This window comes from Bacillus sp. NPDC094077, assembly GCF_050279465.1.
Lineage (GTDB): Bacteria > Bacillota > Bacilli > Bacillales > Bacillaceae_G > Bacillus_A.
In genome coordinates this window covers 212,884-257,518 of the sequence record NZ_JBNNUF010000006.1, presented here as the reverse complement: position 1 = coordinate 257,518, position 44,635 = coordinate 212,884, and the positions used below count along the sequence as shown (strand labels likewise).

Genomic DNA, 44,635 nt, shown 5'->3' with positions numbered 1-44,635 from the left:
TTTTTCTGTAAATAACTTTTTTGTCATTTTGAATTTTCTCCGATTCTAGTTTTTTTCTTATTATACAAGAAATACCCTATGGAATAGACTTTTTTTAAGTGTCTATTCCATAGGGTACATTTTAAAACCTAGCTTCCTTTTTATTTTGAGAATTATGGGATTAATAAAATCTTCCCAGTGCTTTTTCTGCTTTCTAATAATTCATGAGCACGGGCACCGTCTTGTAAAGAGAACGTAGTAGGACTCGCAATGTTTAGTTTCCCGTTCGTAATCCATTCGAATAATTGAGAGGAACGTTCTTTGCGCTCTTCGTAAGATGTAAGTACATTCCAAAGGTCTCCGCCAGTTAAAGTTTTTGAAGTATCCATAAGCATACGTGGATCTACAGGTGCAGGATTACCACCCGCCATTCCGTAAAATACGACAGTACCACCAGTTTTAGTAGCTTTAAAGCTCTCTTCTAATGTAGAACCTACTGATTCATACACAACATTTACGCCGGCACCATTAGTTACTTCAAGTACATTCGTATGCCATGCCTCTGTATATAAAAATACGTGATCGGCACCAGCTAACGTGGCTATCTTTGCTTTTTCTTTTGATGACGTAAGTCCGATTACTTTTCCGCCCAGTAGTTTAATCAGTTGAACGAGAAGTTGACCAACACCGCCAGCTGCAGCGTGTACTAAAGCTATATCACCTTGTTTTAGTTGATAGCTATCTTTCGTTAAATAATGTGCTGTTAAGCCTTGTAGTAAGACAGAAGCGGCTGTTTCAAAAGAAATAGAATCTGGAAGTGGAATTGCTTTTTCTGAAGGAACGGCAACTAATTCTGCATTTGCAAATGGGACATCAGCAAATGCAATGCGGTCTCCAGGATTGATTGTAGTAACGCCGGCTCCTACTTTTTCAACAATACCAGCTCCTTCATAACCTAATATATAAGGGGGATTACCAGCGAGATGATAATCACCGCGGCGTCTATAAATATCAGCGAAATTTAAACCGATTGCTTTCATGCGGACAAGAATTTCATTTGGATTTATGATTGGATCATGTATTTCTTTATATTGTAGTACATTAGCGTCTCCGAATGTTTCGAAACAAAGTGCTTTCATATGGAATACCTCCATTTATATTGTTTGTATATATTTTTTATCATACAATACAAATACCAATAGACAAAGAGGATTATTTCGATGGAATCAATCGAAAATAGCGATTGAATAGAGGGACGGTAAATGGAGATAAAACAATTAATTACATTTAAAGTAGCAGCAGACACTTTGAACTTTACACAAACTGCGAAGAGATTAAACTTTGCTCAGTCGAGTGTAACAGCCCAAATTAAAACGTTAGAGGCTGAGCTCGGTACGCCGTTATTTGAAAGGTTAGGAAAACGCCTTTTCTTAACTGAAGCTGGGAGGAAGTTTCAACTATATGCCGAAAAGATGATTGTGCTCAGTAACGAAGCGAAAATGGCTGTGAAAGATGATGAGGAACTAGCAGGTACGTTAATAATTGGTGCGCAAGAAAGTCAATGTACATACAGGCTTCCTTCCATATTAAAAAGGTTTAAAGCACAATTTCCCCAAATAAAGCTTATATTTAAACCTGCGCATTCCAATAAAGATGCGAAGGAACAGTTAATGGAAGGGAAAGTAGATCTTGTATTTATTTTGGACGAATGTAAAACAGAAGATGTTTTACATGTGGAGCCACTTATGAAAGAAGAATTAAAAGTAGTAGCTGCTTCGGGGCATCGTTTACTTGAACAACCTTCCGTTTCTACAAAAGATTTAGAGAGTGAAACACTTTTATTAACAGAACTAGGTTGCTCGTATCGAACTTTATTTGAAGATCTATTTCGTGCTGAAGATGTATACCCAGCAAATAAGATTGAGTTTGTTAGTGTCGAGGCAATTAAACAATGTGTCATTGCAGATTTAGGTATAGCCGTTTTACCGGCAATAGTAGTAGAAAAGGATATACGAGAGGGGACGATAAAGGAGTTAGTTTTAAAGGATTCAATCTCTCCGATCTATACACAAATCGCTTGGCATAAAGATAAATGGATGACAGTTCCTTTACAACAATTTATTGATGTAACGAGGGAGTTTTTTACAACGAATTAAGTGGAGAAATATTTGTTTTATATGAAAGAAAAAATGGCACTTTTGTATAGAGAGAACCGATGCTTGAATGAAACAAGTATCGGTTCTTTTATGTTTTAAATAAAGAATGCTATAAAATGTGTATTTCTCAACTTTTTTTCTTACAAGGATAAGTAAAATTTTTCGTATATTCCAATAACCATAAGGGAATTTACAACGTTTATTCGTTTCTGTAAGATGCCTCTAGGAAGAATGAAAGGAGGGCTTACATAGCGGTATAGGTTGTCTTTATGATACGTACTTATTTTGAGGGAGGAAATTTAAAATGTTTAAAAAGCTAATGAAAGTATGCGTGTTAAGTGCAGCGAGTATAGGTGTATTATTTAGTTTCCAAGGAAGTACATTTGCCACTACTGATTTAAGTAGTTATTATGATGGGAAAAATCCAGCTACAACAAAAGTATACGGGGGAAGTACAACTTGCGATGCAGATGGATTTAACGCAAAATCTACAGCGGTATATGAAGGTGGTAAAAAAGTAGGGACCGTTTATTTACGCTACAGTAATACCTGTCATGCAGCATGGTCTAAGCTTGTTTTAGATCAACCAGCACCTTCAGTTTCCGGAGGGATATATGCTTACGCTGTTATTAATAAATATAAAAACGGTGTATTTCAAAAATCAGTAGACTCTAATAGTGGTAATGGAGCAATTAAAACAGGCCAAACAAGCACTTATACAGGAATGGTGTTTGATTTAACTGCCGATTTTGGTTATACGGCTGATGCTGAAGCAGTTACAATTAATAACGGTTATGGCAAAACAGGACGTTATTAATAAAGGGGCGGAATACTATGAAGCTTTTAAAAAAAGCGAGTGCATGTTTTTTGCTATCCTTGTTCGTGTTAACTAGTATGTTTAGTACGACTAATAGTGATAAAGCATATGCAGAAGATCATTCGTATGATGGGAAAAGTCCGTACTATAATAGTTGTGATCAATCCGCTATAACGAAAGAAAAGAAATGGATTGATTCAAATTCTTATGTAGAATTAAAGTTTAGTACATCGTGTAAGACGGCTTGGGCAAAAGTTACTGTAACTCACCCAGCAGTTTATAATATTGAAGCTGATGCGAGAATCGTAAGAAAAACAGATGGAAAGGCATATACTTGTGGGAGTGCCGGAGGAAACGGTGTTGTAAATAAAGGGCAAACATCATGCTATACACCAATGGTATATGACTTAGATCCAAGAAAGGCGCAAGCGCAAGGAAAACACGCAATTCCGAATAGTGATGCTTATAATTATGCTGAGACTATTTGGTATTGATGATGAAATGAAAATTTTAAGAGCATGTTTTGATTAGTTTTCAAAACATGCTCTTTTTGTTCGTTTATCCAGTATTAACGATAGTAAGACTCTAACTTCGAGCCTCGACTGAAGCAAAGCAGGTAGCAGGGAGCCGGACTGTTCATAAAGGCCTAATTGCTTATGGATGTTTCTTTAGGGTGTTGGGATAATTTAACATAAGTGGTTTTCATATTTCAAAATTTATGCTCTAATTAAAACAAAGGAGGCAAGTAGATGAGTAATGATATTAAACGATATTTAATATGTACTTTTATATGTACATGGACACTCTGGGGGCTATTAATTAGCTTGATAAAATTAAACATTACCACATTCGGTACACCGTTAGCGATGATATTATTTGTGTTTGGTGGAATCATGCCAGCAATCATTGAAGTTAGTCTAAAGAAAAAATATGGATCAAAAAAAGAGTTTAGAGTTTTTATTAAAAACATTGTTAATCCTAAACATCATTTTGCATGGTATATTCTGATCATTGTTCTAGCCTTTATTAGCTGTTATCTTCCAACGATATTTGGTGGGGCAACGATGCAAAAAACATTGTACGTCGCATTACTTAATTTTCCAATAATGATCTTTGGTGGAGGACTTGAAGAAATCGGATGGAGAGGATTCTTACAACCTGCCCTTCAGAGAAGGTTTTCAGCATTTTTTAGTACGGTGATTGTTAGCATAATATGGGCTATTTGGCACCTGCCGTTATGGTTCATTCCAGGCACGAACCAATCTCAAAGAGATTTTCTAGCCTTTACAATTACGATAATTGCAGTATCTTTCTTACTAACTACAATTTTTAACGCAACTAAAAGTATTTTTATGTGTCTAATTTTTCATGCGCTTCTTAATTCTTTTTGGAGCGTATACGTACCAAATGATAAGATTTTACCAGCCTTTTCAACTCTTATTTTCGGAATTTTTGTTTTTATTGTGTATAAAGTGGTGATGAAAAGAAAAAGGCTCTTATTAATTAGGTAACTCAAATAATAAAAGGAAACCTATTAATACATTTTTTAAATAGATATTATACTAATCAATAAGAACACGACACAAACATAATTAAATATAATAAAAGCTTTTAAGTTTGTGTCGCAAAATAATTTGTAAAACTATAAACAACATCAAAAGTGATGAAGGGACTTACCGCTCAAATAAACAATGTTAGCGACAGTTATAGTTGGTTGTTTTTTAGAGCAATTTGAATTAATCAAGGTCTGTATTAGGAGGATTGTACCCGAGGTGACGAGCCATAGATACAATTTGTCCTTTATGATGAAATTCATGTGTCTCCGTATGAGTTAAAAGCCATAGCGGAGTTGTGCTCCAAGGTTCTTTTTGCCATTTTACTTCATTTGCTATATTTTCAAGCCACCGGTCATTGTATTCATCTAAAAAGCGTTGGACAACTTCGTCTACTAACTTAAATCTAGCACGAACTTTCGCAATATCTGCATGCTCAATTTCATAATCACTAGCAAATGAAAAATCTGCTCGTTTTTGCTTAAATGCGAATGATCTGAGCCAGTATCGATAGCAATCAGCTACATGAATATGAGTTTTTATAATGCTACCGTTTCCGAAATTCGGAACTGTGCTGTGCAATTTTTCTAATGGGATTTCTTCTAAAAACGTAAATAGAGTTTCTCTTGTAGAACTAATAAGATTATATTGTTGTTTTAAAACATCTAGCATGCAATTACACTCCTCTTTTGTTTACTGAAATGTTTGTACGGTAAGTAATTCTATATTTACGAGGGTTGTACCTTTTTATCGTATTGCCGGAGTGCGCTAAGCATATTAGGTGTATTTCTTAATTGTTTCTGGTAGATTTATAAATAAATTGTATATAAAAAAGGAGAACGATAGAGTGAATAGAATAGTTGGTTTAAAACAATTTGAAATAACTCGCGGGGCATTACTTGAATTTATGGAAAATTTAGATGATAAAACTGCGGATACGCAGCCGGAGGGTTTTAATAATACAATTCGTTGGCATATTGGTCACGTGTTATCTGCAGCAGAGTTGTTTATGTTTGGAAGAGAGTTTAAACATTTGCCAAGTGAATATCCAGGTTTGTTTGGATATGGAACAAGACCATCTAAATGGGAAACAGAAGGCCCTTCATTAGAAGTGTTAAAGTCTCAGCTACAAGAGCAAGCAAAGCGCATTAATGCAATTCCAGCAGAAGCGTTTGAAAATAAACTTCCAGAGCCATTTTTAGGATTGGAAACAGTAGGAGAGCTTTACGGTATGATGCTTTACCATGAAGCGGATCATATTGGTCAAATGAAAGCGATGGAACGAATTATTAAAGCTCTATAGATTTGAAGAAGTTAAAAAAACGAAATCCTAGATGGATTTCGTTTTTTTATTGAGTAAGTAGAGAAGCTTAGAAGTTTCTAATATGTATTTACATTATCCTCTTGATTCCTTCAAATGCTTGAGCTGCGTAACAATCATAATACTAATGACAACGAGTAAAAACCATGAGCTAATTTTACTAAGGTGAACGAGATTCCATGCCTCCCGTTGATTTGGATATTGCCACGCCCCGAAAAATGTTGCGATGTTCTCTGCGATCCAAATAAAGAATCCGATAAGGAAAAAGGAGAGAACGAGTGGCATTTTATATGTAACTCCTTGTAATGAAAATTCTACAAATGTCCGAAAGAAAACAACGAATAAAAGTAAAGTTAATACCCATCTAAAGTCATATAGAAAATGATGTGTAAAAAAATTGAAATAAATCATAGCTCCTAACGGTATTGCAAAAATAGCTTTAGGCCAATGATGCATTTGTAAATGTAATCTTCTCCAGGCTTGGCATATGTAACTCGCGACACTCGCATACATAAAACCACTGTAAAATGGAACTCCAAAAACCTTCGAATACGCCTCTTCGGGATAACTCCATGATCCAAAATGTACTTTATATATTTCTAGTAAAAGTCCAATCAAATGAAAAACAGTAATTACTTTTAGTTCGTCTTTCGTCTCAAGTCCAGTCTTGTACATAATCCACTGCATAAGAAGACATACAATGAGTATGAAATCATAACGATATAATCCTGGGATAGAAATGATTTTTGAAAGGGCTAGTGTTAAAAAAATAACGACTGGGAATAAGCAAGATAATGCTTGCTCGTAAGTGAAATATAGTAGTTGTTTTATATAGAACATTGTGTCACCTTCGGTATATTTATTATAAAACTTGAAATAATGACTAAGTATACTACAATTTTAAAAATAAGCCAGTAGTCTATTTTGCATGCATTTGTAAGTTTTAGAAGATAATTGTAATAGGTATTTTAATAAAGTAAAAAAATAGTTTGCTATTTAAAAAAAGTGGGGATATAATATCTAAATGAAAATGATAATTATTATCAATAATGATTATAAATAAAAAATTATTATAAAAAACAACTCAATATAAAGGATGAAATGAAACATGTTACATAAGTCTACTGTACATGCTGGCAATAATCGCTGGATACATATTAAGTTCGTATGTTTTATGAGCTTAACAATTTTATGTTTAATTGGGTCTATATTTTTAGCTATTGCATTCGGTGCAAAGGATATTCATTTACAAACGGTGTGGGCAGCGGTTTTTGATTACAATCCAAAATTAACGCAGCATCAAATTATTTATGAATTAAGGCTCCCAAGGGTAATTGGTGCGGCAGTTGTAGGAGCTGCTTTTGCAGTTGCTGGAGCTGTTATGCAAGGAGTAACGCGAAACCCTTTAGCTGATGCAGGAGTGCTCGGAATAAATGCTGGTGCGATGTTTGTAGTAGCACTTAGTTTTGCTTTTTTCCCACATATACCGTATTCCTATTTAATGATTGTTTCCTTTATTGGAGCAATTTTAAGTACAGTACTCATTTTTATTATTGGATCAGCAACATCAGGTGGGTTAACACCGATGAGGTTAACGATTGCAGGAGCAGTTATGGCAGCGCTTTTACATTCATTAAGTTCAGGCATTGCGATTTATTATGATTTAAGCCAAGATTTAGCGTTTTGGTATGCTGGTGGTGTTGCGGGGGTTAAGTGGGAACACTTGAAATTTTTAGTACCTATTATTCTTATAACGATTGTTTTTGCGACAGCGTTAGGGCGGTCTATTTCACTTATATCAATGGGGGATGATGTTGCTACGAATTTAGGAGTAAAAACGAACCGAACGAGAATACTTGGGATGATTATAGTAGTCATTCTTGCAGGTGTATCTGTTTCAGCTGTTGGTTCCATTGGGTTTGTAGGACTTGTAATTCCGCACATCGCTAGAAAATTAGTAGGTGTTAATTATCGGCTTATTATTCCTATGTCAGCATTATTAGGTGCTATGTTATTAGTTTTAGCTGATTTAGGGGCAAGAACAGTAAATCCTCCTAAAGAACTTGCGATAGGAATTATGGTAGCTCTTGTTGGGGTTCCGTTCTTCCTCTATATAGCACGTAAAGTTGGGAGGGAGCTATAAGTGAAAGATCTTTTTAACACGGATAAAAAGAGGGCTATTACTGTAACTACAATTTTCGGATGTATAAGTATCGCTGTAATTTTGATTAGCTTAAATACGGGGACGTTGAGTATTGCACCGCTCAAAGTGATTCAAACGCTTTTTGGTTATGGTGATTTTGAGAGTGCAACCGTGCTATACGATTATCGTATGCCAAGAATTATAATCACAATGTTAGCAGGTATCGGCCTTGGAGTTTCCGGTGCGATTTTGCAAGGGTTATCTCGTAATGTACTCGCAGATCCAGGTATTCTCGGACTGCATTCAGGTGCATCTTTCGGGCTTATTGTATTCGTTACTCTCTTTCATTCTATTAATGAGAGCGCATCAATTTTAATACCGTTATTTACATTTGGCGGAGGAGTACTTGCTGTATTTCTTATTATTTTACTTGCGAGTGACCGGTCAAAAGGTTTACTTCCCATTAGACTGATTCTTGTTGGTATTGCAGTTTCAGCTGGCTTTAGTGCGATTTCGTTATTTTTCTCCCTCAAGTTAAATGATGAGACGTATACATTCGCTTCTAGATGGTTAGTTGGTAACGTTTGGGGAAGAGATTGGATTCATGTCCTCGCATTATTGCCGTGGATTTTTATATTAACCCCGTATGCATGGCTAAAATCTAAAACGTTAAATGCACTGTCACTAGGTGATAGTGTAGCAGCAGGACTTGGTGTTTCTGTTCAAAAAGAACGTTTACTACTTTTAGCTACAGCAGTCGGTTTGTCTTGCGCGAGTGTATCGATGGCAGGAGGGATTGGTTTTATCGGCTTAGTTGCTCCGCATATTGCAAGAAAGTTAGTAGGTACTACATATCAACACTTTCTTCCGCTAGCGGGTATTATCGGAATGATTATTTTAGTACTCGCAGATACGATAGGGCGCTCTTTATTTGAGCCAAATTCTATTCCAGCGGGTGTAGTAGTAGCGGCTTTAGGAGCACCGTATTTTCTTTATTTACTTACAAAAACAAAATAAACACTTCAAAGAGGAGAACGTATGAAAAAGAAACTTACTATTTTATTTAGCATTATGTGTATTTTATTATTAGCAGCATGTGGTCAAACGAAACCTAATGAAGAGGCAGCTAAAAAAACGGAAAAAAGTAATGACCCAAAAATTGCTTCAATGTCTATTCATTTAACGAATAATTTACTTGCATTAGGAATTACACCAGTAGGTTCTGTTATTGGTGGAGATCTAAAAGATTTCTTACCGCACGCAAAAGAGCAACTGAAAGATACGAAGAAACTGGGCGTAGTAACAGATCCGAATATGGAAGCGTTACTTCAATTAAAGCCAACTGACATTTATGTTGATGAAAAATATGCTGGAAAAGATTTAGCGAAATACGAAAAAATTGCAAAAACACATGCTTTCAATTTAGATGAAGGTACGTGGAGAGAACATTTAAAAGCAGTAGGTAAACTTGTAAACCGTGAGAAAGAAGCCGATAAATATATTCAAGACTATGAAGAACAATCAAAACGAGTGAAAAGTTTAATAGATAAAGAGCTAGGGAATAACGAAAAAGTAATGGCAATTCGTGTTACTGCAAAAGAATTACGTGTATTTAGTACGAAAAAACCGATGGGACCAATTTTATTCCAAGACTTAGGATTACAACCTGCAAATGGTGTAGAGAAAATTGATGGAAACCGTCCTTTCGAAGTAATTTCACAAGAAGTATTACCTGACTTTGACGCAGATGCGATTTTCGTTGTTGTAAACAGAGATGATAAAGCAAAAGCAGCATTTAAACAACTACAAGAAACTCCAATTTGGAAAGACTTAAAAGCTGTTAAGCGCAAGCACGTATACATTATCAATGACCAACCATGGCTTGACTATTCTGCTTTAGGAAACAAAATGGCGATGGATGAAGCGGAGAAAATGTTTGCGAAATAAAAAGAATTTGCGAAATACCCTCTAATGTTAGAGGGTATTTTTGTAGTTTTTATTGTTAGAATAAGTAAAAAATTATACAATGAAGTTAATTTAGTGTAGAGGAGTTGTGCCAATGTCAGCGCTTATTGTAAGTATCCCGTTCGAACACCAGTTTATGGAACAAGGGGATAAATAGGCTAAAATAGTTATCCCCACTATTTAAATAGGGGGAGTTTGAAATGACAATGAATCTTTTTCAAGATAAAACTATTAAATTATCAGCTATTAGAGAAACAGATGCTAAAGTAATGGCTGTTTGGCAAGAGGATAGTCAATACTTAAGAAATGTAGATACAGATTTAGCATTCCCGCAATCTTTACATGAAATATCAAATGATGAACTATTAAAGGGACGGAGATCACATAGTGTTTCTTTCATGTTAAGAACAGTTCAAGATGATCGCTTAATTGGTTTTGTTGCAATTCATGGCATAGAGTGGAATAACAGAACGGGTTTATTAGCCATTGGAATAGGGGATGCAAACGATAGAGGGAAGGGATATGGAAGAGATGCAATTCATCTTATTTTAAAGTACGCTTTCTATGAAATGAATTTACACCGCGTCGGTCTCGATGTCATTTCTTATAATAAAGCAGCCATTGCACTGTATAAAAAAATGGGATTTCAGATAGAAGGATGTATGAGAGAAGCAGTTCAAAGAGATGGAAAATATTTTGATCGTATGATTATGGGGATATTGCGGGATGAATGGATTGTACTGCAAGATTAGAAAGTACATTCAATATTATATATGTAGTAAGCAGGAGATATAGTGATAATTGGCGAAAATTTACAGTGAACTGATTGAACTTATAAGGAGTTATGTGAGATGAATTTAGAAAAAGCAAAACCAGTAAACGAAGAGGTCGCTGAATTAAAGGAACTAATTAAAGAGTTACACGGAAGTGTACATCAACTGCAAAGTGAAGTGCAGAAACTAAGGCACGAAAGACCGGTTGTTGAAGTGAGAAAAGGTGTTCAATTATCGCCAGCAATTATCGGACAAATTGGTGGTATGATTTTAGGTGGATTAGCAATTATAGGTATATTTTGGTGATGAAAAAAGGTTTGCAGCAAAGTGCTGCAAACCTTTTTTATTTGACGATATAATTTCATGCAATACAACTTTTACATTAAATAACGCAAATATATATAAGCATGTGATAACAAGAGTGCAATAATAGTTAATGGCAAACCAATTTTTAAGAAGTCCATATACGAAAACCCATGTCCTTCACGTTTTGCAATACCAGCAACGACTACGTTTGCTGATGCTCCGATTAACGTTCCGTTTCCTCCTAAGCAAGCGCCAAGTGATAATGCCCACCATAATACTTCGATTTGCGGAGAATCGACAGATAGTCCGAGCCCTGTAGCTAAATCTTGAATAAGCGGTATCATCGTTGCGACAAATGGGATGTTGTCGATTGTCGCAGATGCGATACCGGATACCCATAAGATTAGTATAGATGCGAAACCGATATCACCATTTGTAACGTCGATTACTTCTTTTGCGAGTGAAGAAATAAGTCCGATATCAATTAACCCGCCAACGAGAACGAATAGTCCAGCGAAGAAGAATATTGTTACCCATTCAACGTGGGCAAATACATCTTCAATATCATGTTCTTTCACACCGATTAACATAAGAAGAGTAGCACCTGTCATCGCGATAACAGCAGCGTCTACATGAATAATAGAATGGAGTACAAAGCCTAAAATAGTTAGTCCTAAAATCGTAATCGATTTAAAAAGGAGGCTATGATCCTTAATGTAATCTTTTTCGTTTAATGCCATTAATTTTTTAATTTGCTCAGATGTTGTTTTCAGTTTGTTACGATACATGAAGTAAATAATGCCAAGTGTAACGATAGAAATAATAATTACAATAGGAGCTAAGTTAAGTAAAAAGGCATTAAAGTCTAAATGCTTATTTGCTGATCCAATCATAATATTTGGGGGATCACCAATTAGTGTTGCTGTTCCACCTATATTTGAAAATAGTACTTCTGAAATTAAATAAGGAACAGGATTTACTTTTAAAATACGTGTAATGGATAGTGTAACAGGAACGATTAATAATACGGTTGTTACGTTGTCCAAAAATGCAGAACCGACGGCGGTTAATAGGGATAATAATAATAAAATGCGGATTGGCTTCCCGCCAGCTGCTTTAGCTGCTTTAATAGCTACATATTCAAAGACACCGGATTGACTCGTAATATGTACGAGAATCATCATCCCGATTAAAAGGGTGATCGTTTCCCATTGAATATGTGATGTGAAAGCAGTATGTAAATCTGCAATTCCAAATATAATCATAATAGCAGCACCGAATAGTGCGATTACAGCACGATTCAATTTTTCAGAAATAATAAAACCGTATGTGACTAAAAATACGGCAATTGCAAAATAATATTGCCAATTTGCTACTTCATGTGCTGATTGTTCCAAGTGTGTCACCTTCTTTAAAATATGTATTCAATTGTCGAAGTGTATCCCTCTGCATAAATTATATTGTAGCAAATTCAAAAAAGAAAGAAAACTATTTAACAAAGTGAAGGAAAAAATGTGATTTTTACATATCATATAAAAAATATAAAAAACACAGTGCAAATTATTAGGAAAAGTGAGCGTTGTCCTCTAATATAGAGATAGCAATTTACATTATTTTTGCGTAAAATGGTTTAAAGAGGTGAATTCCGATGGAAATAGTAAAAGATAGTTCTCTTATTCAAAATGAAATTGAACGTTTTGTAAATAAAGATGTATATATTCATTTAGAAACGACGAACGGAGCGTATGCATCACATATAAATGAAAAGATGATGACAGTTGGTGCTTTCATTCGAAATGCAATTATCCGTTTTGAACGCGGGAAAATAACTGGAACAAACCCATACCGAGTTGGTCTGAAAATGGATCATGGTTGGGTATACGCTGAAGGTATAACGCACTGGGAAGTAGATGATAAAGAGCGTTTATTACTAGCTGGACATGATAATTTAGGTCGCCTAGCAGTTGCACTTGAATTAAGCTTAACACCATTTAAGTAAGAAGGAGGGAAACTTATGGAGAGACATGTACTTGTTGTATTTCCGCATCCAGATGATGAAGCATTTGCTGCGGGAGGAACAATTCGCTTATTAACAGATCAAGGAGTACCTGTAACGTATGCGTGCGGAACTTTAGGTCAAATGGGACGTAACATGGGGAAAAACGTATTTGCTAACCGTGAAACGATTCCAAATATCCGAAAGAAAGAATTGAAAGATGCTTGTGAAGCGATGGGCATTAAAGATTTAAGAATGCTTGGTTTCCATGATAAAACGTTAGAGTTTGAAGATGTTGATTTTGTTGCAGACAAAATTGAAGCAATTATTCAAGAAGTAAATCCATCTCGAATTATTACATTTTATCCTGAGCATGGTGTACATCCAGACCATAACGCATTTGGTCGTGCTGTAGTTCGCGCTGTATCACGTATGCAGAAAGAAGAGCGTCCAGTTATTCATGCGGTTGCGATTACGAAAAATCGTGAAGCGATACTAGGTGAACCCGATGTTGTAAATAATATTAGTGAAGTATTTGAACATAAGTTAGCTGCACTAGGTGCGCACCGTTCGCAAACAGAAGCAATGCTTGAAGACACGCATGCAAAAATAAAAAACAAAGATGCAGCAACATTAAAATGGCTACAACTTGAACAATTTTGGACTTATAAATGGGAGTAGGTCTAGAAGGATACCTTCTAGTTGCTCTTACATTGAAAAAGCGCTGTCACTTGTGATGGCGCTTTTTCTTGTTGAAGACTATATATTTCTTAGAGATGTGCTTCAAAATTTTTAAATTAACGTGCAGTATAGCCTCCATCAACAAGAAGTGTTGTACCGTTAACAAAACTAGCATCATCACTTGCTAAAAATAAGACAGCTTTAGCTACTTCTTCTGGTTTTCCAAGTCTGCCTTGTGGATGAAGGGAAGTTAAATATTCTTTCTGTTGAGGATTAACACTACCAAGTAAAGGGGTATCAATATAGCCAGGGCAGACCGCATTAATACGTATTCCATATTTAGCGTAGGCAGTACATAAATTTTGAGTTAATAGTTTTACGCCACCTTTTGCAGAGGAGTATGCTGTTGGGGTAGGTAATGAAACAAAACTATGAATCGAACCAGCGTTAACGATGACACCGCCTGTACCTTGTTTAAGAAATTGTTCAATCGAATATTTATCAGAAAGAAATACCCCAGACAAGTTAATATCAATGGTTCTTTTCCATTTTTCATAGGACAATTCATTTGCCGGTGCATCATCAGCAACGCCGGCATTTGCATACATAATATCTAATTTACCGTATTTACTTACTGTCTCATGGATTAGCTGTTTAATATCTGCCTCTTTTGTTACATCAGTTTTAACAAATAACGTATTATATCCATTTGCATTTAATTCATCAGATAGGTCTTTTCCACGTTCAGAAAAGTCAGCAATAACTACTTTTGCACCTTCTTCAGTAAAAAGACGAACAGTAGATTTGCCAATTCCACTTGCACCGCCAGTTATGATTGCTACTTTGTCTTTTAATTTCATATAAACCTCTCCATTCATCAATGAATTTAAGTCAAATTTATTGATCTGGTTATATCACCATTAACCTTAAATAGTAAGTAGATAGAAGAAAAAGTTAGCGTTTATTTAATTGTGAGAGTGCTAATTTTTCTTTATTGTGCTTTTTTATACAGTGATGGACAAAAATATTAATTTGGTCAATTTTAACATTAGATTGAGTATTTGGTAAAGCGCTCTCAAAAAGAGCGAGTGCTGATGCTGAAAAACTAAAATAAACATTCAGTATTATTTGTGGTATATAGAGCTAAGGGGAGGGGGGCGTAATACAAACTATTACTCTAGTTAAATAGGAAAAAGCCTCGCAGGGGGGCAAGGCTTTAAACGGGGTATTAAGAATTGTCGATTCATTAAGAATAACTTCTTGTGAATAAACTAATTTTAGCATGATAACTCGTATATATGTGTTACGAATTTGTGAACAAAACCTCAACGATAAAAATATGGAGGAAGGTAATAATTTATTTGAAATATGTATTATTACATAAAGTTCGAGTGAAAAATAAAAAAGCAGTAATGAGAAAAATAATTAAGAGACGAATTATATCAAACATAAGTAGCACTCCTAATATTTAATTTGTTTTACCATATAGTTATTTCCAATGATACAGAATGTAAGAAGTGACTTATCAATATTAAAATAAAAAGTTCTCAGAATCTACGGATTAAAAATAAAAGTTTTTTCGAGCCACTGGACACAGGGGAGGATTATATATTAATTGGTTCAGTGGTTGAAAGAGGAATTTTTTATTTGTTTTCTTTTTTCATCTAAACCCTTAGAACTGATATGTAGTAATGGTGTATAAGAAGCGTATATTTTGAATTATTTAATAGAATAATATATATTTATATTGATTTAATGATTTTAGTCTGTTAAAAATGGGGACATCGATATGAAGATTAAATTTGCTGTAGTAAAAGATGAGAACTTTGATTTGAGTTTATTAGAAACAAAATTACTGAAAACCTTTAAAGAAGTGGATTGTGAAGCAGATATTGTAAAGGTTGAGAATGAAATTTTTGAAAACAATAATATTCAAACACATTTAGTGGAAATCACTATTAATGTTACTGGGAAAAATATCGGATATAGGTCCGTTTCAGCTAGTATATTTATTGTTCTAGAAAGTTTATCAATACAGCTATTTCGAATTAATATTAGTATACATTAAGCATTAAACATATATTTATGTGATCTCATTACACTGTTAAAAATAATGCAAGAGCAATGAAACCATATAAAAACAAAGAGATCTTAAGGTGAGTAGTAATGCACGAAAGTTGAACATAGCAGAATAATTGAAAAAGTATATTTAAAAATCAATGTTAATATATACCCTCCTATAAGTATTAACATACGTAATTGAGGTGTTTTCTTTGTTGTTTTATGATCGAATTTCTATAATGGCCCCTCCTGTTCCGTAGCTAAGGAAAGTCTTTTCATTTCCGAGATTTTTAAAGTTATAGGAGGGTATGAAAAATGAAAAAAGTCTCAGTACCATCACTTTTGTTAATGATTATTCTTGTAGCATTTCCGCAAATTAGTGAAACGATTTATACGCCGTCTTTGCCAGACATTTCAAGGGCACTGCATGTAAGTAATAATGAGGTGCAGTTAACGCTTAGTGTTTATTTTGCTGGATTTGCTTTAGGTGTATTTTTTATTGGATGGTTATCAGATATAATTGGTCGTCGCCGAGCGATGTTACTTGGAATTGTCGTATATGGTGTAGGAAGTCTTTTATGTTTTATTGCAAGTTCCATTGAATTTTTATTACTAAGTCGTTTTATTCAAGCGTTTGGAGCGAGTGCAGGATCGGTTGTTACCCAAACGATTCTTCGTGAAAGTGTAGATGGGCAAAAACGCCACGTTATGTTTGCACAAATTTCGGCAGTCATTGCTTTTACACCAGCGGTAGGACCGTTAATTGGTGGCTTTCTTGATCAAATGTTTGGATTTAAAATAGTATTTTTAAGTTTAGTAGTTATGAGTGTCGGAATTTTACTGTATACGTTTGTCTCGCTTCCGGAAACAAAAACAGACTCAGTAACGAATAAAATAAATGTTTTCTTAGTAGCGAAAAGGTTGATTACAAATCCGAAAGTAGTAACATATGGGTTGTTAATTGGAGGAGCAAATGGTGTTTTATTTAGCTATTATGCGGAAGCGCCGTTTATCTTTATTGAATACTTTCAGTTATCGCCTAGTATGTACGGATTTATAGGAATTGTTGCTGCGTCTGCTTCTATTATTGGGGCGAAAGTTTCAAAACGATTACTTGTTACTTATAAACCAGAGAAAATTATATATATCGGTTGTCTTGTAATGATTTGGGGATCTATCCTTTTAGCTGTTATTACGTTTGTTGGATTAAATCCGAACGTAATATATATGATTGTATTTTTAATAGCGATGTTTATATTGCTATTAGGAATTGGGGTAGCGTTACCTAACTGTTTAAGTTTAGCGTTAGTAGATTTTCAAGATGTCATTGGTACAGCTGGATCAGTGTTTAGCTTAGGATACTATGTAATTGTAACGATGACAATTTGGGGAATGAGTCAGCTTCATACGGGTTCATTAATGGTGATGCCGCTTTATTTTCTGGTTATTGTAGTAATAATGACGGTGTTTACCAAGGCGTTTGTTTTTACTAAGCAACTTGAAAAAGTAGTTTAATTATGTAATAGGAAAAGAGTCTCATTGAAAAATGAGGCTCTTTTGTGTTTTTGTATTTACTGATTATTTTTATAATATTAAAATTTAATCAACTCAAATATAGGAGGAGAGTACAATATGAACGGTCTAAATGTAGACTCTGAGAATATTACAGGCGCACCTCGCGTATACGAAGCAGCTGGAATGGAAGTACAAAGTAAATTTGTTCGCTTTGATAAGGAAGTCCGTGCGAAGAATGTATATGGTATGTAATTTTACTAATATATTATATTCTTGGTTGAGATATTAATAGAGCGTTTAGCAAATGTGAAAATAAAATTTAAAAATGATAGTAGGAATGGAAATAAAATTCATTTAAATGATGGACAATGACGTTATGAACTATAAATATTGAAGTACATACGGTATGAAACCGAGGAAGATATGCTCTCCTCGGTTATTTATATTGTAATAATATTTATACTAGAATCAAATTGAATAGCTGTATTTTATTTCTAATTCAGTTAAAAATTAAACATACTCATGCATAATAATTTATTGAAAAAATAATTGAATTTTTCAGATAAATAAATTAATATAAAATAAGTAATTTTAAAATTTATAGAATATTGGAAGATGAGAGGTTTTGGGAATTTTATAAGAGGCAAAAAACGATTTTAGGATAGCTTTAAAGCTAGTGTAAAATGACGTTTGCTTCATCATTTTCAAGCCAAAAGAAATTGGGGTAAAGCATCTTGTTTTAAAATGCGGCTATGAATCATCTAAGAGGGGGAAGTGAAGTGGCAAACAAAGAATTGAAAAGGGGCTTAGAAGCACGTCATATTCAAATGATAGCTTTAGGTGGAACAATTGGTGTTGGTTTGTTTATGGGGTCAGCCAGTACAATTAAATGGACAGGTCCATCGGTAATGCTTGCCTATGCGATTGCAGGTATTTTTATCTTCTTCATTATGCGTGCTATGGGAGAAATGTTGTACATGGAGCCAAGTACAGGTTCATTTGCGACATTCGGTCATAAGTATATTCATCCGCTAGCTGGTTATATGACAGCGTGGAGTAACTGGTTCCAATGGGTTATCGTTGGGATGTCAGAGATTATCGCAGTTGGGGCGTACATGCAATATTGGTTCCCGGATCTACCAGCTTGGATACCAGGTGTGATTGCAATGGTTATTCTTGGCGTTGCTAACTTAATTTCAGTTAAGTCATTTGGTGAATTTGAATTTTGGTTTGCGATGATTAAAATCGTTACGATTCTATTAATGATTATTGCAGGATTTGGTCTTATTTTCTTCGGAATTGGTAACGGTGGAGAAGCGATTGGCATATCTAATCTTTGGTCAAATGGCGGTTTCTTTACAGGTGGTTTTTCAGGATTCTTCTTTGCATTATCACTTGTAGTTGGAGCGTATCAAGGTGTGGAATTAATCGGGATTACTGCTGGTGAAGCGAAAGACCCGAAGAAGACACTTACAAGAGCAATTCAAAGTACAATTTGGCGTATTTTAATATTCTATATTGGTGCTATTTTCGTTATTGTAACTGTTTATCCTTGGGATCAATTAAGTTCAATTGGTAGTCCGTTCGTAGCGACTTTTGCGAAGGTTGGCATTACGGCAGCTGCTGGATTAATTAACTTCGTCGTGATTACAGCGGCAATGTCTGGTTGTAATAGTGGTATTTATAGTGCTGGGCGTATGCTGTATACGTTAGGTGTAAATGGACAAGCGCCGAAATACTTTACGAAGATTTCTAGTAACGGTGTTCCATTATTCGGTACAGTTGGTGTAATAATTGGTTTAGCGGTTGGTGTTGTGTTAAGTTATATTGCACCGAAAAACTTATTCGTATATGTATATAGTGCGAGTGTACTTCCTGGTATGGTGCCATGGTTCGTTATATTAATTAGTCAAATTCGTTTTAGAAAAGAAAAGGGAGTAGAGATGAAAGATCATCCGTTCAAAATGCCATTTGCTCCTGTTACAAACTATTTAACGATTGCCTTTTTAATTATGGTATTAATCGGAATGTGGTTTAACGATGATACGCGCATTTCACTAGTTGTAGGTATTATTTTCTTAGCTATCGTTACAATTAGTTTCTATGCTTTTGGAATAGGGAAGCGAGTTCCGTTAGATGTTCAAAAAAATCAAGAGATTTCAAGTAAATAAAGGTAGTGAAAAGTCCGATTTCTAAATAAGAAATCGGACTTTTTTATTAAAATTTCTCTAATACGATTTTTCCAATGGTACGTCCGCTTTCAAGCATTGCATGTGCTTTCTTTAAGTTTTCAGCGTTAATTGGTGTTAAAGTTTCATTTAAAGTAGTCTTTAAAATGCCTTCATCTAATAGTTCGCTCACTTTATTTAATAGTTCGTGCTGCGTAATCATATCGCCAGTTTCATACATCGCTTTTGTGAACATAAACTCCCAAACGAATGTAGCACTTTTACTTTTTAAAATACCCATCTCAAGAGGGTGCTCGTTTTCTACGATAGAGCAAATTTTCCCTTGAGGTTTAATGATGTCACCCATCGCGTGCCAATGTTGATCTGTATTGTTTAAGCAGAAAATATAATCTACATCATTGAATCCAAGGTTTAGTAATTGCTCTTTTAAAGATTTATGGTGGTTAATTGTATGGTCAGCGCCAAACTTTTTCGCCCATTCTATCGTTTCACCGCGTGAAGCAGTTGCGATTACATGTAGCCCAGCCCATTTCGCAAGCTGAATTGCGATTGAACCGACACCACCAGCTCCGCCAATAATTAAAATGTTTTTAAATGTATTTTCGCTTTTCTTAGCGTATTCAAACCCTAAACGTTCGAATAAACCTTCCCACGCTGTGATCGCTGTTAAAGGAATTGCTGCAGATTCAGCATCACTTAACGTTTTTGGTTTTTTACCAACGATTCTTTCATCAACTAAATGGTATTCACTATATGTACCTTGTCTCGTAATACTTCCAGCGTAAAACACTTCATCGCCTTCTTTAAATAACGTACAACCTTCGCCGGTTTGTACGACAACGCCACTAGCATCCCAGCCAAGTATTTTCGCTACATCTTCTTTTTTATCTTTCGGAGAGCGAACTTTTGTATCAACTGGGTTAACGGAAATCGCGTTAATTTTAACAAGTATATCTCTTCCTGTGGCAACAGGTCTTTCAACTTCCACATCAATTAAACTATTTTCTTCTTCAATAGGTAAGTATTCATGTAAACCAATTGCTTTCATTTGTATTCCCTCCATCAAAGTAAGAGTCTGTTCTTTTTATTATAATAGGTAAAGTGTCATTATGTAAAAAAGTGGACTCCTTTCTGTTTTGTAAAGGTTTGATTAAGCCTCATGTAGAATTCTGTAATTGGAAAAGAAGAGGCATCGTTTTGATTGTATAAGCGTCGTATCATTAATTTTAAGATATACTTATTTTTCCAGTGTACCTTGCAATGAATAATACTAAGTGGTATATTATACTTGCAAGTTACTTATTATAAAACGGTACTGAATAATAAACAGTAGTAAATGTCAATTAGAATAGGGTGAATGAACATTGAATGTACAATTTAAAAAAGGAGTTTTAGAACTTTGTGTGCTTGTCTTACTCGACAAGCAAGACCGTTATGGATATGAATTAGTTCGAAATATTTCCAATCAAATTGAAATATCAGAAGGATCTGTTTATCCTCTTCTTCGTAGATTAACCAAGGAAGAATATTTTACAACGTATTTACAGGAGTCTTCAGAAGGGCCTTCAAGGAAGTATTACAAACTGACAAATAAAGGTAGAACGTATTTGCGCCAACTTTTGGATGAATGGAATGAGTTCTCACAGGGTGTCAATCAATTAATTAAAGAAGGTGTACGTAATGACGAAGGATAAATTTTTACAACAATTAAATGCATCTCTAAAAAGATTATCTGAAAAAGAGCGTGCAGATATTTTAAAAGATTATGAAGAACATTTTACTTTCGGATTAGAGGAAGGGAAAAGCGAAGAAGAAATTACAGCTTCATTAGGTTCTCCAGCGCAAATCGCCAAAGAGTTATTAGCAGATTATCATCTTGAAAAAGTAACAGCAAGTGCAACAACAGGAAATGTTTTTCGGGCAATTTGGGCAGTAATTGGATTAGGTTTTTTCAATTTAGTAATAGTGCTTGGACCTGCAATTACATTAGCCGCATTGATTTTTTCGGGATGGGTTCTAGGAATCTCATTTTTAGGTTCACCATTGCTTGTTATTGTTGATACTATTGTGCATCCAAATACATTCTTGTTTTTTAACCTTTTCGCTTCTTTAGCATTTTGTGGACTTGGATATTTCATTGTAATCGCTATGCTATCTTTAACGAAGCTAGCAAAGAATGGATTTGTTCGTTATTTAAAGTTTAATATAGCACTAGTAAAAGGTGGTTTTAAGCATGATAAATAAAAAGAATTTTTCCATCATTGCAGGTATTATTTTTATTATTGGGATTATAGGAAGTCTACTCACTTATCGTTCAATTGCTGCAGTACCAATTTCAGAAGAAAAGGTCATTAACAATAATAATGTGTCAAGCGTCATTATCGATACGAATAACGTTCGTGTTAACACCTATCCTACAACAGATAGTAACATTAAAGTAACATTAGATGGGGAAGTTAATCCTAACATAAAACGAACGTTAGCTACGGATGATAAAAATTCAACGCTTCTCATTTCTTACAAAGAAAAACAACAGAGCTGGTTCAACTTCAACATTTCCGAAGTATTGGCCCCATTAACATTAAATGTTTATCTGCCTGAAAAACAATATGATTCATTAAAAGTTTCTAATAGTAATGGTTACGTTTCTGCAAAAAAACTAAACACAGACCACTTGAATATCAATACAAACAATGGGCGTGTTGAATTAAGAGAGATCAATTCGCAAAAAATTATTGCGGAAGCAAACAATGGAATTATGGAATTTAAAGATATAAAAGCACAAAATATTCATGTGAAATCGAATAATGGAAGAATTATGCTAGAGCATGTTGAAGGTGAAATAGAGGGGCAATCTAAGAATGGAAGTCTTACTCTTAAAACAAATGAACTTGATCGAAATCTCAATTTTACGACTCACAATGGAAAAATCAATATTGAAACCGAAAAAGAACCAACTAATGTTCAATTTAATGTCTCTGTCGACAATGGCAGAGCGAATATCCTGGATAAATATAACGGGAATACGGTTATTGGAAAGGGAGAAAATCTAATTAAATTAAACACACATAACGGAAATATTACAGTGAAAAAACATGAAATCTAAAATAGCATATTACCTTTTATAATCTTCGCTCGCCACACATAAAGAGCCTGTAAATGAATAATAAATAAGTAAAATAGCCGACTCCTTTTCTCAATATGTAGGTAGTCGGTTATTTTATATCTAAAATTCGTTTAAGTGTGTATTCTTTCCAGCCTTAAACTAGTGTTTGTTTCTGTATTGCTTAAAGCACTTTCTTATTTAACTACAAAATAAGAAAATCCTATAACCCATCAGATTTTTTTATAAATTATCGAACTTTATTTCAAAATACAAACAGTTGTTTTAGTACTCTCAACTGCTAGGAGAGTAAAGAATAGTAATTGACAATGTAATGAAAAGTTGTGAACAACTCAAAAATAATAGTTGAAATAATGAAAGATGAGAAGGATTTTATTTCTAATGGGAGGAATTTTTTACTGTGTACTTTATCCAAAATTAAATGTAAAGGTGGATACATAATGACAGTAAAGAAGCTTTATTTCGTCCCAGCAGGTCGTTGTATGTTGGATCATTCGTCTGTTAATAGTACACTAACACCGGGAAAACTATTAAACTTACCGGTCTGGTGTTATCTTTTGGAGACAGAGGAAGGACCTATTTTAGTAGATACAGGTATGCCAGAAAGTGCAGTTAATAATGAAGATCTTTTTAACGGTACATTTGTTGAAGGACAGATTTTACCGAAAATGACTGAAGAAGATAGAATCGTGAATATTTTAAAACGCGTTGGATATGAGCCGGAAGACCTTCTTTATATTATTAGCTCTCACTTGCATTTTGATCATGCAGGAGGAAATGGCGCTTTTATAAATACACCAATCATTGTACAGCGTGCTGAATATGAGGCGGCGCAGCATAGAGAAGAATATTTGAAAGAATGTATACTGCCGAATTTAAACTACAAAATCATAGAAGGAGATTATGAAGTCGTACCAGGTGTTCAATTATTGTATACACCAGGACATTCGCCAGGGCATCAGTCACTATTCATTGAAACAGAAAACTCCGGTTCTGTGTTGTTAACGATTGATGCGTCCTATACGAAGGAAAACTTTGAAGATGAAGTACCGTTCGCTGGATTTGATTCGGAATTAGCTTTATCTTCAATTAATCGATTAAAAGAAGTTGTGAGGACAGAGAAGCCAATTGTTTTCTTTGGACATGATATAGAGCAGGAGAAGAGCTGTAAAGTGTTCCCTGAATATATATAAAAGAGAAAGTCATGAGCTAATGTGCCCATGACTTTCTCTTTTATATAATCTTTTTAAATAAGTTATATACTTTTTTCGAATTGCCTTCATTTAATTGATAATAAGTAAGATCTAAGTCATCAGGAGTGTTTTGATGGGCAATCATAACTTCACTACTGTTGTTATCTACTATCCAGATTAAATATTGTTTATAAGTCCCATCTTGGAAAGTAATCCACATGTTACAATCTACTAAATCAGAACCTTCTTCATCTAGCGTTAAATCGCCTTTTTTTGCTGTGTCCATACTTTTAATGAATGTTTTCAACTCATCTGTTTTTGTAAGAAAGATAGATTTTTTTGTTTTAATTGACTCTACATGTATATCTTTTATTTCCTGTTTTCCTAAAAAAACAGGGGGCTCATTAGGGTCTCTTTGAGTTGAAATAATAGTAGCTTTCTTCTTTGGTTTACTTGCTGTATAGAAATCTTGAATAGATTTTCCAGAGTTGAAGAACCATACGATACCAAAAATAATCAATGCGCTACCTAGCAGTAACATGATTTTCTTAATAGGATATTCTCCTTTCTATTACTTCGTGTGAAGAACTTTTCTATTAATATATGATAGGTAAGCGTAAAGTATTATAGTTGAACGTGGTTATGTTTCACAGTTTTTATAGGGCGATCAACGAGTAAATTATAAGTGAGTCCTATTAATACGAAAATGCCACCGACAATTTTGCCGATCGAGAGTTCATTTGATAGGAAGAAATCTATAACAGTTCCCATAAACAATTGTCCGATAAAGATGAGTAATGTTAAATAAAATGCTGATATTTTAGGAGTAATATAGTTTGATAATGAGATAACGATAACGCCTACTAATCCGCCTAAGTATACAGCGATAGGAATAGATTGTAACGTATGACTAGGAATATACAATGAATCTGAACTGAAAATTAAAAATAACGTGGAGAAAAATAATCCGGTAATATAATTGAAAAACGTGCCTTCCCAATTTCCAATTTTCGTTGCCAAATTCGCGTTAATAATTCTAGCAACGACGATAGAAACACCAGCTAAAATAGCGATACAAATATATAACATTTTCTTACCCCCATTAATAAATTGTCATGACAATAATTCCAGAAGAAATGAACAATAATCCAATTAACTTTTTCTTTTCAAACTTCGCAACGTTCATTCCTAATAAACCGAAATGATCAATAATAATAGAAGCAATGGATTGACCGAGTAGGCTTAATGCAATGGTAATAGAAGCACCAAGAGCGGAGAAGCTTATATTACTAAAAAGAACGGTGAGTACCCCGATGGCCCCGGCGCTGTATAAATAAAGTGGAATACCTTTCTCGAAACGAATTTTATTTTTGTTGATGAGCATAACGAAAATAACTGCTATTAAACCTACAAGATGAATGACAACGCTTGCTGTATAATTACCGATTATTTCAGATAAAATCCCATTCAATGGGAGCATAATGGCAATGAGCACACCAATAAGGACAGAAAGAAAGTTATACAATGTAAAATCCCCTTTATATTTCATATTTGTAATGACTGTATCACGCTGAAATTGTGTATTACTATGACATATGTCATAGTGAAAGAAGAAAATTTTGTTTACAATGGGGATGAGTTGTAAAGGTGGGGGAGTTATGAAGAAAGTATGTAATTCTAATAAATTAGCAGAGTATATGAAGCAAAATAACATTGATTCATTTTTTAGTAGTGATATGAAGCCGTATATGGAACTTATATTTTTTAAAAAGAATGAGTTCATTTGCAGGGAGAATGAGGAGATAGACTATTTATATTTCTTTGTTGAAGGAAAAGCGAAAGCGTTTAATACATTAAGTAATGGGAAATCTGTATTATTATGTTTTTATGATAGTTTGCAGTTACTAGGAGATGTGGAGCTAATTCATTCTCAAAGGATCACTTCGAACGTACAAGTCATGGCAGATTCGTATTGTGTTGGCTTGCCTTTAGGCAAAGTGAGAAACCAATTATTTCATGATGCGAAATTTTTAAGATGTATTTGCGGTTCTTTAGCTCATAAATTAAATCGTCTTTCAAAAAATAGTACAATTAATTTACTATATCCACTTGAAAATAGACTTGCGAGTTACATGTTAGCGGCAGGGGAACGAGCTGTCCAGCACGGAAATAGAATTGTGTTTAGTGGGAATTTAACGGAAACAGCGGAATTGTTAGGAACGAGTTATCGGCATTTATTGCGCACATTGAATACCTTTTGTGATAAAGAGATAATCAAGAAAAACAATGGTTGTTTTGAAGTGGTGAATGTGGATGTTTTGAGGGAATTGGCTGCGGATGTTTATAAATAATATATTAAAGTGGGGATTTAGATGAAAATAGCTATACTTTCAGATATTCATGGAAATAGCTACGCTTTAAAATCGGTATTAAAAGATATTGCACGTCGCAAGGTCGAAATGATAATAAATTTAGGTGACAGTGTGTATGGGCCGTTAGATCCTTTAGGGACAATTGAAATATTAATGAATAATGAGATGATACATATTAAGGGGAATTGTGATCGCATGCTTTGGGAACCTGTACAAGAGCAGTCTGCTACACTAACTTTTGTCCAAAATCAATTAACAAAAAAGCATATAGATTGGTTAAAACAACATCCTTCACAATTTATTGTAGATGATATGTTATGTTGTCATGGTACGCCAACTTCAGATGAGGTGTATTTATTAGAAGAGATGGACGAGAATGGTGCAGTATTAAAGAATGAAAAAAATATAATGGATCAACTCCAAAATATTGAGCAAAAAATAATAGTATGTGGTCATACGCATATTCCTAGAGTTGTTTATTTAGCAAACGGAAAGATCATTATAAATCCAGGGAGTGTAGGACTTCCTGCATACAAAGATGAATTACCTGTTGTGCATAAAATGGAGTCAGGAACTCCACACGCAAAATATGTTGTGATGGAAAAGATTTTGGGAGAATGGATAATTGAACAAATTATAGTTCCTTATAATTGGGAAGAAACTGCTCGATTAGCCGTTCAACAGGAAAGGCATGATTGGGCCAGAGCTTTAAGGACTGGGAAGGTAGAATGAAGGGGAGTTTACTTGATAGTAAACTGCTCTTTTTTATTTTGGGTAGATATTGAATGATATAAAAATAAAATGGTATGATTATGGAAACGCATGAATATATGAACAAGTATTCATATGTTTATGAGAAGGAGGGATTAGAGTGAAAGATATAATTATTGTTGGAGCTGGTCAAGCTGGGTTAACAATGGGATACTACTTGAAGCAGGAAGGGTATAATTTCTTATTACTTGAGGCAGGAAGCAGAGTGGGTGATTCATGGAGAAACCGATATGATTCTTTGCAGCTTTTTACCCCAAGGGCATACAGTAGCTTGCCGGGGATGGCATTAATAGGAGAGAAAAATGGTTTTCCATATAAAGATGAAATTGCAACTTATTTAGAAGAATATGCAAGGCATTTTCAATTATCAGTACAATTACAGACTGAAGTTTTAAAAATAAAGAAAGAAAAAGATATATTTGAATTACACACTTCTACAGAAATTTTACAATCGAAAAAAGTTATTATTGCATCAGGTGGTTTTCAGCAACGATTCATCCCCTCATTTTCACAACATCTTTCGTCACAAATTTTTCAAATACATTCATCACAATATAAATCACCGTCGCAAATTCCAGAGGGAAAAGTACTTGTAGTAGGTGGTGGGAATTCAGGAATGCAAATAGCAGTAGAACTTGCAAAAACTCATGAAGTTACGATGTCTATCAGTCATCCTTTAACGTTTTTACCGTTACACCTTTTTAGAAAAAGTATTTTTAATTGGTTAGAAAAAATGGGTTTATTGTATGCGGATATAAATACAAAGAGAGGAAGATGGTTTCAGAAGAGAAAGGATCCTATTTTTGGTTTTGAAGGTAAGGAACTCATTCGTAATGGAGCAATTAAACTACAGGAAAAAGTGGTAAGTGCATCAGAAAATAACATTATGTTTCAGAATGGTGATATATATAGTGCAGAAAGTGTTATATGGTCAACTGGTTTTGTTCAAGATTATAAATGGATTGAAATAGAAAAGGCAGTGAATGCGAAAGGATTTCCTAATCATACAAAGGGAATAAGTCCAGTAAGAGGATTGTATTATATCGGATTGCCGTGGCAATCTCAAAGGGGTTCTGCACTTATTTGTGGTGTAGGAAAGGATGCAGCGTATTTGCTTTCTGAAATCAAAAAAATAGATCAGTAGCACCAACTACTGATCATCCATATGTACATGAATTAGGAGAGGTCAAACATTTATTAGCTTTATTATAATAGATTTTCATAGAATAAAAAACTGAAAATTCGCGTTTTTATGTTGAGAAAGTTTTTTGTATCGAAATATATGAAAAAACGGGGATTTTTATTGAAAGGAAATGCGATATTTATGTTTTAGTAAATTATGATATAGTATATAAAAAGATTTTTTCTGAAATTTAATTATTTTCATATTAATTTCGTTTTAGAATGGTAAGGGGGGGAAGTAGTTGTGAAGTTTGATGATCAACGTCTATTGGGAGTACGATTAGGTTCTGTACTTGTAACAGAGGAAAATCAATATTTAGTAATAAAGAAAAAAGATCATTATGCATTATTGAACATACATACTTTAGAATGCACACATGTTGAAGTGCAGTTAGAACATATTGAAGAAATGTTGCTTGAAGATTTTCAAGAAAGTATAACGGAAATTATCGCACCAGAGTATATAAAAATTGTTGCGAAAAATGTTATATAAAAAACAAGCTGGGTGTCCAGCTTGTTTTTTTGTTAATTCACTTGCAGATTTCTATTTTGAAAGACTTGTTTTGCGACAAAAATAGCATTTAAGAAAAATTGAGGAGAAAATAGTTTATTATATAAATCTAGAAAAGGAATAGTGGGCTCCCTATTCCTTTTTAATAATAATATGTATTTTAATAGAACTGCTTATTTTAAATCTAACACCCCGATAACCTCACCGATAACTCCTTCCATTTGATGAACACCTAAGTCTGTGTTCGTCATAATAACAGCACCATTACCGCGGTATGGGTAACAAACCATCATACATTGAAATCCAACGCCCCATCCGAGTGAATAAATCTGTAATTCTTCATGGGAATCATCTAGAAAAACACCTAATCCAGTCCATTTTGAGCAACCTTGAGGAGAAATCATATCAAGTACTGTTTTTTGAGAAAGTTTTAGTTTGCTATTTCCTTGTAAGGAATGAATGATTTCAATCACTAAAGTTGATAAGTCAGTAGGTGTGGTCCAAATGCCTGATGCAGCTGTAAATGGATAAAATGGATACTTTTCAGTTGTTACAGTTCCATCTTTATTATGCCCGCAAGCAAAGGTATCCATCTTATTTATATCTTCAGGGGAGAATACCGTACTATTTTTCAGTTGAAGTGGCTGAAAGATATATTCTTGCAGTAAAAGATTAAATGGTTTGCCAGTTATATCTTCAAGTAGTAGTTCGATCATACAAAAATTTGCGTCAGAGTAGTGAAATTCGCTTTCTGGTTCATAACTCACTTCTATAGGTACTGGGCAATATAATGTATTACCTGCAAGGATTTCAGCCATTTTAGGTAGTCCTTGTGCAAGTGTATAATGTTCAAAACTATTAGGAGGATCAATAATTCCAGATTGGTGACTTAATAAATTTCGTAACGTGATTTTTTTCTGTGAAGTAAATAGATTGGTAGGGATGTTCCAAGATGTGAGTCTATCATTTACGTCTTCATCTAAATGTACGATTTCTTGATCTGATAATGTTAGTACGAGCATTGCGGTGGTGAATTTGCTAATAGAACAAGAATGAAGGAGAGAATTTGTAGTAATATCTCTAGTTGTTCCAGATTCAAGTGTTCCGAAGGCAGTCGCTTCATCTAGTTTACCATCACGTATAATAGCAAGGCTTAAACCAGCAACGGAATATTGTTTCATTTTCTCGTATATATTGTTACTTTTTAATTTCATAGTGACTCCTTTCTTCAAAAGACAGAATGTTAATTTAATTATACATTAGTAAAAAAAGAAATGTTATGAATTGTAGAGAGACTAAATAAAATCGAAAAGAAAACAGATGCGCGTTTAAAAAGAATTGAAGATAAATTACAGCTAATTACGAAAGAAATGGGAATTGTAGAAAGAGAACTAGAAATTAATAAAGAATAACGCAAGCTTGTAGAAGAAGGAAAAACAGCTACGGCAGTTAAGAGAGTGAGAGAGGCTTTAGGATTTTCCATGTTAGAAGCGAAGCAATATATAGATAAATTATAAAAAAGATCATCCGGTTGGATGGTCTTTTTTTACTGAACCATGCGTGTATTTACATAAGCGGCGATTATAACGTGTCCAATTATAATGATAGGAAATACAATTTTGACATTAGGAGTAGTGAAGACACTACCGATTGTGGAGATAACACCGGCAATTAAATTATAAAGACCAACTATTTTTGATAACTTCACTTTATTTGGTACACAGCGTTCATTGAATCCTGATAAGAGCCAAGTGTATTGTTTTACTCCGATGAAATAAGCTAGTGCAAATGAAATGATTGCTAGTATGAATAATGATGGAGAAGCGAAGAGAGTCATTGAAAACACCTCCGTTAATGGATTATAAATAAATTATAGTATGAATGTTATAATTTAACAAAATACAATTTTGATTTTAAGTTTAATAGAAAAAATGGAGTATTTGTGAGGAAGGGAGATTACATATGAATATTTCAGAATTCCAGAGATATGTAGCAAGTTTTAGTAAAGAAAAAGGGTTTCAAAATACGACAATTGAAGAGCGTACGATGTATGCAATGGCGGAATTAGGTGAATTAACAGAAGTTATATTAAAACGTGATAAAATACAAGATTCGAAACGAGAAATCGGTTTAGAAATGTTTGATGTAATTTGGAATGTATGTGATTTAGCAAATAAATTAGAAATTGATTTAGAGAAGGCGTTTGAAGAAAAAATGATGATTAATAAAAAGCGTGAATGGTAAGTAGAATTTTAATGCGTAAAGATGGAGGATACGAATGAAAAAGAAGCTTATTATAGGAGGAGTTTTTACCTTAATTAGTGTAATGGGTGTTTTCGCTTACTTAGTTTTTCAAGGTATATTCATTCCGAATCAATTAAGTGCGGACAAGTATGAAATAAAAGGTGTAGATGTCGCATCTTATCAAGGAGAGATAGATTGGAGAGAGTTAGAAAAGCAAAATATGAAGTTTGCGTTTATAAAGGCCACTGAAGGGAGCTCGTTTGTGGATGAGTACTTTTCGACAAATTGGACGAATGCGAATAAGACAGGTATGCGCACCGGAGCGTATCATTTTTTTAGTTTTGATAGTAAGGGTGAAACGCAAGCAGAGCAATATATGCGAACCGTTCCAAAAGATGGACGAGCGTTACCACCGGTAATTGATGTTGAGTTTTATGGTAATAAAAAAGACAATCCTCCTAAACGTGAAGATGTTGTGAAAGAGTTGTCAGTAATGGTAAGAATGCTCGAAAAACATTATGACAAGAAAGTTATATTGTATGCAACTCAAGAGGCGTATGATTTGTATATAAAGGATGCATATCCTGAATGTGATATATGGATTCGTAGTGTTCTTACAAAAACGAGTTTATCAGATGAAAGAAATTGGACGTTTTGGCAATACACGAACCGTGGAAGATTAAGAGGTTTTAAAGGAAAAGAAAAGTATATTGATTTGAATGTATTTTATGGGGATGAGGAAGAGTTTGAGAATTATGGAATGAAAGGTTAAGTCTTAAAGTGTACAAAATTTTGTACGTTTTTTTATTAATGGCATGAAAAATATGTAAGTAAAGATGGAACAAACTTTTGAAATGAATTGTCTATTATAGGTAATAACTATTTGCTTTGAAAGAACGGATTGATAAAAATGAAAAAGAATACATTATTAAAAGTAGGGTTATGTATAAGTTTACTAGGAGCAACTCAATTTGTTAGTGCAGTATCTCCAGTAAAAGCAGAACAAAAGGTAGAGCAAAACATAATAAAAAATGAGACAGGAACCATTTCAATTTCTCAGTTAAACAAAAATGTATGGGTTCATACGGAGTTAGGGTATTTTAACAGAGAAGCAGTTCCTTCGAACGGTCTAGTTCTTAATACTTCTAAAGGATTAGTACTTGTCGATTCTTCTTGGGATGATAAGTTAACGAAGGAATTAATAGAGATGGCAGAAGAGAAATTTCAGAAGCGCGTAACGGATGTCATTATTACACATGCACATGCTGATCGAATTGGCGGAATTAAAGCGTTGAAAGAAAGAGGAATTAAAGCGCATAGTACAGCATTAACTGCGGAACTAGCAAAGAAAAATGGATATGAAGTGCCACTCGGAGACTTACAAACGATTACGAATATGAAGTTTGGAAATATGAAAGTAGAAACGTTCTATCCAGGTAAAGGACATACAGAAGATAACATTGTTGTCTGGTTACCTCAATATAAAATTTTAGTTGGAGGCTGTTTAGTGAAATCTGCGGAAGCAAAAGATTTAGGGAATGTTGCTGATGCGTATGTAAATGAATGGTCCACATCGATTGAAAATGTATTGAACCGATATGGAAACATGAATTCAGTAGTACCTGGTCATGGTGATGTAGGTGGCAAAGGATTGCTTTTACATACATTGGATTTGTTGAAATAAAATAATGATAGCGACATAACTATATGTCGCTGTTTTTTTGTATCAAGATATAATTTGATAAATTTACACCTTTGATTAAGGGGTATTATGTTTGAAAAAAGCATGATACTTAGTAGATTACGCACCTAAGTTGTAAAACTTAGCTTAATCCTTTTATATTTAAGACACTTTGGGAATACAAAAGAGAGAAGAAAACAATTTCCTCCTCTGTTTATACTTATTATATTTAAATGCCAAGGCTATTGAACAATCCTGAAAATGTCATTGAGATTTTAATTCCAAGTATACAAAAACCAGTACTGTCATAAGTGCTATAGTAACGTAAGTAACATCATGCATTAAAAGTGTCATGAAAGTTTCATTCATTCTAACTCACCCCTGTTATAAAAATATAACATGATCTCTTATCAATCAGACAAGAAATCATAAAGATAAAAATGTACATGAAATTCCTTAAGTAGTTTCTATATCACTATAACATGTAGAGATGTAAACAATGTTAAGATAGTGTAAAAATATTGTAAATGAAGAAATTCCCATTATGTTTTAAATCATTTCCCGACAGAAAACTCCCATCTCAAGGAATAAGCAGGTGGCGGATGAATGGCGGTTAGGCTAAGACCTAAATTTTCTTCTTGCTGAGGCATCTGTATATGGTATCGGTATTTGTTCGTTCATTTGTATATTATGAAAGGAAATTAGGGATAAAATTAAGAAGATAGTAAAAATATTATGTCGACAAGATGAATTGTCACAAATTTTTATATATTATTGTGATTGATATCACATCCCTTTTTCTCAATGAATATTATGCTTAGTTTGTAATGAATGATTGGGAAAGGGTGGGATGATATGTTTTGCTATCAATGTGAACAAACGCCAACAGGCGGATGTAAAGTAATGGGTGTTTGCGGTAAGAATGAAACAATTGCAAGTTTACAAGATACGATTGTGTTTGGATTAAAAGGAATTGCGGCTTATCGTACACATGCTGCTCAGCTAGGGTATACTGATGCATTTGTAGATGCTACAACTCAAGAAGCGTTATATATGACATTAACAAATTCTAATTTTAATGAACAAGAACATATTGATATGGCTATGAAAGTTGGGAAATCAGCTTTACGAGTGATGGAGTTATTAGATGAGGCACATACGAATCACTTTGGTGTTCCAGAACCTGTTCAAATTACACAAAATCATGTAGAAGGTAAGGCAATTGTAGTTACTGGCCATAATTTATTTGCATTAGAGGAATTATTAAAGCAAACAGAAGGAAAAGAGATAAATATTTATACGCATTCTGAAATGCTACCAGCACACGGATATCCACAATTGAAAAAATATAAACATTTAAAAGGAAACATTGGTAAAGCATGGTACGATCAAAGACGCCTTTTCGAAAAATTTACCGGTGCAATATTAGCTACAACGAACTGTGTTATGCCAATTAAAGGATCATACTCTGATCGATTCTTTTCATATGATATTGCAGGTTTAGAGGGTGTACAAAAAATTGAAAATGATGATTTTACACCATTGATTCAAAAAGCGCTAGAACTTCCTGAAGTATGTATGGAGTCGGATGAACAATTAGTAACAGGATTTCATCATCATACAGTATTATCATTAGCTCCAGAAATCATTGAGGCAGTAAAGGAAGGGAAAATAAAGCGTTTCTTTGTTATCGCAGGTTGTGATGCACCAGGAAAAGGTGGAGAATATTATCGTGAATTAGCAACGTCACTTCCCCTAGAAACGGTTATTTTAACAACTTCTTGTGGGAAATTCCGCTTTAATGATGTAAATTATGGTGTTGTACCTGGTACGGAGATTCCACGTTACATTGATTTAGGGCAATGTAATAATTCAATTTCTACAGTAAAAATAGCGGCCGCTTTAGCAGATGTTTTTCAATGTGAAGTGAATGAATTGCCAGTGAGCATTGTCTTATCATGGTTTGAACAAAAAGCGGTTGCCATTTTACTAGGGCTATTTAGTTTTGGGATTCAAGATATTCGCATTGGTCCAAAGGCTCCTGAATTTATTTCACCTGGCGTACTTGATGTATTACAAGAAACATTTGGTTTAAAACTAATTACAACTGCAGCAGAAGATATGAACATGATGTTATCGTAACAAACAGTATGTCTTACATGTAGTGTTGTTTTTATAAAGAATTTGTATGTATTCAAAAACTTATGTATTAAATTCGCAGGTGAGTTTGTAGAAGAACGTAAAAATAATCCATCTCATTAATAAAGGGAACCCGCCACATCCATCAACTTCAGAATTTTATAACGATCCAAAATAAAAAATGTACAGTATTTATTTTGGATATTCGCTTTTCTTAGCTTGATAGGTATGTGGCGAGACCTCTTCATAAAGAAAATCAGCTGTAACGAATAGGGATATAGCTGATTTTTAAATTTTTTTGAAAATGCAGTTGACATCTTATCTACTTAGTCGTACAATGTACTTGTAATAAGTAATACTGAATAGTGTGGTTTCTCAAAAGCTATTCAGTAAAAAATTCGCCTTAGTACTCTGTAATACTGAATATAAGTCAGACAGAATAGGGGGTAGAGGAGGATCAGAATATGGAAAATTTAACCGAAATGCTGAAAGGTTCGCTGGAAGGATGTGTGCTGGAAATCATTAGCCGCCGTGAAACGTATGGCTATGAGATTACCCGACACCTGAATGATCTTGGGTTTACCGAAGTTGTGGAAGGAACGGTCTATACCATCCTAGTACGATTAGAGAAGAAAAAGCTTGTGAATATTGAAAAGAAACCGTCAGATATGGGGCCGCCCCGTAAGTTTTATTCACTTAATGATGCTGGCCGCCAGGAGCTTGAATTGTTCTGGGAAAAATGGGATTTTGTTTCATCAAAAATTAACGTCTTGAAGTCAAACTAGCTTCATAAGATAAGTTATTGCGTCTAATGTTTTTGGAGTTTCTTGTTCTGCTTTATAAAAAAGGAGGAAAAATAATATGATGGAAATGTTCAAAAAATTAATTGGTGATAAAAAAGAGTACAAAATGATGATGGCACGGGTTGGAGCCTTACCAGAGGACTACCAATTTGTGTTTAAGAAAATTCAAAACTACATGTGGAATTTCTCAGCGGGCAACGGGATGGATATGCTACACATACAGTATGAATTAATCGATTTGTTTGAAGCAGGTGCAGCGGAAGGTAGACAAGTGCTGGAAATCACTGGGGAGGACGTAGCATCCTTTGCTGACGAACTAGTGGCAAACGCTAAAACGTATGTCTCCAAGTATCGTGAAGATTTGAACCAAAGTATCATGAAGCAATTGAGAAAAAAATAAATGCAATAGATAATACCGACTGATTAGCTGGTACAAATGTGAATTGCCACCATTGCTATTCAGTTATATTTTTAAATCAGTACTAAGTAATACAGAATATCAGTAACACTAAATAGAGAGCGTAGGTAATTTATCTTCACAAAACATTTTTTATAAGGAGGAAAAAAAGTATGAGCGATGCAGCGATTTCTGTAAAAGGATTAAAAAAATCCTTTAAAGAAAAGGAAGTGTTAAAGGGCGTGGATTTTGAGGTGCAGCGTGGCGAAATTTTTGCACTGCTGGGTTCAAATGGAGCAGGCAAGACGACGACGGTCAACATCCTCTCGACGCTGATGAAGCAAGATGGTGGTGAAGTAAGTATTTGCGGTTTTGACGTCCAGCGTCAACCGGATCATGTTCGTCAAAATATCAGCCTGACAGGGCAGTTCGCAGCTTTAGACGGTATGCTCACTGGGAGAGAAAACTTGATAATGATCGCCAAGTTGCGTGGAGTTTCCAATCCCACTCAAGTCGCTGATAATCTGCTTGCAAGATTCAGCCTGACTGATGCAGCCAACCAGAGGGCAGACCAGTATTCGGGAGGGATGAAGCGCCGGCTTGATATTGCCATGAGCTTGATCGGGACGCCAGCAGTCATTTTTCTCGATGAACCAACGACAGGGCTTGACCCTGAAGCACGGATTGAAGTGTGGGATACCGTCAAGGAACTTGCTGGCGGTGGCACAACTATCTTGTTGACAACTCAGTACTTGGAGGAAGCAGAACAACTGGCGGACCGTATCGCGATCTTGCATGAAGGAAAAATTATTACGACTGGTACTCTTACTGAACTAAAAGAAATGTTCCCACCAGCAAAAGTGGAGTATATCGAGAAGCAGCCGACGTTGGAGGAAATTTTCCTTGCGATTATCGGTAAAAAGGAGGAGATGTAAATGAAAAGCAAAACAGGGGTATTATTAGGACGGTTAATGCGAAACATCATGCGCAGTCCAGATACGATTATTACGGTAGCAATTACACCGATTATGATGATGCTGTTGTTTGTTTACGTATTTGGTGGTGCCATAGAGACAGGAACAGATAATTATGTCAATTATTTGCTACCGGGAATCTTGTTGATGGCTATCGCTTCCGGTGTCGCTTACACTTCCGTGCGGTTGTTTACGGATGTAAAGAGTGGGCTGATGGCGCGTTTCATTACTATGCCCATCAAGCGTTCGTCTGTATTGTGGGCTCACGTATTAACCTCACTTGTTGCTAATGTGCTTACTATCGTGGTGGTTATCCTCGTTGCACTTTTAATGGGCTTCCGTTCCAGCGCTAATATTCTAGATTGGCTCGCGGTAGCTGGGATACTCGGGATGTTTACGCTGGCGCTGACATGGTTGGCTGTCATTCCAGGGCTGACAGCGAAGTCTATGGAGGGAGCGACAGCCTACTCGTACCCGCTAATTTTTCTACCCTTTATCAGTTCGGCCTTTGTTCCTACCGAAACTATGCCAAAAATTGTTCGTGCGTTCGCCGAGAACCAGCCTGTGACTTCAATCGTGAATGCGATTCGTGCCCTCTTATATGAAGGGGCTGTTGGCAACGATATTTGGATTGCACTTGCTTGGTGCGTTGGCATCATGGTTATCGCTTACTTCTTCGCTAGTAAAGCATTTAAACGTCAATTAGGGTAAGTATCGAGGTAACTAAATCTACCGGAATAATATATATGTTTAGAAAAGCACGGGAAGATTTTCCGTGCTTTCATTACTTGTTATGCTCTCACGGTAACTATTGTCGATATAATGCCATTATGTTATGCAACAATCAGGTGCAATTCTGGAATAAGAATTGTGCTTTTATTTTTATATTGGAGCATTTAATGAAATTGGGATTTTAAACAAGCGATTTAATGAGTTTTAACTGTTCACTGTTTATGGGAAGTATAAGCATACTCTCTCTTGTAAACCCTCTAATACTTCTTCAGGTACTTCCTTGACCTTGATATCCCCACCTAGGAAAAGTAACCAATTCGTTATTTCTGTCAATTCATCGAGATTGTTCACATTGATAAAAGTCTTTAAAATGGCTGTGGATTGGTAAGGATTTGTATAAGAAATAGAAATTTTTAAAGGATGGTATTTTTTGAACTGGGCGATCGCTTTTGGACCAAGTTCAAGTACAAGGTTGATTGCTTCGTCCTTCTTACTTAGTTTTTCTAAAATCTTTTTCTTACTTAATCTTTTTTTCGTCGTATAGGGCTCGATATTAATGAGATGATCGACAAGAAACATTTTCTTTTTTTCTTCTTTTATGTCAAAGCCTTCAATTATCCAATGGCTTTTTTCTTGATAAAGGTGTAGTAGATAAATTGGATAAGACTTGATTTCCTCCGCTTCTTTGGTAGTAATCAATAAATGGCTATCTAAAAGAAGGATTTGGATGAGTTTTTCTAACATAGGATGAGGGAGGTCGGAAAGCTCAAGTAAATCGGGATTATGGGGATTAGTCCCTCCAAAAAGCAAGATTTGATTTAAAAGAACAAGGTCGTCCTGTTGAGTTTCTGAGATGAGTCCCAGTAGTTTTTCAGCTAAAGACTGACGACTCTTTAGATAGGGAAGTTGTTGATTTCTTGTGGCCATAAAGGCAATAAAAAGAGCTTTGACTTCATTATCAGTAAAGCGAACGACGGGCAGGATAGAGTTATGCATAACAAAATATCCCCCAGCCCTTCCAACTTCAGCGACAAGTGGCATCCCCATAGCTTCAATTTCTCTAATGTCTCTAATAGCTGTCGATCGAGAGATATTAAATTCGTGTATAATTTCAGAAATAGTAAAGTGGGAGCGGTTGTTAATATACCGCATCATCGTATTAATCCGTTCAACTTTTTTCATTTTGTTCTCCTAAACAGTATCATTTTTTGACATGATTTAAGGATATTATAAACTCATCAGATGAAAAGATAAATCGTTTGATTAATTAAAAAAGAGGAAGGTTTTGAATATGAAAAATTATACTTTAGAAGAAAAAGATAGCTTTATCGTTTTAGGTATTGGAACTGAAATTAAGAGTGAATACACAGACTTTGCAGGCATAAACAAGGAAAAGGCAGATTTTTGGTTGGCAGTTACACAAGATGGAAGGCTGGACACTTTAAAAGCTATAGCCACAAATGATTACATTTTTTCTGTGAGCGAAGCTGTGAATAACAAGATGATGTATTATGCCGGTGTCATGACAGAGGAACAAATACAAGAAGAATGTAGAGTGATCCAGTTTCCTAAGGGGGAATACTTAGTAGTTAAAGGGGAAGGTAAGACGGCTGAGGAGCTAAGTAATAAGGTTACTGGTATTGCATTTTCTCAAATCTTACCTGAAGCAAAGGATTTTGCCTATGTTGGTGGACCAAATACAATGGTTGAGATGGGGCAGCGAAATGGTTTAGTATTTGGTGAAATATGGATTCCGGTTGTTAGGAAGTAAAGAGTTAAAAGGAGAGATGAAATAGTCGCTTTCAGTGGCAATGGCGAATCAATTTGGGGCACAGGTACATTCCGTTTTAAAATTGAAGTTGAAAATGCCGATGGTTCCATTGATACAATTTACACAGCGCCATTTACATTGTTAAATTAAATAATGAATTCGCTTGATTCTGTTGGAAAGTATTTTTACAGATAGAAAGTTAGAGTGGGGTTTAGCTGAATTCTATACATTCGTTAGCTCGTAGAGAAAGGGTTAAGTCGTAAAAAATGACTACCCTTTTTATTTTTCTAAAAACGATAAAAACGTATGTAAAGCTCGTATTCACCGTTACATACGTTTCTATAATGCATGAGACTTATCGTGTTAGTTAATCTACAAAACAAACAAATCTGAAGAGCTATTTTATAATGAAATCTCAATTTTTAAAGTATCCCCCAAACGAAAAAAATTGTTTGGGGGTATTTGCTTTTCTTAGCTTGATATCGATGTGGCAAGAGCCCTATTATAGCTAAAGCAATATGTTCATATTGTTTTAGGTACGCTTTTTATAATACAATCATATTATAAAAAGGGGGGGATATGAATGCCTAAAATAGTTAATCAAATACAAAGGAAGAATCAAATAGCCACTGCTACTTGGCGTGTAATATTAGAAAAAGGTATTGATAAAGCTTCTATACAGCAAATCGCTGCCGAAGCAAACATTTCGGTTGGACTTGTTCAGCATCATTTTTCGTCTAAAAATGAATTAATTCACTATGCAATGAATTTAGTATTGAATCGAATGGAAGAGCGAGCGAAAACTCGTACAAGTGATTTTAAGGGAACGAAAGAAGAAGCACTTAGAAGATTAATGAAATTCATTATTCCTATTAATAAAGAAGAAATATTGGAAGGGAAGGTTTGGATTACATTCCTGGGTATATCCTTTAGTTCCCCAGAGCTTATTGAACTGCGGAAGAAAATGGATGACCATACGAGGTACCTAATGGGAATAATCCTAGATTTAATGAAGGATCTAGAATATGTCACACCAGGCTACAATAGAGATTTTGAATTAGAGATATTGTACGGATTTATTGACGGGCTAGTCATTCATGTTCTTCAAACACCAGAATCATATCCAGAAGAAAAAATAAATCAACTTATTGAGTATTATTTAAAAGAAAAAAAGAGGGATTGATAGCATAAATAAAGTTTCCATTATTATTCTTGTAGTCGTTATTGTATTGATTATTAGGCAGCTTATCCCGAAGAAAGTTGATAGCTTTGATCTTCTTGGTATACCAATCATGGCTATAATTAGAACTTATATGGGTCTTCCAAATAGATTGGACTTTATAATTAAAATTGAATTAATTAGCTTGCTTATATTAGGAGCGATAGTTGGTTATTGGCAAGCTAAGAGAGTGAAAGTTTTTTGTCATAACAATCAATTATGTAGTGTTGGAGGCTATACGTATATTATCGGATGGGCTATTATGCCTTTGGGCAGGATTGTTATTTTATTGTTGTTCAATCTTAACTCGCTTATATCGACATTTCATGCGGGACAGGAACAGTTTACGAGTGAAATAATTCAGGTTCTTTCTCATGCTGGTGAGTGGTTAATATGGTCTACTATTTTTGCATCCTCCATCATGTATACCGTTACCTTATATAAGGATCACCCGGATATCAAGAAATTAATACATGCTCGTTTTAAAGAAATAAAACAACGGATAAAATATTAATTTAACTAATATGAATTGTGAAAGCATGTATTTGTTGTTATATGGCCCATTGCCAGCAAGTTAAGAAAAACAAATACTCCAAAATAAGCTGTTTTGTTACAAATTAGTACGAAATTTCGTTTAGGGGGTACTATGAAATTTTAGTTTAATAGCGATAATAAATTAAAGAAACTCCTCTAAAGTAATTAGAAGGGTTTCTTTTGTGTTCATCTTATATACATTCCATATAGAATCATTGATTCATTCACTACAATTTATGTTGTTTTTTAAATCCTCCAAATTAAATAGCAGTTAACCTGCAGTTTCTATAATATAACCTAATAAATATTAATATACGTTATATATAATAGATATTTACCTTATAAAATAAGGGGAATATTATGAATGAAACAAACGAATCTTCAGGAAGCAATTTAAAAAAAGATGTAAAATTTTCTATTATAATCCCTGCACATAATGAAGAAAAGTACATGAGAAAATGTTTAGATTCAATTGCAACGGCATCAGAGGCATATAAAGATCAAATGGAAGTCATAGTTGTTTTAAATCGTTGTACAGATAAAACAGAGGAAATAGCAAAATCTTATAACTGTATTACATTAAAAAATAACGATAAAAGCTTATCTAAAATCCGAAATGCAGGGGCCAAAATAGCTAGTGGAGAAATAATCATTACAATAGACGCTGATACCCAAATGACAGAGTCTATGCTGTCTAATGTAGATAAATATTTAGCTTCAGGTAAATACATTGGTGGTGGGGTAACTGGGAAGTTTGAAAGAATATCTTTAGGAATATTCGTTTCCGCAATGTTAATAATAATCCCCTTACTTTTTAAGTATGGAGCTATATCTGTAGGGATTTTTTGGTGCTATAAAAAAGACTTTATGGCAATCAACGGATTTAACGAAAATATGCTTATGGCAGAAGATGCAGATTTCGCTAAACGGTTAAAAGAATGGGGAAAGCAAAATAATAAGAAATTCGGTACAATTAAAAACGGAATGATAACTTCATGCAGAAGGTTTGATACATATGGAGACTGGGCGTTGCTTAAAAACCCAAAAGTAATTTTAGCTTATCTAAAAGGAAATGATAAAAAATACGCAGATAAAACATATTATGATAACCAAGAAAGATAAAATTGGTAGAGAATAACTGATACTCTTTTAGATATAATGAGAAACCAACTGAATTTAATAAGTGTAAAACGTGGATAGGTAGCCGATAAAAACTTTGTAGTAGAAACAACAGAAGCAGGATAGTAACAATTAAAGGCTTGCATGATTAAACGTAGTTATAAAAAATGAATAAAATCTTATAAGAAAACCATCAATTTGATTAATCTTTTTTCAAATTGATGGTTTTTGTTTTTGAAATAAATCTTTATTTTATAAAAAAGTATTTTTTAACCCCCATAAATTTTGTTGTTCTTTCGAATATGTATAGTGAAGAAAGCAAATGGAAGAAAAAGAAGCAATGAAAACAACATTGAAGCATGAATAAAATTGCTAGATTAAGCGGGGAATCCGAAAGTGAAACCTAAAATTACCAAAAATATAGAGAAGAGTTATTCAAAGATTGCAGATAAAATAGAAAAAGAGTAAGCAAAACAAGCGTAAGAAAGTAGATTAAAATACAAACCTAAATTTAGTGTCGATAGAAAAGAATAACCATTAAGAAGATGCTGAGAAAAGTTGGTCTTGAAAAATATGAGCAACAAGAAGACAAGCCCAAAGAAAATGTGGTTAAATGGTCACTTGTTTAGTGGCCATTTTTCTATTTAAAGCAGAAGGAGGGAGAGAGATTACAAGTGTTGAGTTTAGTAATGAAGATCTTAAGAAAACCGAAAATAGAAGATGTCGTATGTAACATACAAAACAACGAAGGAGATAAAGAAGCGTTTATCGTACAGTATCAGCCTTTTATTAGAAAATCAATCTCATCTGTCTGCCGCCGATATATTACAGAACAGGATGATGAATATAGTATTGGATTGTTTGCATTTAACGAAGCAATTGAACAGTATTCATATACAAAAGGAAAATCCTTTTTAGCGTTTGCTGATCTTCTTATAAAAAGAGATGTAATTGACTATATACGCAAGGAGTCTAAACATAACCTTGTCTTTTTAAAAGAAGATAAGCAAGAGGAAATGTTAGAAATGCAAGTGTCGCTTACGGAGTATATGAAAGAGATGGAAAATAGTAACCGTAAGGAGGAAATTCTTCATTTTCAAAGTGTGCTAGCTGAGTTTAAAATCACATTTTCAGAGCTTGCTAAAGAATCTCCTAAGCATCGTGATACGCGTGAACATTTAATAGAAATAGTAAAGATAATTATAAAAGACGAGGAAATGATGGAAGAGCTGTTCCGAAAGAAAAAGCTACCGCTTAAACATATTGAACCGCGTGTTAGGGTAAGTCGTAAAACGTTAGAGCGGCATAGAAAATATATCATTGCAATGTGTATTATCTTTGCAAACAACTATACATACATTCTTGATTATATAAGAGGAGGGAAGCATGTTGAATAAAGGAATTGTAATGGATATAAAAAAACATAGCGTAGTTGTTTTAACACCAAATGGAGAGTTTATTACGTGTAAAAGAAAAGCGGATTCTTACATGGTTGGGGAGGAAATCTCATTTGATGAGCAAGAGCAAAGAGCATCGCGTTTTTCGATCCCTTCTTTCTTAAAGCCTGCATCATTACTTATTGCTTGTTTTCTATGTGCGTTGCTATTTTTCTACAACCAACCGGAAGAAAAAGTATTTGCTTATGTCTCAGTTGATATAAATCCAAGTGTAGAGGTGAGCATAACAAAGGATCTTCGCGTTATAGATTTGCAAGCTTGTAATGATGATGGAAGGCGTATTTTAAAAGAATTGAAGCAATGGGAAAATAAACAATTGCAAGACGTAATACGTACTATTATAAAGCAAAGTCAAGAGGATAAGTATTTAACGAATGATAAGCAAGTTATGCTAACAGCTGTTACAAAGGATAAGTCACTAGAATCACAGTTGGAAAAGGCTATGCAAGAATTAAAGAAAGAGTATGAGATAAAACATGTTACAGTCGTATATCAAAGCAGTACGTTGCAAGTGCGAGAGAATGCTAGGAAAGCAGGAATTGGCACAGGTGTCTATATAAAGCAAGAGGAAGAGAAGAAAAAAGCGCTTACTCCACCTGCCTCGCCGTCTAATCAAGTGGAAAACGAAGAAGAGGTGCAATCGCAGCCAAAGTTATCTCCTGATGCATCATCTGACTTGTCTCCTGTAAAAGAAAAAAAATACGAGAAGCCAGAGCAGAAAGAACAAAAGAAAACCGAGGAACAGCCATCGAAGCAATTGAAAGAAAATAATGGTAGAGGATCTCAGCAAGAAAATAGGGGAAATCAACAAGAAAACAATGGTAGAGGATCTCAGCAAGGAAATAATGGAAACCAGCAAGAGAACAACGGTAGGGGGTCTCAGCAAGGAAATAATGAAAATCAACAAGGGAACAACGGTAGGGGGTCTCAGCAAGGAAATAATGAAAATCAACAAGA

The 44,635-nt window shown here is 34.5% G+C and carries 49 protein-coding genes and 2 pseudogenes; 39 read left to right on the top strand and 12 right to left on the bottom strand.

The features are described from left to right. Positions 1–152 precede the first annotated feature (152 nt). A complete protein-coding gene (locus ACQKNR_RS17415; RefSeq protein ID WP_427319051.1) occupies positions 153–1,118 on the bottom strand; it encodes a quinone oxidoreductase family protein in 966 nt (321 codons plus the stop codon). A gap of 123 nt (positions 1,119–1,241) precedes the next feature. Between ACQKNR_RS17415 and ACQKNR_RS17410 the strand changes: the two genes are divergently transcribed. The 4 genes from ACQKNR_RS17410 (at position 1,242) to ACQKNR_RS17395 (ending at position 4,463) form a co-directional block, all read left to right on the top strand. Next, on the top strand, positions 1,242–2,135 hold the full coding sequence (locus tag ACQKNR_RS17410; RefSeq protein ID WP_427319049.1) for a LysR family transcriptional regulator: 894 nt from the start codon (positions 1,242–1,244) through the stop codon (positions 2,133–2,135). A gap of 304 nt (positions 2,136–2,439) precedes the next feature. Next, a complete protein-coding gene (locus tag ACQKNR_RS17405; RefSeq protein WP_427319047.1) occupies positions 2,440–2,952 on the top strand; it encodes a DUF2690 domain-containing protein in 513 nt (170 codons plus the stop codon). 17 nt (positions 2,953–2,969) lie between these two features. After that, positions 2,970–3,446: a DUF2690 domain-containing protein gene (locus ACQKNR_RS17400; protein WP_427319045.1), complete on the top strand. Its 477-nt coding sequence runs from the start codon at positions 2,970–2,972 to the stop codon at positions 3,444–3,446. Positions 3,447–3,701: 255 nt separating this feature from the next. Continuing rightward, on the top strand, positions 3,702–4,463 hold the full coding sequence (locus ACQKNR_RS17395) for a CPBP family intramembrane glutamic endopeptidase (RefSeq protein WP_427319043.1): 762 nt from the start codon (positions 3,702–3,704) through the stop codon (positions 4,461–4,463). A gap of 225 nt (positions 4,464–4,688) precedes the next feature. On the opposite strand, the gene ACQKNR_RS17390 is transcribed toward ACQKNR_RS17395, so the two are convergent. Further along, entirely contained in the window at positions 4,689–5,177 is a 489-nt protein-coding gene (locus ACQKNR_RS17390; RefSeq protein ID WP_427319041.1) for a DinB family protein, read from the bottom strand. Positions 5,178–5,352: 175 nt separating this feature from the next. On the opposite strand from ACQKNR_RS17390, the gene ACQKNR_RS17385 reads away from it, so the two are divergent. Then, entirely contained in the window at positions 5,353–5,808 is a 456-nt protein-coding gene (locus ACQKNR_RS17385) for a DinB family protein (RefSeq protein ID WP_427319039.1), read from the top strand. A 93-nt stretch (positions 5,809–5,901) separates the two neighbouring features. On the opposite strand, the gene ACQKNR_RS17380 is transcribed toward ACQKNR_RS17385, so the two are convergent. After that, positions 5,902–6,666, bottom strand: coding sequence for a DUF817 domain-containing protein (locus tag ACQKNR_RS17380; protein ID WP_427319037.1), 765 nt, complete (start codon positions 6,664–6,666; stop codon positions 5,902–5,904). Positions 6,667–6,934: 268 nt separating this feature from the next. On the opposite strand from ACQKNR_RS17380, the gene ACQKNR_RS17375 reads away from it, so the two are divergent. The 5 genes from ACQKNR_RS17375 to ACQKNR_RS17355 all read left to right on the top strand — a co-directional run bounded on the left by ACQKNR_RS17375 (position 6,935) and on the right by ACQKNR_RS17355 (position 11,013). After that, positions 6,935–7,969: a FecCD family ABC transporter permease gene (locus ACQKNR_RS17375; RefSeq protein ID WP_427319035.1), complete on the top strand. Its 1,035-nt coding sequence runs from the start codon at positions 6,935–6,937 to the stop codon at positions 7,967–7,969. Continuing rightward, positions 7,970–8,986 carry a FecCD family ABC transporter permease gene (locus tag ACQKNR_RS17370; RefSeq protein ID WP_427319033.1) on the top strand — a complete coding sequence of 339 codons (1,017 nt, stop codon included), beginning with the start codon at positions 7,970–7,972 and terminating at the stop codon, positions 8,984–8,986. 21 nt (positions 8,987–9,007) lie between these two features. Beyond that, positions 9,008–9,916, top strand: coding sequence for an iron-hydroxamate ABC transporter substrate-binding protein (locus tag ACQKNR_RS17365; RefSeq protein WP_427319031.1), 909 nt, complete (start codon positions 9,008–9,010; stop codon positions 9,914–9,916). Between the two features lie 218 nt (positions 9,917–10,134). Beyond that, a complete protein-coding gene (locus tag ACQKNR_RS17360) occupies positions 10,135–10,686 on the top strand; it encodes a GNAT family N-acetyltransferase (RefSeq protein WP_427319029.1) in 552 nt (183 codons plus the stop codon). 99 nt (positions 10,687–10,785) lie between these two features. Next, positions 10,786–11,013: a hypothetical protein gene (locus tag ACQKNR_RS17355; protein WP_427319027.1), complete on the top strand. Its 228-nt coding sequence runs from the start codon at positions 10,786–10,788 to the stop codon at positions 11,011–11,013. Between the two features lie 71 nt (positions 11,014–11,084). Here ACQKNR_RS17355 and ACQKNR_RS17350 read toward each other — a convergent pair whose 3' ends face one another. Further along, positions 11,085–12,410: an ArsB/NhaD family transporter gene (locus ACQKNR_RS17350; RefSeq protein WP_427319025.1), complete on the bottom strand. Its 1,326-nt coding sequence runs from the start codon at positions 12,408–12,410 to the stop codon at positions 11,085–11,087. 251 nt (positions 12,411–12,661) lie between these two features. Between ACQKNR_RS17350 and ACQKNR_RS17345 the strand changes: the two genes are divergently transcribed. Next, positions 12,662–13,012 carry a YojF family protein gene (locus ACQKNR_RS17345; protein ID WP_000407044.1) on the top strand — a complete coding sequence of 117 codons (351 nt, stop codon included), beginning with the start codon at positions 12,662–12,664 and terminating at the stop codon, positions 13,010–13,012. Positions 13,013–13,027: 15 nt separating this feature from the next. Continuing rightward, positions 13,028–13,690, top strand: coding sequence for a bacillithiol biosynthesis deacetylase BshB2 (bshB2, locus tag ACQKNR_RS17340; RefSeq protein ID WP_427319023.1), 663 nt, complete (start codon positions 13,028–13,030; stop codon positions 13,688–13,690). Between the two features lie 116 nt (positions 13,691–13,806). Here bshB2 and ACQKNR_RS17335 read toward each other — a convergent pair whose 3' ends face one another. Then, positions 13,807–14,550: an SDR family NAD(P)-dependent oxidoreductase gene (locus ACQKNR_RS17335; RefSeq protein WP_427319076.1), complete on the bottom strand. Its 744-nt coding sequence runs from the start codon at positions 14,548–14,550 to the stop codon at positions 13,807–13,809. A gap of 929 nt (positions 14,551–15,479) precedes the next feature. Here ACQKNR_RS17335 and ACQKNR_RS17330 point away from each other — a divergent pair. The 4 genes and pseudogenes from ACQKNR_RS17330 to ACQKNR_RS17315 all read left to right on the top strand — a co-directional run bounded on the left by ACQKNR_RS17330 (position 15,480) and on the right by ACQKNR_RS17315 (position 19,437). Continuing rightward, on the top strand, positions 15,480–15,758 hold the full coding sequence (locus tag ACQKNR_RS17330) for a hypothetical protein (RefSeq protein ID WP_427319021.1): 279 nt from the start codon (positions 15,480–15,482) through the stop codon (positions 15,756–15,758). 308 nt (positions 15,759–16,066) lie between these two features. Further along, complete coding sequence (locus ACQKNR_RS17325; protein ID WP_427319019.1) at positions 16,067–17,266, top strand: multidrug effflux MFS transporter; 1,200 nt, start codon at positions 16,067–16,069, stop codon at positions 17,264–17,266. 126 nt (positions 17,267–17,392) lie between these two features. Continuing rightward, a pseudogene (locus ACQKNR_RS17320) lies at positions 17,393–17,518 on the top strand (GNAT family N-acetyltransferase); the annotation flags it as partial. A 527-nt stretch (positions 17,519–18,045) separates the two neighbouring features. Then, positions 18,046–19,437 (top strand): amino acid permease, encoded by a 1,392-nt coding sequence (locus tag ACQKNR_RS17315; protein ID WP_427319017.1) that lies wholly within the window; start codon positions 18,046–18,048, stop codon positions 19,435–19,437. Between the two features lie 46 nt (positions 19,438–19,483). Here the strand turns inward: ACQKNR_RS17315 and ACQKNR_RS17310 are convergent, their stop codons facing one another. After that, on the bottom strand, positions 19,484–20,503 hold the full coding sequence (locus ACQKNR_RS17310) for a zinc-binding alcohol dehydrogenase family protein (protein WP_427319015.1): 1,020 nt from the start codon (positions 20,501–20,503) through the stop codon (positions 19,484–19,486). A 316-nt stretch (positions 20,504–20,819) separates the two neighbouring features. Here ACQKNR_RS17310 and ACQKNR_RS17305 point away from each other — a divergent pair, with 316 nt between their 5' ends. The 4 genes from ACQKNR_RS17305 (at position 20,820) to aiiA (ending at position 23,772) form a co-directional block, all read left to right on the top strand. Then, positions 20,820–21,149, top strand: coding sequence for a PadR family transcriptional regulator (locus tag ACQKNR_RS17305; protein ID WP_427319013.1), 330 nt, complete (start codon positions 20,820–20,822; stop codon positions 21,147–21,149). After that, the gene (locus ACQKNR_RS17300) at positions 21,136–21,699 is read left to right on the top strand and encodes an HAAS signaling domain-containing protein (protein ID WP_427319011.1); all 564 of its coding nucleotides are present in this window, start codon (positions 21,136–21,138) and stop codon (positions 21,697–21,699) included. Before ACQKNR_RS17305 ends, ACQKNR_RS17300 begins: the two co-directional genes overlap by 14 nt. Then, positions 21,689–22,561: a DUF4097 family beta strand repeat-containing protein gene (locus ACQKNR_RS17295; RefSeq protein ID WP_427319009.1), complete on the top strand. Its 873-nt coding sequence runs from the start codon at positions 21,689–21,691 to the stop codon at positions 22,559–22,561. The genes ACQKNR_RS17300 and ACQKNR_RS17295 overlap by 11 nt, the downstream gene beginning before the upstream one ends. A 458-nt stretch (positions 22,562–23,019) precedes the next feature. Continuing rightward, a complete protein-coding gene (aiiA, locus tag ACQKNR_RS17290) occupies positions 23,020–23,772 on the top strand; it encodes a quorum-quenching N-acyl homoserine lactonase AiiA (RefSeq protein WP_427319007.1) in 753 nt (250 codons plus the stop codon). 40 nt (positions 23,773–23,812) lie between these two features. On the opposite strand, the gene ACQKNR_RS17285 is transcribed toward aiiA, so the two are convergent. The 3 genes from ACQKNR_RS17285 to ACQKNR_RS17275 all read right to left on the bottom strand — a co-directional run bounded on the left by ACQKNR_RS17285 (position 23,813) and on the right by ACQKNR_RS17275 (position 25,321). Further along, entirely contained in the window at positions 23,813–24,292 is a 480-nt protein-coding gene (locus ACQKNR_RS17285; RefSeq protein WP_427319005.1) for a hypothetical protein, read from the bottom strand. Positions 24,293–24,396: 104 nt separating this feature from the next. Beyond that, positions 24,397–24,861 carry a DMT family transporter gene (locus ACQKNR_RS17280; RefSeq protein WP_427319003.1) on the bottom strand — a complete coding sequence of 155 codons (465 nt, stop codon included), beginning with the start codon at positions 24,859–24,861 and terminating at the stop codon, positions 24,397–24,399. Between the two features lie 13 nt (positions 24,862–24,874). After that, on the bottom strand, positions 24,875–25,321 hold the full coding sequence (locus tag ACQKNR_RS17275; RefSeq protein WP_427319001.1) for a DMT family transporter: 447 nt from the start codon (positions 25,319–25,321) through the stop codon (positions 24,875–24,877). Between the two features lie 109 nt (positions 25,322–25,430). On the opposite strand from ACQKNR_RS17275, the gene yeiL reads away from it, so the two are divergent. The 4 genes from yeiL (at position 25,431) to ACQKNR_RS17255 (ending at position 28,590) form a co-directional block, all read left to right on the top strand. Next, positions 25,431–26,123, top strand: coding sequence for a transcriptional regulator YeiL (yeiL, locus tag ACQKNR_RS17270; protein WP_427318999.1), 693 nt, complete (start codon positions 25,431–25,433; stop codon positions 26,121–26,123). A 21-nt stretch (positions 26,124–26,144) separates the two neighbouring features. After that, positions 26,145–26,876: a metallophosphoesterase family protein gene (locus tag ACQKNR_RS17265; protein ID WP_427318997.1), complete on the top strand. Its 732-nt coding sequence runs from the start codon at positions 26,145–26,147 to the stop codon at positions 26,874–26,876. Between the two features lie 139 nt (positions 26,877–27,015). Beyond that, entirely contained in the window at positions 27,016–28,059 is a 1,044-nt protein-coding gene (locus ACQKNR_RS17260) for a flavin-containing monooxygenase (RefSeq protein WP_427318995.1), read from the top strand. Between the two features lie 282 nt (positions 28,060–28,341). Then, positions 28,342–28,590 carry a hypothetical protein gene (locus ACQKNR_RS17255; RefSeq protein WP_427318993.1) on the top strand — a complete coding sequence of 83 codons (249 nt, stop codon included), beginning with the start codon at positions 28,342–28,344 and terminating at the stop codon, positions 28,588–28,590. Between the two features lie 191 nt (positions 28,591–28,781). On the opposite strand, the gene ACQKNR_RS17250 is transcribed toward ACQKNR_RS17255, so the two are convergent. Beyond that, entirely contained in the window at positions 28,782–29,822 is a 1,041-nt protein-coding gene (locus ACQKNR_RS17250) for a serine hydrolase domain-containing protein (protein WP_427318991.1), read from the bottom strand. Positions 29,823–29,891: 69 nt separating this feature from the next. Here ACQKNR_RS17250 and ACQKNR_RS17245 point away from each other — a divergent pair. Beyond that, positions 29,892–30,125, top strand: a pseudogene (locus tag ACQKNR_RS17245) (hypothetical protein). Between the two features lie 29 nt (positions 30,126–30,154). On the opposite strand, the gene ACQKNR_RS17240 reads toward ACQKNR_RS17245, so the two are convergent. After that, positions 30,155–30,445, bottom strand: a complete 291-nt coding sequence (locus tag ACQKNR_RS17240; protein ID WP_427318989.1) for a DUF3784 domain-containing protein — start codon at positions 30,443–30,445, stop codon at positions 30,155–30,157. Positions 30,446–30,570: 125 nt separating this feature from the next. On the opposite strand from ACQKNR_RS17240, the gene ACQKNR_RS17235 reads away from it, so the two are divergent. The 8 genes from ACQKNR_RS17235 to ACQKNR_RS17200 all read left to right on the top strand — a co-directional run bounded on the left by ACQKNR_RS17235 (position 30,571) and on the right by ACQKNR_RS17200 (position 37,557). Then, positions 30,571–30,852, top strand: coding sequence for a MazG nucleotide pyrophosphohydrolase domain-containing protein (locus tag ACQKNR_RS17235; protein ID WP_427318987.1), 282 nt, complete (start codon positions 30,571–30,573; stop codon positions 30,850–30,852). Between the two features lie 34 nt (positions 30,853–30,886). After that, entirely contained in the window at positions 30,887–31,624 is a 738-nt protein-coding gene (locus ACQKNR_RS17230; protein WP_427318985.1) for a glycoside hydrolase family 25 protein, read from the top strand. A 138-nt stretch (positions 31,625–31,762) separates the two neighbouring features. Then, on the top strand, positions 31,763–32,536 hold the full coding sequence (gene bla2 / locus ACQKNR_RS17225) for a BcII family subclass B1 metallo-beta-lactamase (RefSeq protein WP_427318983.1): 774 nt from the start codon (positions 31,763–31,765) through the stop codon (positions 32,534–32,536). Positions 32,537–33,388: 852 nt separating this feature from the next. Continuing rightward, positions 33,389–34,675, top strand: coding sequence for a hydroxylamine reductase (gene hcp, locus ACQKNR_RS17220; protein WP_427318981.1), 1,287 nt, complete (start codon positions 33,389–33,391; stop codon positions 34,673–34,675). Between the two features lie 461 nt (positions 34,676–35,136). Continuing rightward, entirely contained in the window at positions 35,137–35,457 is a 321-nt protein-coding gene (locus tag ACQKNR_RS17215; RefSeq protein WP_000429482.1) for a PadR family transcriptional regulator, read from the top strand. A gap of 76 nt (positions 35,458–35,533) precedes the next feature. Continuing rightward, on the top strand, positions 35,534–35,875 hold the full coding sequence (locus tag ACQKNR_RS17210) for a DUF1048 domain-containing protein (RefSeq protein ID WP_178939428.1): 342 nt from the start codon (positions 35,534–35,536) through the stop codon (positions 35,873–35,875). Between the two features lie 170 nt (positions 35,876–36,045). Further along, positions 36,046–36,807: an ABC transporter ATP-binding protein gene (locus ACQKNR_RS17205; protein WP_427318979.1), complete on the top strand. Its 762-nt coding sequence runs from the start codon at positions 36,046–36,048 to the stop codon at positions 36,805–36,807. After that, the gene (locus ACQKNR_RS17200; RefSeq protein WP_427318977.1) at positions 36,808–37,557 is read left to right on the top strand and encodes an ABC transporter permease; all 750 of its coding nucleotides are present in this window, start codon (positions 36,808–36,810) and stop codon (positions 37,555–37,557) included. It begins immediately after the preceding gene. A 240-nt stretch (positions 37,558–37,797) separates the two neighbouring features. Here ACQKNR_RS17200 and ACQKNR_RS17195 read toward each other — a convergent pair whose 3' ends face one another. Next, on the bottom strand, positions 37,798–38,760 hold the full coding sequence (locus ACQKNR_RS17195; protein WP_427318975.1) for a helix-turn-helix transcriptional regulator: 963 nt from the start codon (positions 38,758–38,760) through the stop codon (positions 37,798–37,800). A 109-nt stretch (positions 38,761–38,869) separates the two neighbouring features. Here ACQKNR_RS17195 and ACQKNR_RS17190 point away from each other — a divergent pair, with 109 nt between their 5' ends. The 6 genes from ACQKNR_RS17190 to ACQKNR_RS17165 all read left to right on the top strand — a co-directional run. Next, a complete protein-coding gene (locus ACQKNR_RS17190; protein ID WP_427318973.1) occupies positions 38,870–39,349 on the top strand; it encodes a GyrI-like domain-containing protein in 480 nt (159 codons plus the stop codon). A gap of 583 nt (positions 39,350–39,932) precedes the next feature. Beyond that, the gene (locus ACQKNR_RS17185; protein WP_427318971.1) at positions 39,933–40,532 is read left to right on the top strand and encodes a TetR/AcrR family transcriptional regulator; all 600 of its coding nucleotides are present in this window, start codon (positions 39,933–39,935) and stop codon (positions 40,530–40,532) included. A 4-nt stretch (positions 40,533–40,536) separates the two neighbouring features. Beyond that, positions 40,537–41,082 carry a hypothetical protein gene (locus ACQKNR_RS17180; RefSeq protein WP_427319074.1) on the top strand — a complete coding sequence of 182 codons (546 nt, stop codon included), beginning with the start codon at positions 40,537–40,539 and terminating at the stop codon, positions 41,080–41,082. Positions 41,083–41,462: 380 nt separating this feature from the next. Further along, positions 41,463–42,224: a glycosyltransferase gene (locus ACQKNR_RS17175; RefSeq protein WP_427318969.1), complete on the top strand. Its 762-nt coding sequence runs from the start codon at positions 41,463–41,465 to the stop codon at positions 42,222–42,224. 671 nt (positions 42,225–42,895) lie between these two features. Continuing rightward, the gene (gene sigI / locus ACQKNR_RS17170) at positions 42,896–43,618 is read left to right on the top strand and encodes an RNA polymerase sigma factor SigI (protein WP_427318967.1); all 723 of its coding nucleotides are present in this window, start codon (positions 42,896–42,898) and stop codon (positions 43,616–43,618) included. After that, positions 43,608–44,635: anti-sigma-I factor RsgI family protein (locus tag ACQKNR_RS17165; RefSeq protein ID WP_427318965.1), on the top strand; the 1,028-nt coding region annotated here is incomplete at its 3' end. The genes sigI and ACQKNR_RS17165, both read left to right, overlap by 11 nt.

Bases quoted from the DNA above. Each gene is read 5' to 3' on its own strand.
- ACQKNR_RS17345 (WP_000407044.1), top strand. From the start codon at position 12,662: ATGGAAATAGTAAAAGATAGTTCTCTTATTCAAAATGAAATTGAACGT.
- aiiA (WP_427319007.1), top strand. From the start codon at position 23,020: ATGACAGTAAAGAAGCTTTATTTCGTCCCAGCAGGTCGTTGTATGTTG.
- ACQKNR_RS17375 (WP_427319035.1), top strand. From the start codon at position 6,935: ATGTTACATAAGTCTACTGTACATGCTGGCAATAATCGCTGGATACAT.
- ACQKNR_RS17410 (WP_427319049.1), top strand. From the start codon at position 1,242: ATGGAGATAAAACAATTAATTACATTTAAAGTAGCAGCAGACACTTTG.
- ACQKNR_RS17280 (WP_427319003.1), bottom strand. From the start codon at position 24,861: ATGTTATATATTTGTATCGCTATTTTAGCTGGTGTTTCTATCGTCGTT.
- yeiL (WP_427318999.1), top strand. From the start codon at position 25,431: ATGAAGAAAGTATGTAATTCTAATAAATTAGCAGAGTATATGAAGCAA.
- ACQKNR_RS17300 (WP_427319011.1), top strand. From the start codon at position 21,136: ATGACGAAGGATAAATTTTTACAACAATTAAATGCATCTCTAAAAAGA.
- bla2 (WP_427318983.1), top strand. From the start codon at position 31,763: ATGAAAAAGAATACATTATTAAAAGTAGGGTTATGTATAAGTTTACTA.
- ACQKNR_RS17325 (WP_427319019.1), top strand. From the start codon at position 16,067: ATGAAAAAAGTCTCAGTACCATCACTTTTGTTAATGATTATTCTTGTA.
- ACQKNR_RS17240 (WP_427318989.1), bottom strand. From the start codon at position 30,445: ATGACTCTCTTCGCTTCTCCATCATTATTCATACTAGCAATCATTTCA.
- ACQKNR_RS17205 (WP_427318979.1), top strand. From the start codon at position 36,046: ATGAGCGATGCAGCGATTTCTGTAAAAGGATTAAAAAAATCCTTTAAA.
- ACQKNR_RS17230 (WP_427318985.1), top strand. From the start codon at position 30,887: ATGAAAAAGAAGCTTATTATAGGAGGAGTTTTTACCTTAATTAGTGTA.
- ACQKNR_RS17395 (WP_427319043.1), top strand. From the start codon at position 3,702: ATGAGTAATGATATTAAACGATATTTAATATGTACTTTTATATGTACA.
- ACQKNR_RS17200 (WP_427318977.1), top strand. From the start codon at position 36,808: ATGAAAAGCAAAACAGGGGTATTATTAGGACGGTTAATGCGAAACATC.
- ACQKNR_RS17175 (WP_427318969.1), top strand. From the start codon at position 41,463: ATGAATGAAACAAACGAATCTTCAGGAAGCAATTTAAAAAAAGATGTA.
- ACQKNR_RS17195 (WP_427318975.1), bottom strand. From the start codon at position 38,760: ATGAAAAAAGTTGAACGGATTAATACGATGATGCGGTATATTAACAAC.
- ACQKNR_RS17235 (WP_427318987.1), top strand. From the start codon at position 30,571: ATGAATATTTCAGAATTCCAGAGATATGTAGCAAGTTTTAGTAAAGAA.
- ACQKNR_RS17275 (WP_427319001.1), bottom strand. From the start codon at position 25,321: ATGAAATATAAAGGGGATTTTACATTGTATAACTTTCTTTCTGTCCTT.
- ACQKNR_RS17215 (WP_000429482.1), top strand. From the start codon at position 35,137: ATGGAAAATTTAACCGAAATGCTGAAAGGTTCGCTGGAAGGATGTGTG.
- ACQKNR_RS17415 (WP_427319051.1), bottom strand. From the start codon at position 1,118: ATGAAAGCACTTTGTTTCGAAACATTCGGAGACGCTAATGTACTACAA.
- ACQKNR_RS17380 (WP_427319037.1), bottom strand. From the start codon at position 6,666: ATGTTCTATATAAAACAACTACTATATTTCACTTACGAGCAAGCATTA.
- ACQKNR_RS17190 (WP_427318973.1), top strand. From the start codon at position 38,870: ATGAAAAATTATACTTTAGAAGAAAAAGATAGCTTTATCGTTTTAGGT.
- ACQKNR_RS17335 (WP_427319076.1), bottom strand. From the start codon at position 14,550: ATGAAATTAAAAGACAAAGTAGCAATCATAACTGGCGGTGCAAGTGGA.
- ACQKNR_RS17390 (WP_427319041.1), bottom strand. From the start codon at position 5,177: ATGCTAGATGTTTTAAAACAACAATATAATCTTATTAGTTCTACAAGA.
- hcp (WP_427318981.1), top strand. From the start codon at position 33,389: ATGTTTTGCTATCAATGTGAACAAACGCCAACAGGCGGATGTAAAGTA.
- ACQKNR_RS17185 (WP_427318971.1), top strand. From the start codon at position 39,933: ATGCCTAAAATAGTTAATCAAATACAAAGGAAGAATCAAATAGCCACT.
- bshB2 (WP_427319023.1), top strand. From the start codon at position 13,028: ATGGAGAGACATGTACTTGTTGTATTTCCGCATCCAGATGATGAAGCA.
- ACQKNR_RS17330 (WP_427319021.1), top strand. From the start codon at position 15,480: ATGAAGATTAAATTTGCTGTAGTAAAAGATGAGAACTTTGATTTGAGT.
- ACQKNR_RS17295 (WP_427319009.1), top strand. From the start codon at position 21,689: ATGATAAATAAAAAGAATTTTTCCATCATTGCAGGTATTATTTTTATT.
- ACQKNR_RS17360 (WP_427319029.1), top strand. From the start codon at position 10,135: ATGACAATGAATCTTTTTCAAGATAAAACTATTAAATTATCAGCTATT.
- ACQKNR_RS17405 (WP_427319047.1), top strand. From the start codon at position 2,440: ATGTTTAAAAAGCTAATGAAAGTATGCGTGTTAAGTGCAGCGAGTATA.
- ACQKNR_RS17250 (WP_427318991.1), bottom strand. From the start codon at position 29,822: ATGAAATTAAAAAGTAACAATATATACGAGAAAATGAAACAATATTCC.
- ACQKNR_RS17355 (WP_427319027.1), top strand. From the start codon at position 10,786: ATGAATTTAGAAAAAGCAAAACCAGTAAACGAAGAGGTCGCTGAATTA.
- ACQKNR_RS17310 (WP_427319015.1), bottom strand. From the start codon at position 20,503: ATGAAAGCAATTGGTTTACATGAATACTTACCTATTGAAGAAGAAAAT.
- ACQKNR_RS17210 (WP_178939428.1), top strand. From the start codon at position 35,534: ATGATGGAAATGTTCAAAAAATTAATTGGTGATAAAAAAGAGTACAAA.
- ACQKNR_RS17400 (WP_427319045.1), top strand. From the start codon at position 2,970: ATGAAGCTTTTAAAAAAAGCGAGTGCATGTTTTTTGCTATCCTTGTTC.
- ACQKNR_RS17365 (WP_427319031.1), top strand. From the start codon at position 9,008: ATGAAAAAGAAACTTACTATTTTATTTAGCATTATGTGTATTTTATTA.
- ACQKNR_RS17265 (WP_427318997.1), top strand. From the start codon at position 26,145: ATGAAAATAGCTATACTTTCAGATATTCATGGAAATAGCTACGCTTTA.